The sequence below is a fragment of the Variovorax sp. Varisp85 genome (assembly GCF_047304045.1).
Classification (GTDB): domain Bacteria; phylum Pseudomonadota; class Gammaproteobacteria; order Burkholderiales; family Burkholderiaceae_C; genus Variovorax.
This window is the reverse complement of record NZ_JBGLYN010000031.1, coordinates 1-53,981: the sequence shown is the minus strand read 5'-3', so window position 1 is coordinate 53,981 and position 53,981 is coordinate 1. Positions and strand designations below refer to the sequence as shown.

Sequence of the window (53,981 nt, the reverse complement as noted above, 5' to 3'; positions counted from 1 at the left end):
CTGCACGTAGCGTCCATAGGCCGTGCGATTCAGGATCACGCCGCCGATGATCGCGACGATCACGAACACCCACACCGGCACCGGGATGCCCGCAAGGCTCGCGTAGTACACGGGCGCATAGAGGTCCGACAGCTCGTTGTCGAGCGTGAGCGCGCCGCCGTCGGCGAAGTACGTGAGGTAGGCGCGGAAGATGCCGAGCGTGCCCAGCGTCACGATGAAGGGCTCGATGCGCCCCTTGGTGATCAGTAGGCCGTGCGCAAGGCCGAACACCGCGCCGAGCACCACCGCCAGCACCGCGCCCATCACCACCGCCAACAGCGGCGAGCCCGACGCCGGGCCGGCCCAGTTGATGAACATGATCACGCTGCCCGCGATGAGCGCGGCCATCGAGCCCACCGACAGGTCGATGCCGCCCGAGATGATCACGAAGCACATGCCCACCGCGATGATGCCGATGAAGGCGGTGCGCGTGAGCACGTTCATCGCGTTGTCGAGCGTGGCGAAGTCGCCGTTCAGCAGCGTGCCGGCAATGCACAGCAGCGCGAGTCCGATGACCGGGCCGAGCCCGTGCAGGCGCTGCGTCCAGCGCGGCGCCGCCTCGCTGCGGTGCTGCTGCTGCGCGGCCTCAAGCGACTGCGGGGGAGTTTGCGGTTCCGGTGGCATGAGCGATGAGCTCCTCTTCGGTCAGATGGCCTGCATCGAGCGTGGTGACGAGCCGGCCCGCGCGCATCACCGCGACGCGGTGGCACAGGCCGATCAGCTCCATCAGCTCCGACGAAACGACGATCACCGCGAGCCCTTCGCGGGCGAGTCGCTGGATCAGGAAATAGATGTCGCGCTTGGCGCCCACGTCGACGCCGCGCGTGGGCTCGTCGAGCACCACCACCTTGGGGCGAGGTTGCAGCACCTTGGCGAGCGCGAGCTTCTGCTGGTTGCCGCCCGACAGCGACGAGGCCCTGACGTCGAGCGAGCCGGTGCGGATGCCGTAGTCCTTCACCGCCTCGGCCAGCGCGCCGCGTTCGGCCTCGGGCCTGAGCCATGGCTGTGCATAGCGCTCGAGCGCCATCAGCGTGAGGTTCTGACGCAGGCCGAAGTTGACGTGCAGGCCCTTGCCCTTGCGGTCTTCGCTGAGGTACGTGAGGCCGTGCCTCGCGGCATCGCGCGGGTTGCGCCAGCCCTTGCCACCGGGCACCGGCTTTCCGAGCATCTCGACGCTGCCGCTCGCGGGGCGCAGGCCGAGCAACCCTTCGAAGAGTTCAGTGCGGCCCGCGCCGACGAGGCCCGCAAAGCCAAGGATCTCGCCGGGGCGCACCTCGAAACTCGCATCCTGCGCCCAGCCGGACACGCTGAAGTTGCGCACGCGCATGGCGGGTGCATCGGCCGCCACGACCACGTCGCGCGGCGGGTAGAGGTCGGCCAGTTCGCGGCCCACCATGAGGTTGGCCATCTGCTGGCGCGTGACCTCGGCCGTGGGCGCGCGCGCGACGAAGCGGCCATCGCGCATGACGATCACTTCGTCGGTGACCTGCTCCACTTCGTCGAGCTTGTGCGAGATGTAGACGATGGTCACGCCGTCGGCACGCAGTTGGGCGATGAGCTTGAACAGGCGCTCGGTTTCGCCCGGCGTCAACGTCGCGGTGGGCTCGTCCATGACGAGCAGGCGCGCGCGGCGGGCGATGGCCTTGGCGATCTCGACGAGCTGCTTCTCGGCGACGATGAGGCGACGGACCTTGGTGCGCGGGTCGATCTTCAGCCCGACCGCGGCGAGTGCCGTGGCGGCGTCGCGCTCCATCGATGCGTCATCGAGCAGCCAGCCCTTCTTCTTTTCATGGCCCAGGAAGATGTTCTGCGCCACGCTCAAGTCTTCCGCGAGGTTGAACTCCTGGTGGATGAGCACGATGCCCAGCGCCTCGGCGTCGCGCGAACTCCCGAACTGCTGCGGCTGGCCGTTGATGCGCAGCGTGCCGCCGCTCAGCGATTCATAGCCCGCGAGGATCTTCATCAGCGTCGACTTGCCCGCGCCGTTCTCGCCGAGCAGGCCGTAGACGTGGCCGGGCGCGAGCGCGAAGCTCACGCCGTGCAAGACCTGCACGGGGCCAAAGGCCTTCACCACGCCGTCGAACTCGACGGCCACGCTGCCCTTGCCGGTGCCTGCCGCCGTCATGGCGCCACTCCTCGGACCTTCAGCGTCTCGTGCATCGCGAGCACACCCGCGCCGACGAGGCCGCCCTGCGTGCCGAGCGGCGCGTACTGGATCTCGAGATGCCGCGTGGAGAGTGCCAGCGAGCGCTGGTACACGCTCTGCCGCACGGCCGCGAGGAACAGCGGGCCGATGCGCGTGATGCCGCCGCCGATGAACACGTGCGACGGGTTGAAGAAGTTGACGACCGACGCAAGCATCTGCCCGATCAGGCTGCCTGCGCGCTGGATGATGGCGTTGGCCGCCGTATCGCCGCCGCGGCTGGCCTGGCCCACATCGATCGCGTCGATACGGCCGTGCACGCGCAGGCACTCGGCGAGCGCCGCGCTTTCGCCGGCTTCGGCCGCCTGCATCGCCATGCGCGTGATCGCGGGACCGGCGGCCATGGCCTCGACGCAGCCGAGATTGCCGCAGTGGCAGCGCGGGCCTTCCTGGTCGACGCAGATGTGGCCCACGTCCCCGGCCGAACCGGCGGCGCCGCGGTACACCTCGCCGTGGCAGACGATGCCGCAGCCGATGCCGGTGCCGATCTTGATGACGAGGAAGTTGCTCAGCGAACGCTTGAGGCGCCAGAGTTCGCCAAGCGCCATCAGGTTCACGTCGTTGTCGACGAAGACAGGCGCCGCGTAGTCCTCGCGCAGGTAGTCGCGGATCGAGAAGCTGTCCCACGCCGGCATCAGTGGCGGGTTCACGAGCTGTCCGATCTCGAAGTTCACGGGGCCGGGCACGCCAATGCCGATGCCGAGCACGTCCCTGGCGCCCACATTGCAGCGGGCCAGCAGTTCGCGCATGAGCGTGCGCACGCGCGCCAGCACCACGGCCGGGCCTTCGCGCACGTCGGCTGGTTCGTCGTGCTGCGCGAGCACAGTGAGGTCGGGCCGCAGCACGGCCACATCGAGACTGGTGGCGCCGATGTCGATGCCGACGAGCACGCCGAGCCCGGCATTCAGCTGGAGATTCTCGGCGCGGCGCCCGCCCGAGGAGCGCTGCAGGCCGGCTTCGGCAAGCAGGCCCTGGTCGACGAGGCCGGCGATCAGCCCGTTGGCCTTGCTCTTGGAAAAACCGAGCTGTTCGGCCATGGCATGGCGCGAACCGCCGGCCGACCAGAAGGTCGTTTCCAGCAGCCGCATCTCGTCCGCAGTGATGCCACTCCAACGTGCCACGCGTCTTGTCTCCGGTGTTCTTGTCTTCGCCGCGCCCTGGTTGGGGCGAAGGCGAATACTAGGCGGAGGCCTTTAGCCGGACAAGGCTGAACTTTGACCAAATTCAGATCGAAGCGAGACGGAGCGATGCGAGCTTCAAAAGCAAAAAGCCGCCCCGAGGGCGGCTCCTTGACCGAGCAATCGGGAAGGCCGATTACTTTTTCTGGCGGTACTTGCGCAGCGCAGCGATCTGGGCGGCCATCACGGCGAGCTCCGATTGCGCCATCGCGATGTCGATGTCGCTCTTCGCATTCTTCAGTGCTTCCTCGGCTGCGGCCTTGGCCACATTGGCCTTTTCGTCGTCGAGGTCCTTGCCGCGGATCGCGGTGTCGGACAGCACGGTGACGGCATTGGGCTGCACCTCGAGAATGCCGCCGGCCACGAAGACGAACTCTTCGCCGCCGTCGGCCGTTTCGATGCGCACGGCGCCGGGGCGGATGCGCGTGATCAGCGGGGTGTGGCGCGGGTAGATGCCGAGCTCACCGGCTTCACCGGGCAGCGCGACGAACTTGGCTTCGCCCGAGAAGATCGACTCTTCCGCGCTGACCACGTCCACATGAATGGTGCCTGCCATGGTGATTCCTTCTTAAGCGACCTTCTTGGCCTTTTCGAACGCCTCGTCGATGCTGCCCACCATGTAGAACGCTTGTTCTGGCAGGTGGTCGGCTTCGCCGTTCACGATCATCTTGAAACCACGGATGGTTTCGGCAAGCGGCACGTACTTGCCAGGCGAGCCCGTGAACACTTCGGCCACGTGGAACGGCTGCGACAGGAAACGCTGGATCTTGCGGGCGCGGGCCACGGCGAGCTTGTCGTCGGGAGCCAGCTCGTCCATGCCCAGGATGGCGATGATGTCGCGCAGTTCCTTGTAGCGCTGCAGCGTGCCTTGCACGGCGCGGGCCACGTTGTAGTGCTCTTCGCCGACCACGTTCGGGTCGAGCTGGCGCGAGGTCGAGTCCAGCGGGTCCACGGCGGGGTAGATACCGAGCGAAGCGATGTCGCGCGACAGCACCACGGTGGAGTCCAGGTGGGCGAAGGTCGTTGCGGGCGACGGGTCGGTCAAGTCGTCGGCTGGGACATACACGGCCTGGATCGAGGTGATCGAGCCGACCTTGGTCGACGTGATCCGCTCCTGCAGGCGGCCCATTTCCTCGGCCAGCGTCGGCTGGTAGCCCACGGCGGAAGGCATGCGGCCCAGCAGAGCCGACACTTCGGTACCGGCCAGCGTGTAGCGGTAGATGTTGTCCACGAAGAACAGCACGTCGCGGCCTTCGTCGCGGAACGACTCGGCAATGGTCAGGCCGGTCAGCGCCACGCGCAGACGGTTGCCCGGGGGTTCGTTCATCTGGCCGTAGACCATGGCGACCTTCGAGTCTTCGAGCTTCTCGAGGTTCACCACGCCGGAGTCGGCCATCTCGTGATAGAAGTCGTTGCCTTCGCGGGTACGTTCACCCACACCGGCGAACACCGACAGACCCGAGTGAGCCTTGGCGATGTTGTTGATGAGTTCCATCATGTTCACGGTCTTGCCCACGCCGGCGCCGCCGAACAGGCCCACCTTGCCGCCCTTGGCGAACGGGCACACCAGGTCGATCACCTTGATGCCGGTTTCCAGCAGGTCTTGCGAAGGCGACAGTTCGTCGTACGCGGGAGCCTTGCGGTGGATCGAAGCGGTGAGCTCCTGGCCGACCGGGCCGCGTTCGTCGATGGGCGCGCCCAGCACGTCCATGATGCGGCCGAGCGTGGCCTTGCCCACGGGCACCGTGATGGGTGCGCCGGTGTTCTTCACGATGATGCCGCGGCGCAGGCCGTCGGACGAGCCCAGCGCAATCGTGCGCACCACGCCGTCGCCGAGCTGCTGCTGGACTTCGAGAGTCAGCGCGCTGCCTTCGAATTTCAAGGCGTCGTACACCTTGGGCATCTGGTCACGCGGGAACTCCACGTCGACCACGGCGCCGATACATTGGACAATTTTTCCTTCAGCCATGGCGTTTCCTTCTGGATGGATCTCAATAAATTTGCGACAGGTTCTTGCAGAAGCGTCCTGGTGCCGAAACGGGCCGCTTTTGCAAGAATGCCGGACGGGCCGGCACCCTTGAGTTTCTTGTCGTCGTCAGCTCATCAGCACTTCATGGCCGTTGCTTGCGCAGCGAAGGCGTCCGAAGCTGCCTTGCAGGCCTGGCCCAGTGCAGCCTTGTCCGCGCCCATCGAAGCCCAGGTGGCCTTCGTCTGGTCGAGGTTGGCCTTCATCGCGTCGGCGGCAGCACCGCTTTGCGAAGAAACGCACGCCTGCACCTTGGCGAGGTAGTCGTTGCACTCCTGCGGCAGGTCGGCCGATGCTGCCGGGGCCGCTGCGGCGGGAGCGGCCGGCGCTGCTGCGGGAGCTGGGGCCGGAGCGGGCGCTGCGGGTGCAGCGGCGGGAGCCGGTGCAGGCGCAGGCGCCTCTTCCTTCTTGGAGCAGGCAGTCAGGGCGGCGGCAACCGCCACCAGGGCAAGAATCTTCTTCATTTTGCGCAGAGTCCCCTAAAAATAGGCCTTGGGTTAGCGAACGCGCAGAGCGCATCCGATCAGCAACGCGGCCTGTTGCATTGCCTCGATCAAACGCCTGCGGCCGCAGCCGCGCCGGACACGATCTCGGACAGCTCCTTGGTGATGCCGGCCTGGCGGGTCTTGTTGTAGACCAGCTTCAGTTCGCTGATCACGTTGCCCGCGTTGTCGGTCGCAGCCTTCATGGCCACCATGCGCGCCGAATGCTCGGATGCCATGTTTTCGGCCACGGCCTGGTACACCAGCGATTCCACGTAGCGCACCAGCAGCTCGTCGATCACGCTTTGCGCGTCGGGTTCGTAGATGTAGTCCCACGAGTGATGACCCGACTCGACCTGCAGCGTCTCGGCCTTCAGCGGCAGCAGTTGCTCCACCATCGGCTCTTGCTTGATGGTGTTGATGAACTTCGTGTAGCACAGGTACACAGCCGACAGCTTGCCCTCGGCATAGGCGTCGAGCAGCGTCTTGACCGGCCCGATGAGCTTGTCGAGATGCGGCGTGTCGCCCAGGTGCGTCACATGCGCCACCACGCGGGCGCCGATGCGGTTGAGGAAACCCAGACCCTTGCTGCCGATGGCAACCGACTCGACCACGTTGCCCGCTGCCTGCGCTTCGCGCAGCTTGGCCGTCACGGCACGCAGCAGGTTGGTGTTCAAGCCGCCGCACAGGCCCTTGTCGCTGGTCACGATGATGAAACCGACGCCCTTGGCCTCGGTCGTCTTCATGAACGCGTGGGTGTACTCCGGGTTCGCCTTGCCGAGATTGGCCGCGATGTTGCGGATCTTTTCGCTGTAGGGGCGAGCGGCGCGCATGCGTTCCTGCGCCTTGCGCATCTTGGAAACCGAGACCATTTCCATGGCCTTGGTGATCTTCTTGGTGTTCTCCACCGATTTGATCTTGCCGCGGATTTCCTTACCAGCTGCCATGAGAGCTCCTTCTTGCGTCGATCAAGGCGTCGATCAGGCGAACGACTTCTTGAACGAAGTGGCGGCGGCCAGCAGTTCGGCTTCCGCGTCCTGGCAGACCTTCTTGAAAGCCTTCTTCTCGTCACTGTCGTCGGCCTTCGCGGGCTTCGGGTCCCACTTGGCGCCGTTCTTTTCCATCGTGGCCAGCAGGGGTGCGTGGCTCGACTTGAGGAACTGGTGGAAGCCGTGTTCGAACGAGAGAACCTTCTTGACGTCGATGTCGTCCATGAAGCCCTTGTTCACCGCGAACAGCGTGGCGCTCATCAGCGAGATGGGCAGCGGGCTGTACTGGGTCTGCTTGAGCAGTTCGGTCACGCGGGCACCGCGGTCGAGCTGCTTGCGGGTGGCTTCGTCGAGGTCCGAGGCGAACTGGGCGAAGGCCGCGAGTTCGCGGTACTGCGCCAGGTCGGTACGGATACCGCCGGACTGGTTCTTCACCAGGTTGGTCTGCGCCGACGAACCCACGCGCGACACCGAAATACCGGCGTTGATGGCGGGACGGATACCGGCGTTGAACAGGTTGGTTTCCAGGAAGATCTGGCCGTCGGTGATCGAGATCACGTTGGTCGGCACGAAAGCGGACACGTCGCCGGCTTGCGTTTCGATGATCGGCAGTGCGGTCAGCGAGCCGGTCTTGCCCTTGACTTCACCCTTGGTGAAAGCTTCGACGTAGTCGGCGTTCACGCGGGCTGCGCGCTCGAGCAGGCGGCTGTGGAGATAGAACACGTCGCCGGGGTAGGCTTCGCGGCCTGGCGGGCGGCGCAGCAGCAGCGAGACCTGGCGGTAGGCCACGGCTTGCTTGGACAGGTCGTCATAGACGATCAGCGCGTCCTGGCCGCGGTCGCGGAAGTATTCGCCCATCGTGCAACCCGAGTAGGCCGACACGTACTGCATGGCCGCCGATTCGGAAGCCGATGCCGCCACCACGATGGTGTAGTCCATCGCGCCGGCTTGTTCGAGTGCGCGCACCACGTTCTTGATCGACGAAGCCTTCTGGCCGATCGCAACGTAGACGCAGGTCATGTTCTGACCCTTCTGGTTGATGATCGCGTCGATGGCGACAGCCGTCTTGCCGGTCTGGCGGTCGCCGATGATCAGCTCGCGCTGGCCACGGCCGACGGGCACCATCGAGTCGACGGACTTCAGGCCGGTCTGCATCGGCTGGTCGACGGACTTCCGTGCGATCACGCCGGGAGCGACCTTTTCGATCACGTCGGTCATCTTGGCGTTGATGGGACCCTTGCCGTCGATCGGCTGGCCCAGGGCATTCACCACGCGGCCGATGAGTTCAGGACCCACGGGCACTTCCAGGATGCGGCCCGTGCACTTGACGGTGTCGCCTTCGGAGATGTGCTCGTACTCGCCCAGAATCACGGCGCCGACGGAGTCGCGCTCGAGGTTCAGTGCGAGGCCGAACGACGGCGTGCCGTCTGCGCTCGGCGGGAATTCAAGCATTTCGCCTTGCATCGCGTCCGACAGGCCGTGCACGCGCACGATGCCGTCGGTCACCGAAACCACGGTGCCTTCGTTGCGGATGTTGGCGCTGACCCCGAGGCCCTCGATGCGGCTCTTGATCAGTTCGGAAATTTCTGCGGGATTGAGTTGCATGACTCTTTCCTTCTTTCTTTGTAAGGCGATGGAGACCGGTCAGGCCGCCAGCGCAACTTTCATTTGTTCAAGGCGCGCTTTGACGGAGGTGTCGAGCACCTCGTCGCCGACCACCACACGAATGCCACCGATCAGTTCCGGCTCCTGCTGGACCGTGACCTGCAGCTTGCGACCGAAGCGCTTTTCGAGCGCGGCCGCCACACTGGCCAGAGCCGAGACTTCGATCGGGAAAGCGCTGTAGACCACGGCGTCGGACGAGCCGCTCTTCGCGTTGGACAGTGTCCGGAACTGCTTCGCAATTTCCGGCAGCACCGAGAAACGCCCGTTCTCGAGGAGCGCAGCCAGGAAGTTCTGGGCCATTGCGGGCAACGGCGCAGCGAATGCACCGGCGACCACGCCGAGAACCTGCTCGGCCGTAACCTTGGGGTTGTCGGCGAGTTGCTGGAGCTCCGGATTGGCTCCGATGGCGGCAAGCTTTTCGAGCCAGACGCTGGTTCCGGCGACGTCGGACGACGACGCCTTGAAAAGCGCCTCGGCGTAGGGGCGTGCAATGGTGGCGAGTTCAGCCATGGCTTCTATCAGAGTTCGGTCTGCAGGCGGGCGAGCAAATCGGCGTGAACGCCCGCATTCACTTCCTTGCGCAGAATCTGCTCTGCGCCCTTGACGGCCAGTGCAGCAACCTGCTCGCGCAGGGCTTCACGGGCCTTCAGTGCCTGCTGGTCGGCTTCGACGCGTGCGGCTGCAACGATCTTGTTGCCTTCCTCGGTCGCGCGGGCCTTGGCCTCTTCAACGATGGCCTGGGCGCGACGTTCGGCGTCGGCAAGACGCTGTGCGGACTCGTTGCGCGCCTGGCCCAGTTCGGCTTCCACGCGCTTGTTGGCGGCGGACAGCTCGGACTTGGCCTTGTCGGCGGCAGCGAGGCCTTCGGCGATCTTCGCAGCGCGGTCGTCCAGCGCTTTCGCGATCGGCGGCCACACGAACTTCATCGTGAACCCGACCAGGATCAGGAACACGATCATCTGAACGATCAGGGTACCGGTAATGCTCACTTTTCACCCTCTCTTTGGGATTGAATCGAAGCCATTCGCTAGGGGACTAGGGAACGACGACGCAGGTCCGACGAGAAAGACTTACTTCGGCAGGTTGGCGATCTGAGCCAGGAACGGGTTGGCCGTTGCGAACCACAGAGCGATACCGGTGCCGATAATGAAAGCGGCGTCGATCAGACCAGCCAGCAGGAACATCTTGGTTTGAAGTTCGCCCATGAGTTCAGGCTGACGTGCGGCCGACTCGAGGTACTTGCTGCCCATGATGCCGATGCCGATACATGCGCCCACAGCGCCCAGACCGATGATCAGGCCGGCGGCCAGTGCAACAAAGCTAATAACTTCCATGATGACTCCTAGAGGACTTTGGTTGAAGAGAAAACGAAAAACAAAAAACGAAAGCGGATGATCAGTGGTGATCGTGGGCCTGGCCGATGTAGACCAGCGTCAGCATCATGAACACGAAGGCTTGCAGCGTGATGATCAGGATGTGGAAGATGGCCCAGGCCGTGCCCGCGATGATGTGGCCGATGGCCAGGCCGATGCCGGTGGCCGACACGGACCAGGCACCGCCCATCAGGGCGATCAGCAGGAAGATCAGTTCGCCGGCGTACATGTTGCCGAACAACCGCATGCCGTGCGAGACCGTCTTGGCGATGAACTCGATCATCTGCATGGCGAAGTTGAAGGGGTACAGCGCCCAGTGGTTGCCGAAGGGTGCGGTGAACAGTTCGTGGATCCAGCCGCCGGCGCCCTTGATCTTGATGTTGTAGAAGATGCAGATCAGCAGCACGGCCACCGACATGCCCATCGTCACCGAGAGGTCGGCGGTAGGCACGACGCGCAGGTAGGCGTGGTGCGGGTCTTCACCCGCGATGTGGAAGATCTTGGCCCAGATCGCCGGGAACAAATCGACCGGAAACAGGTCCATTGCGTTCAGCAGGAAGATCCACACGAAGATGGTAAGGGCCAGCGGTGCGACGAACTTGCGGCTCGTGGCGTTGTGGACGATGCCCTTGGCTTGCTGGTCGACCATTTCAACCAGCAGTTCGACGGCAGCCTGGAAGCGGCCCGGAACGCCCGACGTGGCCTTGCGTGCAGCCAGCCAGAGCAACCAGCAGCCCAGGACACCCAGAGCGATGGAGAAAAACAGCGAATCGAAGTTGAAGACCGAAAGATCGGCCACACCTGCAGGCTTGGAGCTTTGCAGATGCGTCAAGTGGTGAACGATGTATTCACCAGCGGTCTGACCATGTTCCGCAGCGTTTTCAGCAGCCATTCCGTTACTCGTCTCGTTGTTGCCGGCGCCGGGGCGAGAACATCACCGCCAACCAGGCCGCCTTCATTGTCACCACCAGGCCGATCAGCATTGCTGGCCAGCTCAGCGCCGTTATCAGCCTCGGCGCGGCGATCAGCATCGCCACGGACAAGGCCATCTTGACCATTTCCCAGAGGAAGAATCCGAACACCGCAGTGCCTGGATTCAGGGAAGAGAACCTGCCGGTCAACCCGCGCGCGAACACCGCCGCCGGAATGACCACCGCGATCGCGCCATAAGCGGCGGACCAACCCAGATTTTGCCTCCCCGTCAGTCCCCAGGCGGCCAGAGCCACCACCAGACCGACAACCAACTGCCCCGCGACCACCCGCCATGGGGAGACCGAAGGGTTCTTTGCCCGCAGTTCACGCGCCTCATCGGCGGTCAACGGCTTGAATTCTGCGTCGAGGTCTTCAACGACCTCCGAGTCTTGACGGGCGATTTTTTTCATTTCGAATGAAGCCCGGATGACGACCCAGAATTTCTACAAAGCCATTGATTATAAGTAAAAACCCAGCCTGTCCCGCCACCCGTGCTGCCGCGCATGCAAATCGATGCTGCATTCCCTGACTCGAACCCGACGCGGCGCACGCAACCATAATTCCGGCATGCACCCTATCACCGATGCCCTGCCCGCCACGCTTTGTTACCTCGATGGCGAATACACCGCCCTGCGCGACGCGAAGATCAGCGTCCTCGACCGAGGCTTCATTTTCGGCGACGGCATCTACGAATACGTCCCCGTCTACTTCGGCCAGCCCTTCTGCTTCGAGGAGCACATGGCCCGCCTCGACCGCTCGCTCGCCGAACTGCAGATCGAGAACCCGCTGTCGCTCGCGCAGTGGCGCGAGATCGTGATGCGGCTGGTCGCGCCCGGCGGCGACGCGCCCCAGTCCGTTTACTTTCAGGTGACGCGCGGCGTGGCCCCGCGCGACCACGCGATGGTGCGCGGCATCCGCCCGACGGTGTTCGTGATGGTGAACCCGCTGCCGCCCATCTCCGATGCCATCCGCGCCAAGGGCGTGGCCTGCGTCACCGCGGCCGACTTCCGCTGGCAGAAGGCCCACATCAAGAGCACCAGCCTGCTGGGCGCCGTGCTTGCGCGCCAGATCAGCGTGGAAGCCGGCGCGACCGAGACCATCATGTTCCGCGACGAATGGCTCAGCGAGGCCTCGTCGAGCAACGTGTGGATCGTGAAGGACGGCACGCTGGCGGGCCCGCCGAAGAACAACCTCGTGCTGACCGGCATCCGCTACGGGCTGCTCGAGCGTCTGTGCAAGGCGCAGGGCATTGCGTTCGCGCTGCGCCCCATCTCGCGCGACGAGGTGTTCGCCGCCGACGAGCTGCTGATCTCCTCGGCCAGCAAGGAGCTGCTGCCCGTCGTCAGCCTCGACGGGCAGGCTATTGGCAATGGCCGCCCCGGCCCCATCTACCAGAGCTTGTATGCGGCCTACCAGCAGGCCAAGCAACACAACGCACAGAAACACGGAGCCCCGGCATGACCGACAACACGACCACCACCGACACCACCGCGATCCCCGATCCGCGCAAGGAATCGCTGATCGAGTACCCCTCGCAGTTTCCGATCAAGGTGATGGGCGCCAAGGTCGACGGCTTCGTGCACGCCGTCACCCAGATCGCCGAGCGCTTCGATCCCGCCTTCGACGCCACCACCGTCGAGCTGCGCGACAGCAAGGCCGGCAACTACCTCGGCGTGACCATCACCGTCACGGCCACCAGCCGCGAGCAGCTCGACGACATCTACCGCGCGCTGTCGGCGCATCCGATGGTCAAGGTCGTGCTTTGACCCCCGTGCCGTCCGCACGGCGAACCACGCCATGACAGGCACCGCCGCCATCGTCCCCGCCATCGAGCTGCGCCCGCTGGGCCGCGTCGATTACGCCGACACCTTCGCGGCAATGAAGCAGTTCACGCAGGAGCGCACAGCGGACACGCCCGATGCGCTATGGGTTTGCGAACACGCCCCGGTCTTCACGCAAGGCATTGCGGGCAAGCAGGACCACATCCTGAACCCCGGCGCCATTCCCGTCGTGCAGACCGACCGCGGCGGCCAGGTCACGTTCCACGGCCCCGGCCAGGTGGTGGCCTACCCGCTGATCGACCTGCGCCGCGCGGGCTACTTCGTCAAGGAATACGTCTATCGCATCGAGGAATCGGTGCTGCGCACGCTGGCTCACTTCGGCGTCACCGGCCACCGCGTGGCGAGCGCGCCGGGCATCTACGTGCGGCTGGACGACCCGTTCTCGCACGCGATGCTGAAAGCATCGCCTTCAACCGGTTCGGCGCTGACCGGCCCGCTGCCTGCGGGCGACCCGTTTCGCGGTCTCGGCAAGATCGCCGCGCTGGGCATCAAGGTGAGCCGCCACGCCACCTACCACGGCGTGGCGCTCAATGTCGAGATGGACCTCGAACCCTTCTCCCGCATCAACCCATGCGGGTATGCGGGGCTGCAGACGGTCGACCTTTCTACAATCGGCATCCAAACCACATGGGAAGAAGCCGCCACGGTGCTGAGCCAGAAGCTCGGTGCCTTCCTCGCGCCTTGACACACCAATGAGCACCACAGAAGTCGTCCGCGACGCCCAAAGCGCCGAAAACTACAACCCGCTGGCCAAGCAGAAGGCCGCGGCCAAGCTCTCGCGCATCCCCGTCAAGGTGGTGCAGCAGGGCGAGGTGCTCAAGAAGCCCGAGTGGATCCGCGTCAAGGCCGGCAGCCCGACCACGCGCTTCTACGAGATCAAGCAGATCCTGCGCGAGAGCAACCTGCACACGGTCTGCGAAGAGGCCTCGTGCCCGAACATCGGCGAATGCTTCGGCAATGGCACGGCCACCTTCATGATCATGGGCGACAAGTGCACGCGCCGCTGCCCGTTCTGCGACGTGGGCCATGGCCGCCCCGACCCGCTCGACAAGGACGAGCCGCTCAACCTGGCCAAGACCATCGCCAAGCTGCGCCTGAAGTACGTGGTGATCACCAGCGTCGACCGCGACGACCTGCGCGACGGCGGCAGCCAGCACTTCGTCGACTGCATCCGCAACATCCGCGAGCTCTCGCCGACGACGCAGATCGAGATCCTCGTGCCCGACTTCCGCGGCCGCGACGACCGCGCCCTTGAAATCCTCAAGGCCGCGCCGCCGGACGTGATGAACCACAACCTCGAGACCGCGCCGCGCCTGTACAAGGAAGCGCGCCCCGGCAGCGACTACCAGTTCAGCCTGAACCTGCTGAAGAAGTTCAAGGCGCTGCACCCCGACGTGCCGACCAAGAGCGGCATCATGGTGGGCCTCGGCGAGACCGACGAGGAGATCCTGCAAGTCATGCGCGACATGCGCGCGCACGGCATCGACATGCTGACCATCGGCCAGTACCTGTCGCCGTCGGGCTCGCACCTGCCGGTGCGCCGCTACGTGCACCCGGACACCTTCAAGATGTTCGAGGAAGAGGCCTACAAGATGGGCTTCAGCCACGCGGCCGTGGGCGCGATGGTGCGCTCCAGCTACCACGCCGACCAGCAGGCAGGACACGTTCTGGCCGGCGCGCCCTCGCTCGATTGAACGCCGCGGCGACCGTCCCAGCGGCGGACGCGCCGCAGTCAGGCAGGCCCCTGCACATCCTGCTGGCGATGTGCTATCTCGTGCATCGCACGGGGGCGGAAATGTTCACCCGCGACCTGGCGCTGTGGCTGCGCCGCCGCGGCCACGCCGTCACGATCTTTGCAACGGCCTTCGGGGACATGGCCGACGAACTGCGCTTTGCCTCGATTGCCTGCGTCACCGAACTGAGCGACATTGCGGCGCGGCCGGACGTGATCATCGGCAACACGCACCACGAGACGGTTCGCGCGCTGCTGCATTTCCACGACGTGCCGGTCCTCACGATATGCCACGACCGAAGCGCCGAACACGGACGCCCGGCGCAGTTCACGCAGGTCGTATGCCATGTGGCCGTCGACGAGAACTGCGCGGAGCGCCTGGTGCACGAGTTCGGCATCGCGCGCGAACGCATCGAGCTGATCCAGAACGGGATCGATCTTTCGCGCTTTCCGCGGCGCGGCGGGCTGCCGGCCCAGCCCCGGACGGCGCTGGTCTTCAGCAACTACGCCTCGCACGACGCGCAGCTCGAGGAAATCCGCGCCGCCTGCGTGCAGCGCGGACTGTCGCTGGACGTGATCGGCAGCGGCACCGGCAACCACCTGCCCGACCCGGCCGAGGCACTCGGCCGCTACGACATCGTCTTCGGCAAGGGGCGCTGCGCCACCGAGGCACTGTGCACCGGCAACGCGGTGGTGGTGCTCGATCCGAGTTCGGGCATGGGCGAGATGGTGACGGCGGCCACCGTGGCCCACGCGCGGCGCTGGAATTTCGGCCGGGCGCTGCTGATCCGGCCGATCACGCGGGAGAACGTGGGCGCCGAACTCGATCGATACGACGCCGAGGATGCGGGCAAGGCCGGCGAATGGATGCGTGCGCATGGCGGCCTCGACGCAACGCTCGGCGCGCTTGAGCGCTGCGCGCAGCGCATGGCCCTGCAGCACCCCGTGATCGAGGTGCCCGCAAGCCAGCGCGCGAATGAGGTGGCCCGCTATATGGAGGACTGGATCCGGCGCGGCAACCCGTCGGCGGCGCATCTGGCTGTTGCGTCCTTGCAGCAGCACATCGGGTGGATCCAGCAATCCTTCAACGACCATCAACGCATGCATCAGGCTCGAATCGACGCGCTGCAGGCAGAGCTGCAACGCCAGGCCGAAGAGGCACGCCGGCAGACGGAGCTCGCCGCCATGCAGGCCGCAGCGCAGCTCGCCATGCAGACCGCCGCGCAGGCCGTACAGGCGGCGCAGGCGTCGCAATCGAACGCCGATTGCAACGCACGGCTGGCCGAAGCCGAGCAGCAGACCCGGCAGGCGCGCACCGAACTCGCCCTGCTCCAGGCACAGCTGCGCGAGGTCTACGCCAGCCGTTCGTGGCGTGTGACCGGACCGCTGCGGCGGGTATCAACCCTCGTCCGGCCCGGCGGTCCGCGCGCATGAAGGCGCTGGTGATCGCCGCCCATTCGGGGCACGAACTGCTGCTGTGGAAGTGGCTGCGCAACGAGCGGCCGGACTTCGTGGTGCTGACCAACGGCGCCGGTTCGAGCGGCGTGCCGCGGCTCGAACCGACGATCGACAACCTCGCACGCGCGGGGGCCCGCTGGATTGCGGATGTGGTGCGGCCGGTTGCCGATGCCGACATCTACCGGGCGCTGCTTGAAGGCGACACGCGCCTGTTCACGCAGTGGGTCCACGCCTTGACGACGCACGTCGTGGAGCAAGGCATCGACTGCATCGTTGCCGATGAAGCCGAGGACTACAACCCTTCGCACGACCTGTGCCGCCTGCTGGCCAACCAGGTCGCCGCGCACGCCGTGGCGCGCGGCCGCACGGTCGTATCGCTCGGCTATCCCACCGTGGGCCATCCGAGTCCACCGGCACGGCTGGCTTCCGAGCGCCATGTCATGGTCGAGCTCGACGGCCCCGAGTTGCAGGCCAAGCTCGACGACATGCACGGTTACGCGCACAGCTTCGGCGGCCAGCTGGAGCGCGAGCTGGCGGGCTTCATCGCCGAGTTCGGCGCCCAGGCTTACGGCCGGGAATGCCTCTTCGCCGCGCAGCCCACGCGCTATGAACTGGCGGAGGCGCCCGCCACCAAACCCGCCTTCGAAATCTTCGGGGAGGAACGCGTCGCAGCCGGCGTCTACAAGCACGTCATCCGCGGCGCGCATCTGCAGGCCGTGGCGGATCGGCTGCGCGACGCGATGACACATCCATCGATGCCTCGATGACCTTCACGACGCCAGCCAGCGACGACAGCACGACCGCCATCGCCGCCGATACGGCAGCCGCGAGCCCGGTCGACGCCGCACTGGCCCATGCGATCGTGGGCCTTGGCCGCTTCGGCAGCATCCACGCCCGAAAGCTCCTCGCCCTGCGCGGCTTCCAGCTGCGTGCCCTCGTGGATTGCTCGTCGTCGGCCCGCGCCGGCGCAGATCTCGCGGCGCTGCCATTGCTGTCCAGCGTTGACGACCTGCCGCCGGGCATCGCGTCGGCCACCGTTGCCACCAGCGACGACGCGCACGCCGAGCTTGCCCTGTCGTTGATGCGGCGCGGCTGCCACGTGCTGGTCGAAAAGCCGCTTTGCATCGACCGGCACGACGGTGCCCTGATGGTCCGCACGGCGCGGCAATACGGCGTGACGCTGAGCACCGGCCACATCGAGCGCTTCAACCCCGTGTTCGGCACCGTGCTCCTCGCCCGGCTGCGCAATGCCGCGGCAAGCCACCGCCAGGACCAGCGTCCGTTCATGCGGTTTCGCCGCTATTCGACGCGCGTTGCCATGGCCAGGGACAGCGTGCTGGACCTGATGGTGCACGACCTCGACCTGTTCGCCTGGCTGTGCGCGATTCCCGCGGAAGCGCCAATGGAAGTGCTCGCACGGCACATCGACGTGCACAGCGTGCGTGCGCGCGTGCGGCTGGGCACGTTGGTCGCCGAATTCGAGAGCGGCTACGCCAGCACGCCGGCGATCGCTCGATTGCAGGTGTGCGACGGCCACCGGGAGCAGTTGCTGGACCTGCGCAGCGGCGCGCGTTCGACGACGACGACGACCGGCGACGACGCCCTGGCACGGCAGTACCACGGCTTCAGGCGCGCCATCCTGGGCCAGGCCAGCCGCGTCGCGTCGGGTGCCGATGGCCTGGCGGCCGTGACCCGGGCTTGCCAGGTACTGCACGCATGAAGATCCCGCTGTTCCGGTCGGCCGCATCCACCGAACCGAGAGCGGCGCACCTGGCCCAGTCCCTCGCCGCAGTGCTGCGCAGCGGCGTGTACATCCTCGGTCCGCAGGCCGAGGCTTTCGAGGCACGGCTGTCCGGCCTGCTGCAAGGCCGCGAGACCGTGGCCGTGGGATCGGGCTCCGAAGCGCTTCTGCTGGCCTTCAAGAGCCTCGGCATCGGAAGCGCGGGCGGAGGGGACGCGCTGGACGAGGTCCTGCTGCCGAGCTACACCTTCGTCGCCTGCGCGGAAGCGGTGCTCGCTGCGGGCGCGCGGCCGGTCTTCGTCGACAGCGCGCCGGACGACTTCCTGCCGACGCTCGCGCATTTCCGCGACGCCCGCACGCCGCGCACCCGCGCAATCCTCGCGGTTGGCCTCTTCGGCGACCCGAGCGGCCTGCCCGAACTGGCCGCCTACTGCCGCGACGAGAAGCTGTGGCTGGTCGAGGACGTCGCGCAATGCCTGGGCGCCCATGCCGCCGGCACCTGGGGCGACGCCGCGGCGATGAGCTTCTATCCGACCAAGACCCTCGGCGCCGCCGGCGACGCCGGTGCGCTGGCCTTCAAGGATCCGCAGCATGCCCGCAAGGCGCGGCTGCTGCGCAACCACGGCTACGCCGACGGCCGGCACCACTGCCTCGGACACAACAGCCGCATGGACGAATTGCAGGCCTGCCTGCTCAATGCCGCGCTGGACGACTTTCCGGACAACATCGCGCGACGGCGCGCCATCGCAGCGCGCTACATGGCGGCCTGGGCGGACTGCCCGATCGGTTTGCCGCGAGGCTCGGCGGGCCACGCGTGGAACTATTTCGTCATCACCCTGCCCGGCCCCCGCGAACGCGCGGCCTTCGCGGCGCGGCTGGCCGCATCAGGGATCGCCACCCGGGTCTACTACGAGCAGCCGCTGCACCGGCACGAGGCGCTGCGGCCCTGGCATGGCACCCGCGCCCTGCCGCACAGCGAAAAACTGGCCGGCTGTTCGCTCGCATTGCCGCTCTATCCGATGCTCGGCGACGAGGAAATCGAGTACATCATCGGCGTCGTACGGCAAGCTTCCGGCGCATAGCGGCGGCCAACGCCGCGGGACCACATCGAAAGGGAGAACGGATCAGATGGCCACCATCCTGACCACGCTGGCCACACGCCCCGTCGAGGGCCTGGTCGAGAACCACGCAGCCTATGCGCGCCGGTACGGCTACGCGCACCGCATCGCCGACAGCACCCATGTGTGGGGTCCGCGCCAGCCGGTCTTCTTCCGCTACCACGCGATCTACCAGCACCTGGCGCAGGCCGACGAGGGCAGCCTGCTGCTGGTACTCGACCAGTTCGCTGTCGTCTACTGGCCCCGACCGCTGGAAGAGGTGTTCGACGGCATCGACGCGCTGGTCTGCGCGCAACCCGACGACGACGCGCTCTGCAACACCAGCATGCTGCTGCTGCGCAACACGGCCGCGGTGCGCGAGCAGGTGCGCCAGTTGGTCGACCATGTCTCCCATTGGGCAGTGCGCATCCTGGAGGACAACGAGCAGCCCGAGAACGCGCTGGTCGCCCGTGTCTTCCCGCCCCGCCCCTGCGCCCTTCCCCTGCTCAACGGCATCCACGCCAATGTGCAGGCCAACTGGCCCGCGGGCAGCTACTACGAATCGATCCAGGGTGTGCGCCCGCTGGTGGCCAGCGACGCGCCCACCTGGCGCCGCGCAGGCGCCGGAAACCAGTGGACGCCGGCGCTGGACTACGACTTCCGCGGCGTGCAGAACCTCGTGGAGGACGCCGCGGCCCTGGCCGCCGACGAACGCCCGCCCTTCCTCTTACTCGCCGGGACCACGCCCCCACCCGAGGACGACCTGCACCTAAACCCCGGCGCGCGCATCGCCTTCGTCAGCATCTACACGCACCACATCGCCAGCTACGGCCGCATCCACGAAGAAAGCCTCGCGCGCTACTGCCTGCGCCATGGCTACGGCTACCACCTCTACCGCAAGGTGCCCGGCTTTGCCAACGGCCTGACAGGCTCGTGGGCCAAGCCGCACGTCATGCGGCGCCACCTCGCGGAGCACGAGTTCCTGCTGTGGATCGATGCGGACATCCTGGCCATGAACCAGTCGCTGCGCATGGAGCCGCTGGTCGACGGCCGGCAGGCGCTGGTGGGCAACGACCACACGGCCTGGAACATGAACTCCAGCGTGGTCGGCGTGCGCAACACGCCCGCGATGCACGCGCTGGTGGAAGACGTCTGCCGGCAGATCGAGGCCGCGCCCGACCGCTCGTCGGTGCACGCCAACGGCGGCGACCAGACCTACTTCGCGAATGTCTTCAATGCCTACGGCCTCGTCACCGAAGCCCAGGTGGTGGACACGTTGTCGCTGGACGCGCCCGCGATCTACGCGACCGCCGACAGCCACTTCGTGCATTTCCCGACGCAGCTGACGCCGCAGCGTGCGGCATCCATGCATTTATGGAACCGGCGCAGCCTGGCGCGTGATGCATACGAACGCGGCGGCGACACGGCGCAGCCCGACACCACTGCGTCGTCCCGCTGACGGGGCCGCGCAGCCTCAACCGCGCGTGGCGTTCTCCTTCATCTTCGCCAGCGCGATGGCAATCGCCGCGCCGCCCAGTGTCTTGATCAGCCCCGAGTGCTGCGCATAGAACCGGCTCACCTCGTCGATCACGCCCGCGTGCTGCTGCTCGGCATGCGCGGCAATCTCGGTCACCTGCGCAGGCGACAGCTGCGAGGCCTGGTCGGGCGTGACCTGCGTCTGCCCCGGCTGCAGCATGCGGCCGAGCACGCCGCCGGCCAGCGCCGAGGCCGCTGCCGGGCCCAGCGTGGCCAGGATCTGGTTGAGCACGCCGGCCTGCTGCTGCGGCGACGACTGGCCGAACAGCTTGCCCACCATGTCGCCGAAAGGCGGCGTCTGGTCGGATCGCATGGCCGCGGCGAGCCCCGCACCGACTTCGTCGGTCGATGCCTGCTGCGTGACCTTGTCGAGGTGGGCCTCGGGGCTGCCGTTGCCGCCGATGGCCTGCTGGAGGATGTCGAGTAAACCCATGGAGATCTCCTTGTTACCGGGCCACGAGATGCCAGACCCCGAGCAGCAGGGCCGCGCCGATCACCGAGGCGATGAAGCCGGCGCCCGCGCCCGCAGCGTACAGCCCCAGGGCCTGTCCTGCATAGGTCGCCACCAGCGACCCGGCAATGCCCAGGACCACGGTGAGGATGAACCCCATGGAGTTGTTGCCCGGAAGGATGGCGCGGGCGATCAGCCCCGCGATGAAGCCGATCAAGATGGTCCAGATGATGTGCAAGAGAGACTCCCTGTCTGTTGAAAAAAGATGATGCGGGATCGTTGCCCGCCCATCCTGAGCGCGGCCTGACGGTATGCCCTCCGACAGCCGCGCGGTCGCCAAGGAGCTGGCCGAAAGCGGCAGCATTTCGCTATCCTGCCGGTTGCTCAAGAAGAAGGAATGACCTTGCAAACGCACCCTGCCGTTCAAGCCGAAATGGAACGCAATTTCGGCGCCATTGCCGATCTGGTCCACCTCCATGCGCAACACACGCCCGACCACGCCGCGCTGGCCGATGCCGGGCGCACGCTGGACTACCACGCACTCGACGCGCTCATGGACCGCGTCGCGGCCAGCCTGCAGCGCGACGGGCTCCAGCCCGGCGATGCCATCGCCATCTGCGCCTCGTCGTCGGTGAACTACGCGGCGGTGTTCCTGGGCGCGCTGCGCGCGGGCGTCGCGGTGGCCCCGCTGGCGCCCGGCTCCACGCCCGCCAGCCTGGCCCGGATGATCGAGGACGCCGATGCGCGCATCCTGTTCAGCGACGCCTCGGCCGCCGAGGTGATCGGCCCCGCGAAGGAAGGCGGCATTGCACGCATTGCGCTCGACGGCTCGAACGTGGGCCGCGACTTCGAAGGCTGGCTCGCGCCGGCAGGTGTGCAGCCCAAGGCCGTGGAGACGCAGCCTTCGTGGCCCTTCAACATCATCTATTCGTCGGGCACCACGGGCGAGCCCAAGGGCATCGTGCAGGGCCACGGCATGCGCTGGGCCCACGTACAGCGCGGCGCCAAATACGAATACGGTCCCGACACCGTCACGCTGCTGTCGACGCCGCTGTACTCCAACACCACGCTGGTGGTGTTCTTCCCCACCATCGCCTTCGGCGGCTGCGTGGTGCTGATGCCCAAGTTCGACGCGCTCGGCTACCTGCAGCTGGCCGAGCAACGCCGCGTGACGCACACCATGCTCGTGCCGGTGCAGTACCAGCGGTTGATGGCGCATCCGCGCTTCGACGCGCACGACCTGTCCTCCTACAAGTTCAAGTTCAGCACCAGCGCGCCCTTCAACGCCGCGCTCAAGGCCGACGTGCTCAAGCGCTGGCCCGGCGGGCTGATCGAGTTCTACGGCATGACCGAGGGCGGCGGCACCTGCATCCTGGAGGCGCACCTGCACCCGACCAAGCTGCACACGGTGGGCCAGCCCGCCGAGGGCAGCGACATCCGCCTGATCGACGAGGAAGGCAACGAGCTGCCGCGCGGCAACACCGAGGTGGCCGGCGAGGTGGTGGGCCACTCGGGCGGCATGATGACCGGCTACCACCGCCAGCCCGAGAAGACGCGCGAGGCCGAATGGTTCGACGCCACCGGCAAGCGCTTCATCCGCACCGGCGACGTAGGGCGCTTCGACGCCGACGGCTTCCTCACGTTGTTCGACCGCAAGAAGGACATGATCATCAGCGGCGGCTTCAACATCTACCCGAGCGACCTCGAGGCCGTGCTGCGCGGCCATGCGGCGGTGGCCGACGTGGCGGTGATCGGAGTGCCGTCGGAGCAATGGGGCGAAACGCCGGTGGCCTTCGTGGTGCGCCGCGAGGGCGACAGCACAACCGAGGACGCGCTGCTGCAATGGACCAACGCCCAGCTCGGCAAGACGCAGCGCCTGGCACGTCTCTCCTTCATCGAGGAGCTGCCGCGCAGCGCCATCGGCAAGGTGCTCAAGCGCGAACTGCGTGAACGCGGTGGATGAAATCCCTTCGCGGTCAGTTGGTCTTTTTCTGGATGCTTCTGTTCGGCATGTGCGCCGCCCTGGCCGTGGTGATGCTCACGCTCTACCGAAGCAGTGCCGGCGCGCAGGTGGCTGCGGGGCGCGCTGCGACCGAGCAGTCGTGCCGCGCGATCGCGGCGCGCTATGCCAGGTCGGCGGCCGCACCTTCCTCGGCGCAGCCGCAGGTCGATCTGCTGCAAGTGCTGCTGCAGCTGGTGCTGATCGAGGCGCCCCATGTCGAGGGCGGCGTGTGGCAGGCCGCCGGCGGACAGCTGGCCTATGCCTACCCCACCTACGAAGGCAGCGGCGTCAAGCGCGACGTGCCCGTGGCCGAGCAGCCGCTGATCGCCGAGATGGCACAGCTCGCGGCGCGCACCCGGCAGCCGCAGACCGATGTGGTGCGCGGCAGCCGTGAGGCGCTGATCGTCTCGGCCTGCCCGCTGGCCGCGCCGGGCAACGACCTGGCGGCGTGGACCATGACTCGCACCAGCAGCGGCGCGCTGGCCGCGCAGGACAGCCTGCGCACCGGCCTGAGCGTCCTGCTGGCGCTGGTGCTGGCATCGGGCCTTTGGCTTGGCTTCATCCTTCGACGCGGACTGCGCCATGTGCAGCGCCTCGAAACCCGGCTCGCGCAGGCCGATGCGGACGGCGATGCCATGCCCGAGCTGCCGCGCACCGGCGTGCACGAACTCGACCGCATCGTCGACGGCTTCAACCGCTACCGCCTGCGCTTCGAGGAGGCGCGCATGAACGTGCGGGCGGCCGCTCAGCAGCACAGCCGCGACCAGCGCCTGGCGGCGCTCGGCCGCATGACCGGCGGCATCGCCCACGAGATCCGCAACCCGATCGCCACGATGCGGCTGAAGGCCGAGAACGCGCTGGCCGCCGCGCCCGAGCGGCAGGGCCAGGCGCTGCAGGTCATCGTCGGGCAGATCGACCGGCTCGACGGCCTCGTGCAAAGCCTGCTCGCGCTAGTGCAGCCGGTAGCCCTCGCACCGGCCGAGGTGGCGCTTCATCGCTGGCTCGAAGAGCGCGTGGCCGCCGTCGCGCCGAAGGCAGCGGCGGGCGGCGTGCAGATCTCGCTGCATCACGACTTGCCCGCCAGCGCCGTGTTCGACCCGGTACACCTTGCGCGCGCCGTCGACAACCTGCTCGACAACGCCGTGCGCCATGCGCCGCGCGGCGGCCACGTGGTGCTGGCCGTCGTGCAGCCCGATGCGCGCATGCTGCTCATCCGCGTGGACGACGACGGCCCGGGCGTACCCGAACCGCTGCAGGCCAGCCTCTTCGAGCCCTTTGCCACCGGCCGCGCCGACGGCACCGGGCTGGGCCTGGCGCTGGCACGCGAAGTGGCGCTGGCGCACGGCGGCGAGCTGCATCATGTGCCCATGCAACCGGGCACCCGCTTCGAACTGGAGCTTCCGTGGCGCACCTCCTGATCGTCGACGACGACAACGCCTTCCGCGACACGCTCGCCGAAACGCTGCAGGGCCTCGGCCACGGCGTGGTGGCGACGGCCAGCGGCGCCGAGGCGCTGGAAACGCTGTCGTCGTCGCGCGAGCGCTTCGACGCCGTGTTCCTCGACCACCGCATGGCCGGCATGGATGGCCTGCAGACACTCGCAGCCATGCAGGCCAGGCTCGTGCGCCTGCCGCCGGTGATCGTGCTCACGGCGTTCGCGAGCGCGGGCAACACCATCGAGGCGATGCGCCTGGGCGCCTTCGATCACCTGGCCAAGCCGATCAGCCGCGAGGCGGTGCGCGAGGTGCTGGAACGCGCGCTGCAGCAGCACGCGGCAGCGTCGCCCTCCGGCGTGCCGCAGGACGGCGACGGCAGCAACCTGATCGGCCCGAGCCACGCGATGCGCGAGGTGCACAAGCGCATCGGCCTGGCCGCCGCCAGCGCGATGCCGGTGCTGGTCCTCGGCGAAACCGGCACCGGCAAGGAAATGGTGGCGCGCGCGCTGCACCGCCATTCGGCCCGCGCCGGCCGGCCCTTCGTGGCCGTCAACTGCTCGGCGATTCCGAAGGAGCTGCTCGAAAGCGAACTCTTCGGCCACGTGCGCGGCGCCTTCACCGGCGCGAGCGGCGAACGCCCCGGCTGCTTTCGCGCGGCCGATGGCGGCGTGCTGCTGCTCGACGAGATCGGCGACATGGCACTGGACGTGCAGGCCAAGATCCTGCGTGCGTTGCAGGAGGGCGAGGTCACGCCGCTGGGCAGCCACCGGACGGTGAAGGTCGACGTGCGCGTGATCGCCGCGACGCACGCCGGCGGTGCGCCCTCCACGGCACGCTGGCACGACCACCGCCTCTTCGTGCTGCTCGCCTGCGCCTTCCTGTTCCACCTGGCCAATGCCGCGATGCTCACGCTGGTGGCGCAGAAGGTCGGCACGCAGTCCGGCAGCTCGGCCACGCTGTGGCTCTCGGGCGGCGTGATCGTCACGCAGCTGGTGACCATCCCGATCGGCCTCGCGGTCGGTCGCTGGGCGCCGCGGCTCGCGCGCAAGCCGATCTTCCTGGTCGGCTTCGCGGTGCTGCCGGTGCGCGGGCTGCTCTACCTGCTGGCCGACAGCCCTGCCGCGCTGCTGGCGCTGCAGGTGCTCGACGGCATCGGCGCGGCCGTCTTCGGCGCCATGTTCACACTGATGATCGGCGACCTGACGCGCGGCAGCGGCCACTTCAACTTTGCGCTCGGCCTCGGTGGGGCCTGCGTGGGGCTGGGCGCTGCGCTCAGCAACCTGGTCGCGGGCACGGTCGCGCACCTGGCCGGCTACGGCACGGCATTTGTCATGCTCGCGGGCATTGCGGCCGGGGCCCTGACGCTGTTTGCCCTGGCAATGCCCGAAACTCGCCACCGGCCTCGTTCTTCTCCCGCGAGCGCGCCGGCCGCCTCCGCCCTGACCACCACCGCCCCATGACCAAAGATACTGCGCCCGTCCTGCCTCCTGCCGCCCCCGACGACAACGCCCCGTTGCCGCACGAAAGCGGCGGCAATGGCCTGCTCTGGGTGCTGCTGGTGGTGGCTGTGGCGTTCGCCTTCTTGCGGCCGCGCGCACCGATGGACTGGCTCCAGCTGGTCGACTGGCAGACCGTGGGAGCCCTGGCCGGGCTGCTCGCGATCACGCAGGGGGTGGAGAGGAGCGGCATGCTGCAATCGGCCGCGCAGCGCCTGCTCGCACGCACCACCAACCTGCGCCAGCTCGCGCTGCTGCTCAGCGCCACCGCCGCCGTGCTGTCAGCGCTCGTCACCAACGACGTGAGCCTGTTCCTGCTGGTGCCGCTCACGCGCGTGCTGGCCACGCAGGCGCACCTGCCGCTGGCGCGGCTGGTGGTGCTGGAAGCGCTGGCGGTGAACGCGGGCTCTGCCCTCACGCCCATCGGCAATCCGCAGAACCTGTACCTGTGGCACCGCACCGGCGAGAGCTTCGGCGGCTTCATGGCCATGATGGCGCCCACGGTGCTCGTCATGCTGCTCTGGCTGGTCGTGGCCGTGTGGCTGCTGGCGCCGCGAACGCCGATCGCGCTCAAGCCCGCCGCCGAGCCTGCCGCGGTGCGACCGCGCCTGCTGGCGTTGTCGGGCGTGCTGTTCGTGGGCTTCGTCGTCGCACTCGACCGGCACTGGCTGCTGGCGGGCCTGGCGGTGGTGTTCGGCGCCTACCTGCTGTTCCAGCGCCGCGTGCTGCGCGATGTCGACTGGGCGCTGCTGGCGATCATCGCGCTGATGTTCGTCGACCTGCGCCAGCTCGCCGAGCTGCCGGCCGTGGCCGCGACCGTGGGACGGTGGCCGATTGCCGAAGGCTGGCGCGCGTACTTCGCGGCCATCGTCACCTCGCAATTCATCAGCAACGTGCCGGCAACCATCCTGCTGGACCGCTACGTGCACGACCTGCCCGCGCTCGCGGCCGGCGTGAGCGTGGGCGGCTTCGGCTGCGTGCTGGGCTCGCTGGCCAACCTGATCGCGCTGCGGCTGGCCAAGGTGCCGCACGGGCTGCGCGAGTTCCACCGCATCAGCATTCCGTTTCTGATCGTGTGCGCGGCGTCGGCGGTGCTGCTGCGGCTCGGTTGATGGCGCCGCGCACGCCTTCAGGAGCCTGAAGGCCGTCAGCTGGCGCGTCGAAGAGGCTGCACGGAGAATACGCAAGAACATGCACGTCCCTGCCTCTTCCCCGCCGACGAGCCACGCACTCTCGCTGCGCAACTACGGCGACTCGCACGGCAGCCACGCGCACGATCATTTCCAGGTGCTGATCGGCCTCGACGGCGTGCTGGAGATCGAAGTGGAAGGCCGCGGTGCCGGCATCGGCGTGGGCGAGGCGCAGGTGGTCGCACCCGGCGACCGGCACGACTTCAGCGCGCGCAAGCAAGGCAGCGTGTGCCTGGTGCTCGACACCACACACGCGGCATGGGCCCGCTGCGCCGAGCGCGCACCGCCCGGTGCGCCGCAGCTGCACACGCTGGCGCGCTACCTGGCGCAATGCCTGCGGCAGCCGCAGGCCTCGGCCCTGGCCCTGCAGAACGGCCCCGCGCTGCTGCTGGAGGCCTGGAACCCCGCGCCGCCCTCTCATGCGGATTCACGCCGCCGTCGCATCGACTGGCCTGTGCTCGCCGACTGGGCCCGCGCCCGCTGGCACGAGCCGCTGGGCGTGACCGACCTGGCCGGTGCCGCCTGCCTCAGCCCGAGCCAGTTCGCGCAGCGCTGCCGCGACGAACAGGGCATGGGCGCGATGCACTGGCTGCGCTCGCTGCGGCTGGCGCATGCACGCGAGCTGCGGCTCGGCGGAATGAGCGTGGCCGAAACGGCGCGCCTAACGGGCTATCGCTCGCCATCGGCTCTGACCGCCGCATTGCGTCGCTGATCCCCCGCCTTTCTCCCTCCCCCCGCTGGGGGAGGGCCGGGGTGGGGGCACGGCGGCGTCGAAAACGGCGCAGCACCCGCTCCAAGGCCTGCCCCATCCCGACCTTCCCCCAGAGGGGGAAGGAGCAGGAGAGCAAACCGTCGTTACGCGACGACGAACCGTCATTGCACGACGACCTCATCGCGTAGCCTCGGCGTCCATGTCGTCGACCGTCTACGCCCTTCTCGCCATCGCGCTCTGGACCACACTCGCCTCGCTCGGCACGGCCTTGTCCCACCTGCCCCCGTTCCTGCTCACCGGCCTCGCGCTCATCATCGGCAGCGTGCCGAGCTGGCCGCTCGTGCTGCGCGACCGCCGCGCCTGGAGGGTGCCGCCGCGCACGCTGGCGCTGGGCATCTACGGCTTGTTCGGCTATCACTTCCTGCTGTTCATCGCGCTGCGCTACGCCCCGCCGGTCGAGGCCAACCTGGTCAACTACCTGTGGCCGCTGCTCATGGTGGTGTTGGCGCCGGTGCTGCTGCCGGGCGTTTCGCTGCGGCCGCTGCACCTGGTGGCGGGCTTGCTGGGCTTCGCAGGCGCGGCTGCCGCGATCCTCGGCGCAAGGGTTGGCGCCACGGCCGTCGCCGGCTACTGGGGCTTCCTGCCGGCGCTGGCCTCGGCTTTCGTCTGGGCCAGCTACTCGCTGTGGACGAAGCGCGTCGCGGCCTTCCCGACCTCGGCGATCGGGCTGTTCGGGCTGGTCTCGGGCCTGCTCTCGCTGGCCTGCCATGCGGTGCTCGAACCTTCCGTGACGCTGTCGGGCCGCGACTGGCTGCTGCTCGTGCTGTGCGGCCTCGGTCCGCTGGGCGCGGCCTTCTTCGTGTGGGACATGGCGCTCAAGCGCGGCGACGCGCGGCAGATCGGCATCCTGAGCTATATCACGCCGCTGGGCTCGACTGCGCTGCTGCTGCTCGTCACCGGCAGGCCGCTGACCTGGACCATCGTGCTCGCGGCCTGGCTCATCATCTCGGCCGCAATCATGGGCACCCGCGCACGCTGAATCAGGCTGTATCCGACGGATTGCCCGCTTTTTTCTGGCTAGAGTGGGGGCCAAGGAAAAAAAGGAGCCAATTCCCATGGACAGCAAGAACAAGAGCGAGGATTTCGAGATCACGCCCAAGCTGGTGTTCGACCTGAACCTGGCGCTGTACCTCGACCTCGTGGCCGCGCTGGAGGGCGCGGGCGCCGTCACCTACCGCCAGATGGCGGCCCGGGTGCTGAACATCAGCATGGACGCGCGCAGCGACGGCGAAACCGGCCTGTCGACGGTGCTCGAAGGCATCGCCAAGGGTTTCGCCGGCCACGGCGAAGGGCTGTCGATCGAGCTGCTGAAGGCCGCGCGCGGCCTGCGCGAGGACGAGGCGATGGGCGACATTCCCATGCGCCCCGACGAAAACTGAGCGCAGGCTATTTGTAGTCGAGGGTGAAGGTGGCCGTGCCGTCCGCACGCCCCGGCGTCACCTTGTTGCCCGTCTGGTAGTAGCGCGCGGTGTACGGCAGCACATAGTCGCCATTCTTCGACGGGCCGACCAGCGTGTCTTCGCCGAACTTCACCGGCACGCCCTGGTTGTCGACCACCTGGATGCCCACGCCAGTGGCGGTGCCCGAGCCGCCCTGGGTGATCTTCAGGACGCCCTGTTCGTTCGACGGGTCCTGCGTCGCATCCATCCGCAGGTAGACGGTGTTCTGCGTGTTCTGCCCGGCCTGGCAGCTGAGCTTGATGTTGAAGTTGCGGTCGCCGGTGGTGGAGCCCCTGCCCTTGAAGTTGCTCTGGGGCACCCTCCCGAACTGCACCGAAACGTTCCGGGAGCCCAGGTCCACCGAGCATGACGGCGCGGCGATGGTGATGCCATTGCCGGAGAGCACGGTAGTCAGCATCGACACACCGTCGCCGTCACCGTAGTAGCGGGTATAGGTCCCCGAGGCCAGTGCCCCGTTTCCTGTAGCGGCCGCTGTTTTTATCAGCTCGACCTGGAACTGCGTTCCCAGCGGAAAGTAGATGTAGAAGGGTCCACGCGGAAGCCGGTGCGGGTAGTTCACGGTCAAGGTTGCGTCGATCACTCGCGACAAGCGGATGCCGATACCTGGCACCGCCGTCGAGTAGGTCGTCGGATCGCTCGGCATCGGTGCTCCCAGCAGCATCTCCCCGATGAGCGTGCCGCCGCCCCGGGTGCAGTCGAACATGTACTCCGACGTGCCCCTGGTTGGAATAGGAAACACCTTCCTCGCAATCACGGCTCCGACAGGCAGATCATTGGAAATGATCACTTTGCCCATGTCCATGGTGATGAACTTCTCCGTCGCACCTGGGTAGCGCGTGCACGCCGCCCAGGCGCCTTGCGCGCCGAGCAGCGCCGCCGCTGCTGCAACGGCGATACGCATGAGGCCAGAAGAAATGCTGTGGCTCATTCCGTTCCCTTTGGTTGTTTGTCGTTTGGCGTGGGAGCGGTTGTGGTGGTATCGCATTGCCCGCTCAGCTCGCGGATCGGCGGTGGGTTCTTTTCTTCGGGAAGGCTGTAGGACACGACACACTGGTCGGCCTTGCCAGCCCCCCACCGCACGGTCAGGCGGCCGGTGCTGCCCGCGCCGGTGACGAAAGCCTGCCCCTCGGGACCGACCACGCCGACTTCCTGGCCCGCCTCGTTCTCGACCTTCGAGCCCAGGGGCAGCATGCGGCCGCCCGGATCGGTCAGCGTCATCAGCAGGCGGAAGCCCACCGAGGTCTCGAACTTCGCGTGCACCACGGCGCCGCGCGTGGGCACCACCTCGGTCGCGGCGTTCTTCACTTCCACCGTGTCGCCGAGATCGGCCGTGCGGATGGCCAGGCGGTTCAGGCGGTACGGCGTCAGGTTGGGAACGACGGCATTGCCGGCCCGGTCGGTTGCCACGCCGGGCTGCGACTCGAAGCCCACGCCCTGCGCCCCTGGCGCCCGCACCAGCGCCACGGTTTCGCCGAGCGGCTGCGACAGCGTGACGCCGCCGCCATGGAACAGCACCCCACCGGCCATGCCGAAGGTGCTTTGGCCATAGCCGCGGCCCATCGAGTGGCCGACGTCGAAACGCCCGACCGGCGACAGGTAGCTCGCACCCGCGCTGCCGCTGTCGCTACCGCCCCGGTTCGCATGGCCGGCCGTCACGTTGTAAGTCAGGCGGCTGTCTTCGAAGGCCGAGCCATAGACGCTGGCCTGCTGGTTGACGCGGCTGCTGCCGTCGCGGGTCACGGCGTACTGGGCGCTGGCGCGGGTGTCGCCGAGCGGAACGGTCAGCGTGAACATGATCTGGCGGCTAGCCGGCCGGTTCAGGCTGGTGGTGTGGTTGTAGAACACGCTGTAGCCGAACTGCTTGTAGTTGCCCGAGTAGCCCAGCTGCACCAGCCGGTCCTTGGCAGCGGTGCCCCAGTAGCTCTGCTGGCGTGCGGACGCGTACACCGTGCCCTGGTCGCCGAGTTGCTGCGAGAGTTCGAAGCGCACCTCGTTGCGGCGGCTGTTGAACGATTCGAAGGGTTGCAGGTCCTGCATCTGCACCGCCTCCTGGAAGGTGCGGTAGCCGCTGGTCGAATAGCGGTAGCCGGCCACGCGGAAATTGGTGCCCGAATCGAGAAAGGCTTTCGAATAGAGGAAGCGCAGCGATTGCCCGCCGTATGTCCTCACGCCTTGGGCGCGGGTGCGGTCGGTGGTGCGCGCGCTCGACAAGTCGACCGACACGGCCCCGAAATCGCGCAGGTTCTTGCCCACGCCCACGAGCAGCGACTGGTACATGTTCGCCATCAGCGCGCCGCCGTAGAGCGAGAACTCGTTGCCCAGGCCGCGCGCCAGCGTCGCCTGCATGAAAGACGGCTGCGAGAGGGAACGCCGCATGCCCGGTGTGCCGCCGTGATAGCCGTTGCGGTATTTGCCCGCGGTGGCCGAATAGCGCCAGGTACCTTCGCGCAGCAGCGTGGGCACGGCCGAGAAGGCCTGGGTGTACCGGGTCTGCCGGCCGTCGGCCTCGACGATGGTCACCTCGAGGTCGCCGCTCGACGCGGTCGGATAGAGGTCGTCGATGACGAACGGGCCCGGCGCCACGAAGGTGCTGTAGACGACATAGCCGTTCTGGCGCACCGTGACGCGTGCGTTGGTCTGCGCCACGCCGCGGATGGTGGGCGCATAGCCTTGCTGGCTGTCGGGCAGCATCGCATCGTCGGACGACAGCTGCACACCGCGAAACGGCAGGCTGTCGAAGAAGTTGCCCGGCGTGTTGCCGTCGCCGATCAGCAGCCGGCCGTGGATGGAGGCGAGGTCGCGTTGCGCGTAGGTGCTGATGCCCTGCCAGCGGCTGCGGCCGTCGATGCCCCGGTTGTAGGTCGAGAAGTGGCGCAAGCGCCAGTCGCCGTGGTTGAAGCCGGCGCGCAGGCCCGCGAACAGGGTGTTGCGCTGGAGGATGTTCCTGTTGCGATCGGCAAAGGGGTTGCCGTCGAACACGTTCTGCGGCACCGCAAAGGGGTTGGCATCGTTGCGGTAGCGGTTGCCGCTGTAGCGCGCGAAATTCAGCTGGTAGTCGAACATGCCGGCGGTGATGCCCCTGTCCCATTTCTCGGGACCGACCGCGCCGCGCGCCGAGCGCTTCAGCGCCGCCTGCGGAATGCTGACGAACAGGCGCTGCTTGCCGCCGTCGTAGGTGAACGCCGCATCGGGAATGGTCGCAGCCAGGTCGACGCAGGCATCTTCCGCAACGTTCGCCAACGCGGGGAACACCGCCACGTTGACACCCCAGTCGTCGAGCATGGGGCGCGTGAGGCAGGGCACGGCGTCGTTCCTCCCATTCTTCTCGACGAAGCGGATTTCGGTCTGTCCGGCGCCGCGTTCGTTGAGCGACACGTCGACCATGTACTTGCCGGCCAGCACGCGGTTGCCGAAGGAGAAAAGCGACAGGTCCGCATGCGGCTGGTCGCCGCCGATGCCGAGGAACTCTTCATTGAAGCTGGAGCCGGCCACCTGCTGCTGCGCATGGCCGGGCAGGCCCACGGCGCCCAGCAAGGCGGCGCATATCGTCGGCCGGAACAGCGCGTGGAAAGCGGGTGAGCAACGCATGGCGGTTCATCCCTCGCGTCTCAAGGCTTCGCACTGCGCGCGGGCAGCGGGACCGGCTCGGCCTGCACGGCCACCGGCTCGGCACCTGCGGGCACCTTGACGAACTCTTCGGGCGACTCGCCGCCGTAGTCGTTGAGCGTGGTGAAGTTGACCTGGACCGCCTGCGGCGTCTTCACGGCGCTCAGCGGATACGCCATTTCGCCGAACGGCGGCACCATGTCGGCATTGATCAGCTGCTGGCCGTCGTTGACGTTCAGCGCGGTGAAGGTCACGTGATAGGCCGTGGGGTTGCCGACCTTGAGCACGGCGCCCTGCCCCTGCGCACCGGCGCCGACCGCCCACTTGAGCTGGGCGCGCGATTCCTCGGGCTTGCCCGCGAGCTTCGCAGGCCGGTAGAACAGCTTGATGCGGCTGCGCACCGCAATCTGCAGCACGTTTTCTTCCTTCGGCTTCTCGGGAATCTCCTTGACGTTGAGCCAGAACACCGACTCGCGGTCGGCCGGCAGTTCGCCGCCCACTCGCATGATGCGCAGGATGTTTTCCATGCCGGGGTCGAGCCGCGACAGCGGCGGCGTGACGAGCAGCGGGGTCTTGTTCCTGCCTTCGCCGGCATCGATCCAGGCCTGGACCACGTAGGGCGTGGTGCCGGTGTTCTTCACCGGAATGGAAGCTTCGCGGTCCTTTTCACCGAGGATCACGCGGGTGCCGCCGAGCATCACGCCCGCGCCGGCCGGCCACTGGAGACCCAGCATCAGCAGGACGGCAAGAGCCCAGCGGAAGCGATTGTTGCTGCACATGAGAAAAAGTCCTTGGCGCGAGCGAGATGCGCAACGCACGCACCCCGGCACGGCGGCGCATCGCGGCACCGCCGAGAAAACGGGAAAGAGGGAAATGCCGGCGCCGGCCGGGGACGCGGGGTCCGGGCTCGGCGCCGGCGAAGGGGGCTACTTACTTGTAGGCAACCGTGAACTGCGCGACCGAGTTGGCCGGGCCGACCGTCACGGCCGTGCGGGTCGCGACGTACGCAGCCTGGAACTTCAGCGAGTTGTCACCGAGGCCCAGGACGTATTCGCCGGACGGCGAACCCAGCGCGATCTTGGTGCCGGCGGAATCGCCAAGCTCGATCGCCACGCCCGAAGCCGCGCCCACGCCCACCTGGCCAGAGTTGGCCACGCGCAGATAGCTGGCGTCGTCGAGGTCGGCGGTGCCCGAGAAGGTCACGGTCGCACCCTTGGCGGTCGCGCCGCAACCCAGCAGGTCGATCGTGAAGTGGGCGGGCGTGGACTTCTTGCCGATCGTCGCGGTGCTCACGGGCGGCGTACCGCTGACAGTGCCGAACACGGTGCGCGAAACCTTGCCCAGCGGCACGGTCATGTTCTGGCTGTTGGGCGAAATCGAGCAAGGCGCGTCGACGATCTCGCCGGTGAAGTTGACGGTGCCGTCCGCGGCGAAAGCGCCTTGCGACAGCATGCCGGCCACGGCCAGCGTTGCGAGTTTGACGAAGATGGTCTTTGGCATTTGCGTTCCCTGAGTATTGATATGACTATGTAACTACCTGCATTTCGGCAAGGCAGCCGCAGTCTAGGGACTCAAAAACGCAAAATGGGTGAAGTTAGTGGAGTTAACTATAGTTAATAGTCTCTTTCGAATAACCGTGAAATAAACCCCCGCTACTGGAAATCGGGACGCTATTCGTCAGTCACCTGCAGCACCAGCTTGCCGAAGTTCTCTCCGGCGAACAGCTTGTTGAGCGATTCCGGGAAGGTGTCCAGGCCCTTCACCACGTCTTCCTTGCTCTTCATGCGCCCGTCTTTCAGGTAGCCGGCCATTTCGGCGACGGCGATGTGATAGCGGTCGGCGTAGTCGAACACCACGATGCCTTCCATGCGCGCGCGGTTGACCAGCAGGCTCAGGTAATTCTTCGGGCCGGCCGCCGGCATGCTGTTGGCGTTGTTGTACTGGCTGATGGCGCCGCAGATGATGATGCGGGCCTTGCGCGCGAGCCGCGCCAGCACCATGTCGAGGATCTCGCCGCCGACGTTGTCGAAGTAGATGTCCACGCCCTTCGGGCAATGAGCCTTGAGGCCTTCGCGCACTGCACCGGCGCCGGCCTTGTAGTCGATGCAGGCGTCGAAGCCCAGCTCCTTTACCACCCAGTCGCACTTGGCGGCGCCGCCGGCAATGCCGACCACGCGGCAGCCCTTGATCTTGGCCAACTGGCCCACGGTCTGGCCCACGGCGCCGGCCGCGCCGGAAACCACCACCGTTTCACCGGCCTTGGGCATGCCCACGTCCATCAGGCCGAAGTAGCCAGTCATGCCGGGCATGCCCAGCACGTTGAGCCACTGGGTGATGGTGCCCACGCGCAAGTCGATCTTCACCAGGCCGTTGCGCTTGACTTGGTCTTCGGGGATCAGGATGTATTCCTGCACGCCCAGCGTGCCGTACACGGTGTCGCCCACCGCGAACTGCGGGTTCTTGGAGGCAATGACGCGGCCGACGCCGCCGGCGCGCATCACTTCGTCGATGCCCACGGGCGGGATGTAGCTCTTGGCGTCGTTGAGCCAGCCGCGCATGGCCGGGTCGAGCGACAGCGACAGCGTCTTGACCAGCATGCCGCCCTCGGCCGGCTCGCCGACGGGTTCGGTGGTGAATTTCCAGTTCTCGCGCGTGGCCGCGCCTTCGGGACGTTTGGCGAGGCGGACCTGGTGGTTGGTGAGGGGGCTGCTCATGGTGTCTCCTTGACCTTGAATGCCGGACGCTGGCACGGAGGCGCATCGTAGCCGCGGGCCACAGGCGCGCTGGTAGCGCAGGCGACAGCACCCGCCGGCCCGCCAGCTCCGCCGGGCGTCAGGCCAGCCGGACGACGATCTGCAGCCCGGGCTCGGCGTTGCGCACGGTCAGCTCGCCGCCGTGCGCTTCGGCGATCAGCCTGCACAGGTACATGCCAAGGCCAACGCCGCCGGTGGCGCGCGCCCGCGCGCCGTCGGTGCGGTAGAAGGGTTCGGTCAGGCGCCCGAGCTGTTCGACGTCCACGCCGGGGCCGTGGTCGCGCACCTCGATCTCGATGCCCTGCTTCTTGCCGTCGAGTACCGCGCGCAGCGACACGCACGGCGGCCGCGGTGCGTCGGCGCTGTAGCGCAGCGCGTTGTCCAGCAGGTTGCGCACCAGCAGGCGGATGCGCATGCGGTCGACGGCATGCGGCGGCAGGCCATCGGCCAGGTCGAGGTGCACGTGCTGCGCACCAGGCATCTCGGCCACGATCTCGCGGATCAGCGCCGCCAGGTCGACCGGCTCGCGCAGCAGCGCCACGTGCGGGCTCGCGAGGCGTTCGCTTTCGAGCAGGTCGCTGATGAGGTCACGCATCTCGTTCAAGTCACGCAGCAGTGCCTCGCGCTCTGCCTGGCCTTCGGGCGTAGCCGGCAGCAGCTCGGCATTGAGGCGCGCGCGCGTGAGCGGCGAGCGCAGTTCGTGGCTCAGCGCGAGCAGCAGGCCGCGCTTGGCATCGAGCATCGCCTGGATGTCGTCGGCCATGGTGTTGATGTGCTGCGCGAGGTCGCCCAGGTCGTCGTTGCGGCGCACCGGAATGGGCTGTGTGAACTCGCCGCGGCCGAAGCGCTGCGCGCCTTCGCGGATGTCGATCAGCGGCCGCAGCAGCCGGCTCACGTAGGCATATGCCAGCAGCACGCAGGACAGCAGCACGCCCAGCGTGGCCCAGCCGATGACCCGCGGCGCGAGCTGCCAGAGCTTGGGCGCCCAGCCGAAGATCACGCGGTGTCCGTCGGTAGTGGGTCGGATGAACCACTTGTCGCCTCCGAACGCCTCTTCGCGGTCGTGCATCCAGCCGCCCGGGCTGCTCGCGCCGCGGGGGTTGGAGTCCCAGTTGACCTTGGGGCCGACGATGCGGATGGTGATCGGCAGCCGCGCCACCAGCGCCTGCGCCCGCGCCACGTCGGGCGGCGTGCCGATCTCCGCGACCAGGCGGTCGGTGTAGTCCGTGAGCATCGGCTTGGCGGCCTCGGCCCAGCCGGTGGAAAAAGACTTCTTCATGCCGACCATGAAGACCGCCGCCATCACCAGCGCGAGCATCACGAACATCATCACCAGCCGTATGCGCAGCGAGCGGCGCCAGCGGCGCTTGCCCTGCACCTTCTCGTGCCACTGGGCATGCCATTGCCTGTGCAGCTCGTCACGGCGGCAGGCCATTTCGCGCCACGCCTTGCGCAAACCTCCCCGGCGAGATCTCATGCGAGCTCGCTGCGCGCAACCGCCAGCGCGTAGCCGGCGTTGCGCAGTGTCTTGATGCAGTCCAGTGGCTCGAGCTTCTTGCGCAGCCGGCTCACCACGATGTCGACCGCACGCGTGTAGAGCTCGGCCTCGTGGCCACGCAGGCGGTTGAGGATGTCGTCGCGGCTGAACACCTTGCCGGGCTCGGCCGCCAGCAACGCCAGCAGTTCGAACTCGGTGCCGGTGAGCTCCACGCGCTCGCCGTGGCGCAGCACCTGGCGTCGGTCGAGGTCGATAGCCAGGCCGTCGAACACGCGATGCTGCGTGCCGTTGGCCACTGCCTGCGGCGCGGCGCTGCGCTGGCGGCGCAGGATGGTCTGCACGCGCGCCACCAGTTCGCGCGGCTCGAACGGCTTGGGCACGTAGTCGTCGGCGCCGAGTTCGAGGCCGACCACGCGGTCCATGACCTCGCCGCGCGCGGTGAGCATCACGATGGGAATGTCGCTTTCCTTGCGGATCTCGCGGCACAGCTCGAAGCCGTCCATCTCGGGCAGCATGACGTCGAGGATGGCGGCGTCGTAGGTGCCGGCACGCAACTTTGCGAGGCCTTCGCTCGGGCGAACGGCGCTTTCCAGTGTGCAGCCGAAGCGTGCGAAGTAGGTGGTCAGCGGCGCGGCGAGATGTTCGTCGTCGTCGATCAGCAGGATGCGCGGCATGGCGGGATTGTGCCTCCGGACAAGAAGGTGGCGAATGACCTCGCTGACCATCAGACCCGCCGGCATCGCAGCGCCCAGGTCAGGCCCGTCACGAGGATGGAAAGCAGCAGCGCGTGGTAGACCACGTCGGGCACCGTGCGCGGGCCGATGCCCGCGATGATGGTGCCGAGCCCGACCAGCGTGCCCAGCAGCGCGAAGCCCTGGCCGAAGATGGCCGCGCGGCGCGCATGGTGGGGCCGCAGCCAGGTCTCGACCGAGGCCAGCACCAGCACGGCGGCGATCACCGCCTCTGCGGTGCGGGCTGCCGAATGCGCGTAGCCGGGCGCGAGGAACCCCGCATGCACCATCGACGCGATGCCCAGCGCGAGCGCCTCTGTCAGCATCCATGCGCGCGCGGCAGGCGCGTGCATGGCATAGGAAGCGCCGCCGTCGCGGCTCACCATGGATCAGCCTTGCCGATGCGGCCCAGGTGCGTGGCGGCGAAGCCGGTCGCGTATTTGAGCCCGTAGCCGAGCGCGTGGTCCATGCCGATGTGGGCCAGCCAGATCAGGCTGCCGGCCACCGCCCACGGCATGGCCGCGAACACGCCGAGCGCCAGCAGCAGCACCGGGCCGACGTACGAGTGCGCGGCGTTGTAGAGCGCCGCTCCCGTGCGCGGTCCCGCGAGGTAGCCCAGCAGCGACAGATCGGGCGCGAGCAGCCACAGCGCGAACACGCCCCAGCCCGCCCCGAACCGGGCGTAGGCGGCGAGCGCCACGCCCAGCACCACTGCGCCTTCGAGGCGCAGCAGGGTGCGCACGCCGCCCGCGGCTACCGCCGCGGCCTCTTCGGGAGACACCGTGGAACCGGCTTCGCCGGGCCACTGGTGTCGCCCCCGGAGAGGGGGGTGGCGCAGCGACACGAAGTGCGCAAAACCTGGAGGTGAGCCGGGTTCAGCCACGGTGACTCCAGCGGCGGCCGCCGCGCTCCATGAAGTCGCGTACCTTCTGCTGTTGCGCCGCATTCAGGTTGTCATAGAAGTCGGCGGCGGCGGCAATGATCTCGGGGCTGCCGTTGCGCACGGCGGTGGTCTTCTCGTCGACCAGGCGCGCGGCGCCGGCCTGGTCGAGCTTGTTGCCCGCGAACAGCGCCTTGAACTGCGAGCGCGGGTCGCCCGAGCCGCCGGCGCCGCGCATGGCTTCGCGCTGCGCCTGCAGCTTCTCGGCGAGCACGGTGAGCTTCTGCTTCTGGTTGGCGTCGAGTTCGAGCTTGCTGCCCACGCGCTCGACCATCTTCGCGCGGAAGTCGGCGCTGTCGCCGTCCCAGCCATGTCGCTGGCCGGCGCAGCCGGCAATGCTGCCGGCGACCATCGCGGCGCCCGCGAATCCGAAAAGAGTGCGTTTGATCCAGTGCTTCATGATGATTCCTTGCTCGCCCTCGAGTCGCCCGAGGGCATCGTTGGGGGGAGGTCTTACAGCCGGCTGCTCTTGGCGCTGGCGGCTGCGGCGCGCGCGTCGACGGGGTTCTGCATCGTCGAGACGACCCGGCTGTTCACGCGCGAGCTGGACGTCACGTTCTGGTCGGGTGCGGCGGCGGCGCGCACGGCTTCGGCGACGACGCGTGCGCGCTCGGTCGACACGGCCATGCCCTCTGCGCCGCGCGAGCCGCGCACCACGTTCTGGTCGGGTGCCGATGCGGTACGCACGGCTTCGGCGTTGACGTCGGCGCGGCTCTTGGCCGACACGGCGGGTTGCACGCCCTCGTAGCTTTCGGCCTTGGCGCCCGCGGCGGCGAGCATGGCGAAGGAGCCGACGGCAACGAGCTGGGTCAGGGAGAGAGATTTCATGATGCAGGTCTTTCTTTCGGGGTTGAAGAGAAGACCTGATCGTGCTCGCGGCGCTGCCGAAAGTCCTTTCGCCGCGGTTTCGGCGTGTTTCGTTTCTTTTCACCCGCCGCCGGACGCGGATGAAAAGTACGCTCAACCCGCCATGGCTGCGGCGGGATCGTCCGATTCGAGAACGCCCTTCGCCCACGCTTCGAGCTTGCCGGTGTCGGCGCGCAGCACCTCCTGCTTGACCGCGAGGATGCGCGAGGGATGCATCGAGAAGCTGCGCAGGCCCAGGCCCAGCAGCAGCCGCGTGAAGGCCACGTCGCCCGCCATCTCGCCGCACACGGCCACGCCCTTGCCCTGCCGCCGGCACTCGGCGATGGTGTCGGCCACGAGGCGCAGCACCGCCGGGTGCGCGGGGTCGTAGAGGTGCGCCACCGACTCGTCGGCGCGGTCGATGGCCAGCGTGTACTGGATCAGGTCGTTGGTGCCGATCGACAGGAAGTCGAAGTGCTTCAGGAAGATGCGCAGCGTGAGCGCGGCCGCGGGAATCTCGATCATGGCGCCGAGCTTCACCGGGCCGTACACCGCGCCGCGGTTGTCGAGCTCGGTGCGCGCGAAGTCGATCAGCGACAGCGTCTGGCGGATCTCGCTCGCGTGCGCGAGCATGGGAATCAGCAGGTGGATCTCGCCGTGCGCCGCAGCGCGCAGGATGGCTCGCAGCTGCGTGAGGAACATCGCCGGGTCGGCCAGGCTCCAGCGGATGGCGCGCAGGCCGAGCGCGGGGTTCAGGTGCTCCTGCTTGTTGGCCGATTTGCCGTCCAGCGGCTTGTCGGCGCCCACGTCGATGGTGCGGATGGTGACGGGCATGCCCTGCATGCCCTCGACCGCGCGCTTGTAGGCCTGGTACTGCTCCTCTTCGTCGGGCAGGCGGGTCTGGCGCGTGGTCGACTCGCGGCCCATGAAGAGGAATTCGCTGCGAAACAGCCCCACGCCCACCGCGCCGGCCTTGACGGCGCCCACGGTGTCTTCCGGCATCTCGATGTTGGCGAGCAGCTCCACGCGCTGGCCGTCGAGCGTGACGGCGGGCTTGTGGCGCAGCCGCGCGAGCCGGCCGCGTTCGAGGTCGCCCTGGCGTTGCTTGAAGCCGTATTCGGCCAGGATGATCGGAGAAGGGTCGACGATCACCACGCCGGCGTCGCCGTCGATGATGACCCAGTCGTCCTGGCGCACCAGCTGGCTCGCGGTGCGCGCACCGACCACGGCCGGGATGTCCATGCTGCGCGCCACGATGGCGGTGTGCGAGGTGCGACCGCCCACGTCGGTGACGAAGCCGGCGAACACGCTCTTCTTGAACTGCAGCATGTCGGCCGGCGAGAGATCGTGCGCGATGAGCACCAGCGGCACGTCGATGCCGTCGCCCGCGGTGGGATCGTCGTTGTCGTTGTCGTCGTCCTGGGAGGTGGCGCGCTTGCGGCGAGGCGGGCTCGGCGCGAGCACGGCGGCCGTGCCCTTCATGCGGTGCAGCAGGCGCTCGACCACCTGCTCGAGGTCGGCCTTGCGCTCGCGCAGGTACTCGTCCTCCATCTCGTCGAACTGGCGCGCGATGATCTCGAGCTGCGTGGTCAGCGCCCATTCGGCGTTGTAGAGCCGATCGGTGATCCAGTGCTTGACGCCGCCGGTGAGGACCTCGTCCTGCAGCAGCATCTGGTGCACCTCGAGCAGCGCCGAGAGTTCGTGCGGCGTGTCGTTCGGGCCCATCTGCGCAACGCTGGCCTGCAGCTTGGTGAGCTCGTCGGCCACCGCGTTGCGCGCGGTGCGCACGCGGTCGATCTCGGTCTCGATTTCTTCAGGCTTGATGAAGTAGTGGGCCACGTCGATGCGGCTCGACACCACCAGCACCGCGCGCCCGATGGCAATGCCACGGGCGACGGGAAGGCCGTGGACTGCAAAAGTCATGGGACGGTCCTTATTCGCCTTCGCCGAACTTGTCGTCCATCAGGAGCACGATGGCGTTCATTGCTTCATCTTCCTGCTCGCCGTTGGTTTCGAGCTCGACGGTGCTGCCCAGTCCGGCGGCCAGCATCATGACACCCATGATGCTCTTGGCGTTGATGCGGCGGTCGCCGCGGGAGAGCCACACCTCGCAGGGAAAGCTGCCTGCGAGCTTGGTCAGCTTGGCCGACGCGCGTGCATGCAGGCCCAGCTTATTGCTGATGGTCACGGATTTCTTGATCACTGTGCTTTCTTTTTGCCTGGTTCTGGGGAGCCGCCACCGCCACCTGCATGACGCCGGCGGTGCCGCCCGCGAGGGCGCGCTGCACCAGCGTATCCAGGGGCTCGTGCCGATAGGTGACGGCGCGCAGCAGCATCGGAAGATTGACCCCCGCCACCAGCCGCGACCGGACGCCGTCCACCAGCTTCTGCGCCACGTTGCAGGGCGTGGCGCCGAACACGTCGGCCAGCACCAGCACCTGCGAGCGCGGCGTGTGCAGCTGCTGCGCGAGCGTGATGCGCGCGGCGGCCAGCGTTTCTTCGGGCGACACGTTGGGCAGGACGTCGAGCGCGACGATGGCCTGCTCGCAATCGGGAAACACATGCAGCGCGCACTGCCGCAGCGCGTGCGCGAACGGTGAGTGGGCGATGATGAGGATGCTGTTCATGCGAGGCGGAGGGCGACGCATCGATTATGCGGGGGCGCCCAGGGGAAGTAGATATACGACACAACGCAGCAGCCCCGAAAAACGGACAGTGCCGCCAGCCGGGTAGCTATCAGAACCATAGCAGATCGGCCTTCATGGAAGCCGCAAGCTCTCGAAGAAGGTTTTCGATGCTTCGGGCGAAGAAGGCTTGCCCAGCACGGTGGCCTGGTAGAGCGCCACGGTGCCGTCTTTCTGCGACTGGGCAAACCAGAGCACCTGTACCGGCGCCGATGCGCCCTGCTGCTGCTGCCGCGGCTGGGCATCGAGCCGCAGCGGCGCCGGCGCGGCGGTCGCGCGCTGGACGCTGGCGGGAGTTTCCGCCACCTGCGCCTCGCCCAGCTGGCCGCGGGTGGCGGCGTGCCATGCGCGGAGCCAGGCCTCGGCCTGCTCGGGGCCGCTGGCGGAGGCGTGCGCGATGGCGAAGGTCGCACCGCCGGCTTCGCAGCCCGTCATGTCGACCTGCACCGATTCGGCACCCAGCGGCAGCGCGCGGTTCGCCCGGTCGGCCTTGCAGGGCAGCAGCACGATCAGGCCGGATTCGGCGACCGGCACTTCGCGCCAGTTGAAGGTCGGGCTGCAGGCGGCGACCAAGGCTGCCGCTGCCAGCACGAACCGGGAATGGAGGACGGGAGACGGCATCGGAGAACGATTATCGAGCCGCGCCCAGGCGCCGCGAGCACGATCCGGCGGGCGGAACTAAAATCGCGCCGCCCTTGTCTTCCGTGTTGCCATGAAGAAATACATCGCCGCTGCCGCCGTCGTCCTCGCATTGGCCGCCGGCGTGGGCGTGTACCTCGGCTCCGGCGCCACCGCCGCACCGGCCTCTACCTTCGTGCTGCTCGACGGCACGCAAAAGAGCACGGCAGACCTGAAGGGCAAGGTCACCCTGGTCAATTTCTGGGCCACGAGCTGCGTGACCTGCGTCGGCGAAATGCCCAAGGTCATCGCGACCTACGACAAGTACAAGGCACAGGGCTACGACACGTTGGCAGTGGCCATGAGCTACGACCCGCCGAGCTATGTCGTCAACTTCGCGCAAACGCGCAAGCTGCCGTTCAAGGTGGCGATCGACAACACCGGCAGCGTGGCACAAGCCTGGGGCGACGTGAAGCTCACGCCGACCACTTACCTGGTCAACAAGCGCGGCGAGATCGTGAAGCGCTATGTGGGCGAGCCCGATTTCGCCGAACTCCACAAGCTGATCGAGAAGCTGCTGGCCGAGGCCTGATCTTCCGCTCCTCCCGCAAGAAGGCGCTCCCGAAAGAGCGCCTTTGTTTTTTTTCGCGAGGCGACGGCTTACTGGTTGCGAAAGCTGTCGTGGCAGGCCTTGCAGCTCGCTGCGGTCGGACCGAACTGGGCCTTGAGCGCGTCGAGATTGCCGGCCTTGGCGGCAGTCACCAGCTTGGCGGTTTCGGCGATCAGCTTCTCCTGGCGCTCCTTGAACTTGGCGTCTTCCTTCCAGATTTCGGGCTTGGCCTTGCCGCCCTCGGTGCTGGCGCCGAAGGCCGTCCACGGCAGCTTTGCCATGTCGGCGACCATTTCGGCGTTGGCCGCGGCAGCCGAGGCGTCGTAGGGCGCGCGTCCGTTGGCCATGGCGCCTAGGCGGCCGAAATGCTGGCTCATCACGAACAGCGCGCTCTGGCGGTACTTGATGGCGTCCTCGGACTTGGCGAACTGCGCTGCAGCGGGCAGGGACAGGACAGCGCAGGCGGCTGCAAGGGCGAACGGAGCAAGTCGGGTCATCGGGGGTCCTCATTGTGGGGAAAATGCCGTCGAGCGCGGCGCAGCGGCCGAGTGTAGGGGCTGCCTGCGACAGCCGCATAGCAACAACCCGAAGCAGGCCGGGGCCTGGACTTTGCTAATCTGCGCCTTCCGCAGCATTGCGCCCCGCGCCCTTCTCGATGACCGATTCTTCCGTGGCTGCCTTCCCGGCGGCCTCAGGCTCCAGCGCCCGCACGCGGGTCTGGGACCTGCCGACACGCCTTTTCCACTGGGCGCTGGCCGCAGCCGTCATCGGCATGATCGGCACCGGGTTGAACGATGCCATGGAATGGCACTTCCGCCTGGGGTACGCGGTGCTCGCGCTGCTGTTGTTCCGGCTGCTCTGGGGCTTCGTGGGCGGACGCTGGTCACGCTTTGCAGCCTTCGTCTACGGCCCGGGTTCGATGGCGGCCTATCTGCGCGGACGAGCGCGCCCGGACCATCTGATCGGGCACACGCCTCTGGGCGCACTGTCGGTGTTCGCGGTGCTGGCGATCCTGGCCTTGCAGGTGGCAACCGGGCTGATGGCGGACGACGAAATCTCGGCATCGGGGCCGCTCACGCGTTTCGTCTCGGGCGAGCTCGTGAGCCTGGCCACCGGTTGGCACAAGGCGCAGGGCAAGTGGATCGTGATCGCCCTCGTGAGCCTGCACCTGCTCGCGGTGCTGTTCTACGTGCTGGTCAAGCGGCACCGACTGGTGCGGCCGATGGTGACGGGCGACAAGCTGGTTTCCGCCGAGAACGCCGAGGTGGCGCCGAGCCGCGACGACGCGGCGTCGCGCTGGCTGGCGCTGGTGCTGTTCGCACTGTGCGCGGGCGTGGCGTATTGGGTTTCCTCGCTGCGCGTATGAGCTTTTCTGTTTCACGCCCCCTGCCGCTGTCGGACATGCCGGCGGTCGTGCTGCTCACACCCGAAGAAGCTCACGAGATCGAGGCCACACGCGCGATCTTCCGCGACTACGCGGCCTCGCTGGACATCGACCTGGACTTTCAGGATTTCGACGGCGAACTGGCGCAACTGCCGGGCGAATACGCCGAACCGCGCGGCCTGCTGCTGCTGGCGCTGGTCGATCCGGCCAACGTGAAGGAAGACGCCGGGCGCGAGGCGCCGACCCTGCGGCGCGCCGACGGCACGCTGGCGCATGTGGCGGGGTGCTGCGCGCTGCGCCCGCTCGACAGCGCGGACTACGCGAACGCCGCCGAGATGAAGCGCCTGTATGTGCGCCCCGGCTTCCGCGGCCTGGGCCTGGGCCGGCAACTGGCCGAGGCGATCCTCGATGCCGCACGCAGCGCGGGATATGGCTGCGTGCTGCTCGACACACTCGACGACATGGAATCGGCGCGCGCCCTCTATGAAGACCTGGGCTTCGCAGAGGTACCACCCTACTATCACAACCCCGTCGCCGGGGCCCACTACCTGAAAGTGGAGCTTTAGCTCGACCCCAGGCTGCGCGCACTTCGTGTCGCTACGCCCCCTGCCGGGGGTGGGCGGGGAGGCCCCTCGAAGGATCCGGATTTATTTAACCGCGGGCTTGGGCCAGCAGCGTGTCGGCGTCGCTGACTTCGAACTTGCCCGGTCCTTCGACGTTGAGCGTCGCGACCTTGCCATCCTTCACGAGCATCGAGTAGCGGTTGCTGCGCAGGCCCATGCCGCGGCCGGTCAGGTCCAGCGTGAGGCCGGTGGCCTTGGCGAAGTCGGCGCTGCCGTCAGCCAGCATGCGCACCTTGGTGCCAGTCTTCTGGTCGCGCGCCCAGGCGCCCATCACGAAGGCATCGTTCACGCTCACGCACCAGATCTCGTCCACGCCAGCGGCCTTGAAGTCGTCGAAGTGCTGCACGTAGCCCGGCACGTGCTTGGCCGAGCAGGTGGGCGTGAAGGCGCCGGGCAGCGCGAACAGCGCGATGGTCTTGCCCGCCGAAGCCTTGGCCACGTCCACGGCGTTCGGGCCGATGCTGCAGCCTTCGCCCTCGACTTCGGAATATTCCTGCAGGGTGGCCGAGGGAAGGGTGTCGCCGACTTTGATCATTGAAAGTGCTCCTGAAAAAGAAAAACGGCCCACATTGTGGGCCGTTTCCGGATGGGCTGTAGCGAGCCGGGGAGATCAGACCAGAACGGCCTTCTCGACCAGACGGGTCACGACCCAGTTCTTGGTCTTCGAGATCGGACGGCTTTCCGTGATCTCGATGGTGTCGCCCAGCTTGTACTCGCCCTTTTCGTCATGGGCGTGGTACTTGCTCGTCTTGGCCACGATCTTGCCGTACAGCTCGTGCTTCACACGGCGCTCGACCAGCACGGTCACGGTCTTGGCACGCTTGTCGCTGACCACCTTGCCGATCAAGGTGCGCTTGAGGGATTTTTTAGGTTCCGTCATGTTCACTCCTTACTTGGCGGCGGGGGTTTCTTGCTGCTTCTGAGCAAGAATGGTCTTTGCGCGAGCGATGTCGCGACGCGTCACGCGCAGCGTCGAGGTGTTCGACAGCTGTTGCGTGGCCTTCTGCATGCGCAGACCGAAATGGGCCTTCTGCAGATCCTTGATTTCGGCTTGCAGGCCTGCGACGTCCTTCGTGCGCAGGGTTGCGGCCTTCGTCACCTTGGCCGGAGCCGCGGTTTCTTTTTTCTTACGGGTTGCCATCAGTGTTCTCCTCTCAGGCGCCGAGCTGGCGAGCGACGAACGTCGTACGCAGCGGAAGCTTGGCGGCGGCCAGGCGGAACGCTTCGCGGGCGAGTTCTTCGGGCACGCCGACGATCTCGAACACGATCTTGCCAGGCTGGATTTCGGCGACGTAGTACTCGGGGTTGCCCTTACCGTTACCCATCCGCACTTCAGCGGGCTTGGTAGAGATCGGCTTGTCCGGGAACACGCGGATCCAGATACGGCCACCGCGCTTCACGTGACGCGAGATCGCGCGGCGAGCGGCTTCGATCTGGCGCGCCGTGAGGCGGCCGCGGTCGGTGCATTTGAGACCGAAGTCACCGAACGCAACCGAGTTACCCGTGGTTGCGATGCCGGTGTTGCGGCCCTTTTGTTCCTTGCGGAACTTTCTGCGTGCAGGTTGCAGCATGTTTTGTTACTCCGTAGTTCTAAGACCGATCACTCGGTCTTGGCACCGTCAGCTGCTGCAGCTGGCGCGGCTTTGCGGACGCGCTTAACGGCGGGTTTCGAGTCACCGGCACCGCCGGTTGCTTCTGCAGGCTTGTCGCTGCCATCGGCCGGAGCGGTGTTGCCACCGATCGGGCCGCGAGCACCGGCGCGCGGGCCGGGACCACGACGGTCCGAACCCGGACGGTCGCCACCCGGGCGGCCATCGCGGCGCGGACCACGCGGACGACGTTCTTCTTCGGGACGCGGCGTTTCGACGGCCGGCAGGTCGTTGCGACCCAGCGTGTCGCCCTTGTAGACCCAGACCTTGACGCCGATGACGCCGTAGGTGGTCTTGGCTTCCGAGGTGCCGTAATCGATGTCGGCGCGCAGGGTGTGCAGCGGCACGCGGCCTTCGCGGTACCACTCGGTACGCGCGATTTCGATGCCGTTCAGGCGGCCAGCCGACATGATCTTGATGCCCAGGGCACCCAGACGCATGGCGTTCTGCATGGCGCGCTTCATGGCGCGGCGGAACATGATCCGCTTTTCGAGCTGCTGCGTGATGCTGTCGGCGATCAGCTGCGCATCGATTTCGGGCTTGCGCACTTCTTCGATGTTGACTGCAACCGGCACACCGAGCTGCTTGCCCAGTTCGCGCTTGAGGTTCTCGATGTCTTCGCCCTTCTTGCCGATCACGACGCCCGGACGTGCCGAGTAGATCGTGATGCGTGCGTTCTTGGCGGGACGTTCGATCATGACGCGCGAGACCGAAGCGTTCTTCAGCTTCTTCTTCAGGTATTCGCGAACCTTGATGTCTTCGGCCAGCATGCCCGCGAAATCGCGGTCGCTTGCGTACCAGCGGCTGGACCAGTTACGGGTGACCGCAAGGCGGAACCCGGTTGGGTGGATTTTCTGTCCCATATTTCTTCCAGGCCTTCTTAGTTGCCGACCGTCACGTACACATGGCACGTGGGCTTGCTGATGCGATTGCCGCGACCCTTGGCCCGAGCGGTGAAACGCTTGAGCGTTGCACCTTGCTCGACGTAGATGGTCTTGACCTTCAGCTCGTCGATGTCGGCACCGTCGTTGTGCTCGGCGTTGGCAATCGCCGACTCGAGCACCTTCTTGATGATCACAGCGGCCTTTTTCTGCGTGAATTGCAGAACGTTGAGCGCTTGATCGACCTTCTTGCCGCGGATCAGGTCCGCGACCAGACGGCCCTTGTCGACCGACAGGCGGACACCGCGGAGGACTGCACGTGTTTCAGACATGGTCGTTCCTTACTTCTTCTGGACTTTTTTGTCCGCGGGGTGCCCCTTGAACGTACGCGTGAGCGCAAATTCGCCGAGCTTGTGGCCGACCATCTGGTCGGTGATGTACACGGGCACGTGTTGCTTGCCGTTGTGCACAGCGATGGTCAGACCGATGAACTCGGGCAGAACCATCGAGCGGCGCGACCAGGTCTTGATCGGCTTCTTGTCCTTGGTCGTCACGGCCTTGTCGGCCTTGGCCACGAGGTGATGGTCGACGAAAGGACCCTTTTTGAGAGAGCGAGTCATTGGCTATCCCTTACTTCTTGCGACGCGACACGATGAAGACCTGCGTGCGCTTGTTGTTACGGGTGCGATAGCCCTTGGTCAGATTGCCCCATGGGTCGACAGGATGGCGGCCTTCGCCAGTCTTGCCTTCGCCGCCACCATGCGGGTGGTCGACCGGGTTCATCACCACGCCGCGAACGGTCGGGCGGATACCCATGTGACGCTTCACACCGGCCTTGCCGAGTTGGCGCAGGCTGTGCTCTTCGTTGGCCACTTCGCCGATGGTTGCACGGCATTCGATGTGGATGCGGCGCACCTCACCCGAACGCATGCGGACCTGGGCGTAGACGCCTTCGCGAGCCAGCAGCGTGGCCGACGTGCCGGCCGAACGCGCGATCTGCGCGCCCTTGCCGGGTTGCAGTTCGATGCAGTGGATCGTCGAGCCGACCGGAATGTTGCGGATCGGCAGGGTGTTGCCGGCGCGGATCGGGGCTTCAGCGCCCGACAGCAGCGTTGCACCAGCTTCCAGACCGCGCGGGGCGATGATGTAGCGGCGCTCGCCGTCGGCGTAGCACACCAGGGCGATGTGGGCGGTGCGGTTCGGGTCGTACTCGATGCGTTCGACCTTGGCCGGGATGCCGTCCTTGTTGCGCACGAAGTCGACAACGCGGTAGTGGTGCTTGGCACCGCCGCCACGATGACGGATCGTGATGTGGCCGTTGTTGTTGCGGCCGGCCTTCTGGAACTGGGGTTCCAGCAGGGGAGCGTGAGGAGCACCCTTGAACAGGTGGTCACGCGAGATCTTCACCGCGCCGCGTTGGCCCGGCGAAGTGGGTTTCATCTTGATGACGGCCATGATTAAGCGCCTTCCCCGACGAGGTTGAGCTCTTGACCGGGCTTCAGGGTCACATAGGCCTTGCGAACGTTGTCGCGGCGGCCGATGGACTTGCCAAAGCGCTTGGTCTTGCCCTTGGTGTTGAGCACCGACACGCCCTGGACTTCGACCTTGAACATCAGTTCGACAGCGGCCTTGATCTCGGGCTTGGTGGCGTCTTGCAGCACCTTGAAAGTGACAGCGTTCGACTTCTCGCCGACCATCGTGGCCTTTTCGGACACGATCGGGGCGACCAGCACCGCCATCAGGCGGCCTTCTTCGAACGTACGTTCAGCGGCGGTAGGGTTCACGCGGCTCATGCGAACATCTCCTTGAGCTTGTCGACGGCACCCTTGGTGACCAGCACCTTCTTGTAGTGAACCAGCGACACCGGATCGGCGTAGCGGGGTTCGACCACGAGAACGTTCACCAGATTGCGCGAGGCAAGGTACAGGTTTTCGTCGACTTCTTCGGCGATCACGAGCACGGACTCGAGATTCATTGCCTTGAAACGGGCTGCCAGCGGCTTCGTCTTGGGCGAATCCACGGTCAGCGAATCCACCACGGCCAGACGGCCTTCGCGAGCGAGCTGCGAGAAGATGGCGGCCATGCCGGCGCGGTACATCTTCTTGTTGATCTTCTGCGAGAAGTTTTCGTCAGGCATGTTCGGGAAGATCCGGCCACCCCCGCGCCACAGCGGCGAGGACGTCATACCGGCACGGGCGCGACCCGTTCCCTTTTGCTTGAAAGGCTTCTTGGTCGAGTGCTTGACCTGCTCGCGGTCCTTCTGGGCGCGCGTGCCTTGGCGGGCGTTGGCCTGGAACGCAACGACGATCTGGTGGACCAGGTCTTCGTTGTAGTCACGGCCGAACACGGTCTCGGGGGCGTCGTACTTCGACGCGGCCTGGCCTTGTTCGTTCAGGAGTTCGAGTTCCATTACTTCGCTCCTTCAGCCGCTTGCGGCTTGGCCTTGATGGCGGGACGCACGGTGACGAAGCCACCCTTCGAACCCGGAATCGCGCCCTTGATGAGCAGCAGTTGACGTGCTTCGTCGATGCGGAACACGTCGAGGTTTTGCGTCGTGCGCGTGACGTCGCCGAGGTGGCCCGTCATGCGCTTGCCGGGAAACACGCGACCGGGGTCTTGTGCCATGCCGATCGAGCCGGGAACGTTGTGCGAACGGCTGTTACCGTGCGACGCGCGTTGCGAGCTCATGTTGTGGCGCTTGATCGTGCCAGCGTAGCCCTTACCGATGGAGGTGCCTTGCACGTCCACCTTCTGGCCCACGGAAAACACGCTGGCTGCCGCAATCACGCCGCCAGCCTTGTGCTGACCTGCGGTTTCTGCGGTAACGCGGAATTCCTGGATGATTTCGCCAGCTTCGACACCCGCCTTGGCGAGGTGGCCGGCTTCGGGCTTGGTCACGCGCGATGCTTTGCGCGAACCGAACGTCACCTGCAGGGCGACGTAGCCATCGGTCTCTTGGGACTTGATCTGGGTCACACGGTTGTTGGACACATCCACCACCGTGACAGGAACTGCGTCCCCGTCATCGGTGAAGAGACGCATCATCCCCACCTTGCGGCCCAGCAACCCGAGGGAGTTGCTCAGACTCATTTGTTTTCTCCAAAAATGGAAGACTTCCTTCGCCGCTGCCACTTCAATTGGCGACAGCGTTTGGCCGATTCCCCAAGGTTCCCGGCCCGCGAAAGAAGGTTGATAAATCTCTGCCCGAACTACACCCGCATGGACGCACCAAGGGCAGAGCCAGCGATTATAGCCCGCGGCGCGGGCCCATTGCAAGGGCGATTGTTGCGCCTGTTTGGGGCCCTATTTGGGCTCTTTTGGCTCTTTGGCGGGCAAGGAGATGATCTTTTCGCCCTCGTCGGACGATTTCACCTCGCCGGCACCCTTCATGGCCGGCACCGCCGATCCGGTCTGCACAGGGATCGCGACGATGCTCATGGCGCCGTTCTGCGTGACAAAGACGTTCAGGTAGGCAAGGCCCTCGCGGTCGCTCGTCACCGTGGCGGTGGCGGTCGTACGCTGGCCGGCCGGGAGAGCCAGGCTGCTGCTCGTCGTCAGGGTCAGGCCGGCATCCGTCGTCAGGCGCGCGGTGGCCCCGGCCGGATCGCTCACGCCGTCGAACTGCAGAACGACAGAAACCGGCCGGCCGATCTGGGCCCTGCCGTCGACCCTGTACTGGATCACGACACCGGAATCATTGGGCTTGCGCGCCGCGACCGTCATGGCCGCATGGCGCGAAGAAGCAGCGTGCTTGGCCGCTCGGGGCGCGGGCACGCCGTCCGCGAAAACCGGCGCCGACGTGGCAGCGAGCGTCAGCCATGCCGCAGCGGCAATCATCGATCTGGAACGGGGGTTCATGGTGGCCTTCCTCACCGCTATTGAATGGTTACGTTGAAACACGTGCTAGCAGCGGAGTTATTGAGATCGTTGACAACCAGGACATAGTCGCCGGCCGAAAGGTTGACCGAACTGGTATTGCGGCTCACCACACCACCTTTGTAGATCGCGAAATTGGTGCTGGCACCCACCGGCGGGGAGACCACGAACTGGTAACTGCGGCTAGCCGGAGCCGTAAACCTCAAGTACGCAAAGCTGCCCAGCTTGTTGCCATCGCGCTGCGGATCGGCGGCATTCGTCACACAAGCTTGTGTAATCGAGCCGCCGATCGCTGCCGGCTTGTACATCGGCAGCACGATCGGCAAGCCGCCATCATTGCTTTCCGATGAGCCATAGGCATCGCTGCTGCCCGCTATGTTCTGCCCCGCCAGCAGCGCAGCCAGCGCCTGCGCACTGCCCGGCGCCGTCGTATTGAATGCCGCCGCGAACGGATGGATCGACGTGACCGGCGCACCACTGCGGAACTGGAACCCCGTCATCGTGTCGTGGATCGGCTTGAACCCGACCTGCTGGTTGAGATTCCAGAAGATCGACTGGATCGAGGATTCGCGGAACCAGCCCGGGTTGGATGCCGGCCCCCTCGTGAGGTCGAGGCTGCCGCCCTGGGCCTGGCCGGGCCCACCCGAATCGACATAGTTGCTCCGCCCCAACGCGATGCCCGACCAGCCGTTGCCCCATCCTTCGGAGAAGGCAAGCCGGCGATCGATGAGCTCGCTCGTGGAATGGGCGCCGCCCGTCGAATCGTCCCGGCTGAAGGAGGCCTGGTAGTAGTGCCCCCACTCGTGCGCGATCACCGGCGCATCGAATTCGTCGGTGTCCACATCCTCCTTGCCGAGCACATAGATTTCCGCCCCCGAACTCCTGCCGACGAAGAACGTGGTGCCGATCTGTCCCAGCGCGATGCTTCCGCTGTGGTTCGTGTTGTTGACGCTCCAGAACACCTTCAGCGACGGAAACGCCGTCGCCGGCGCCACCGACAGCACCTTCTGCATCGCGGTGTAGATCGTGTCCATCACGGCGAACGGCCCGGACACGCGCTGGCTGGTGTAGCTCGATCCACCCCAGCCGCTGCCGGCGCGCAGATCGCGGGTGAGTGCCGCACCTCCCGTGGAGAACGCCGACGACTGCATGGAATAGATCGCGTTCGACTGAGTGTTGTCGCGCACGGTGACGTCCCAGCTCGGCGCCGAGCCGGTGCGGGTCAATTGGGCCCGCACCCGAACGATGACGGCCGTGTTCGCCGGAACGGTCACAGCATAGGCGCCACCGTCATCTGTGGAGGTCGTGACCAGCTGGCTGCCGCTGGTGGCATTGAGCACTTCGACAAAGGCGCCACGCACCGGCCTGACAGAGGTGTCGGCGTACACGAGAGGGCCATTCGGATTGGGCACAAACTCATAGGTAGCCATACCGCTCAAAGCGACTTGCGTCGCCGCGGCGGGAGCAACAGGCAGAAAGGGAAGGCCGCCCCCACCTCCGCCTCCGCCGCCGCCGCAGGCGGTCAACAACGCCGCCGTGATGCACGCCATCAAACCCGACGCAAAAGAGATGCCTTGTCTCATAGCTGTGCTGCCCTCGTTTCAGCTGCATTGCGCCCCGCCCCATGGGGGCCGCAGACCGGCGAGGATGCCACATTCGTGAGACAAAAAACAAAGCCCGCCTGCATTTCTGCAGGCGGGCTTCGTCAGTAACCGCGGCGCGAAGCCGAATGGATTACTGCAGCTTGATTTCGACGTCCACGCCGGCCGGCAGGTCGAGCTTCATCAGCGCGTCCACGGTCTTGTCGGTCGGGTCGACGATGTCCATCAGGCGCTGGTGCGTACGGATTTCCAGCTGGTCGCGCGACGTCTTGTTGACGTGCGGCGAACGCAGGATGTCGAAGCGCTTCATGCGGGTCGGCAGGGGCACGGGGCCCTTGACGATCGCGCCGGTGCGCTTGGCGGTGTCCACGATTTCAGCGGCCGACTGGTCGATCAGCTTGTAGTCGAATGCCTTCAGGCGGATGCGGATTTTTTGCTTGGTAGCCATGGTGATTCCTTTGCGTCCGGCTTAGATGTCGAGGATTTTCGCCACGACGCCCGAACCCACGGTGCGGCCGCCTTCGCGGATGGCGAAGCGCAGG

64 protein-coding genes and 1 pseudogene (1 of these 65 running past the window's edge) are annotated in these 53,981 nt (G+C 66.8%); 19 read left to right on the top strand and 46 right to left on the bottom strand.

Annotated features, from left to right (window positions below; all coding sequences use genetic code 11):
• The 13 genes from ACCC97_RS14500 to ACCC97_RS14440 form a co-directional block, all read right to left on the bottom strand.
• Positions 1-663, bottom strand: partial view of an ABC transporter permease gene (locus ACCC97_RS14500; protein ID WP_007830211.1) — the 5' portion only. Its footprint begins 369 nt before the window's first position; 663 of the gene's 1,032 nt are visible here — the first part of the coding sequence; its start codon is at positions 661-663; its stop codon lies beyond the left edge, outside the window.
• Positions 626-2,164 carry a sugar ABC transporter ATP-binding protein gene (locus ACCC97_RS14495; RefSeq protein WP_007830208.1) on the bottom strand — a complete coding sequence of 513 codons (1,539 nt, stop codon included), beginning with the start codon at positions 2,162-2,164 and terminating at the stop codon, positions 626-628. The genes ACCC97_RS14500 and ACCC97_RS14495 overlap by 38 nt, the downstream gene beginning before the upstream one ends.
• Positions 2,161-3,330: an ROK family protein gene (locus ACCC97_RS14490; RefSeq protein WP_007830207.1), complete on the bottom strand. Its 1,170-nt coding sequence runs from the start codon at positions 3,328-3,330 to the stop codon at positions 2,161-2,163. Before ACCC97_RS14490 ends, ACCC97_RS14495 begins: the two co-directional genes overlap by 4 nt.
• A 226-nt stretch (positions 3,331-3,556) precedes the next feature.
• Positions 3,557-3,976, bottom strand: coding sequence for a F0F1 ATP synthase subunit epsilon (locus ACCC97_RS14485; RefSeq protein WP_007830205.1), 420 nt, complete (start codon positions 3,974-3,976; stop codon positions 3,557-3,559).
• Positions 3,977-3,988: 12 nt separating this feature from the next.
• A complete protein-coding gene (gene atpD / locus ACCC97_RS14480) occupies positions 3,989-5,389 on the bottom strand; it encodes a F0F1 ATP synthase subunit beta (protein ID WP_007830203.1) in 1,401 nt (466 codons plus the stop codon).
• Positions 5,390-5,523: 134 nt separating this feature from the next.
• Complete coding sequence (locus ACCC97_RS14475; RefSeq protein WP_413333444.1) at positions 5,524-5,910, bottom strand: hypothetical protein; 387 nt, start codon at positions 5,908-5,910, stop codon at positions 5,524-5,526.
• A gap of 89 nt (positions 5,911-5,999) precedes the next feature.
• Entirely contained in the window at positions 6,000-6,875 is an 876-nt protein-coding gene (gene atpG / locus ACCC97_RS14470; protein WP_007830201.1) for a F0F1 ATP synthase subunit gamma, read from the bottom strand.
• Positions 6,876-6,908: 33 nt separating this feature from the next.
• A complete protein-coding gene (gene atpA, locus ACCC97_RS14465) occupies positions 6,909-8,522 on the bottom strand; it encodes a F0F1 ATP synthase subunit alpha (protein ID WP_007830199.1) in 1,614 nt (537 codons plus the stop codon).
• A gap of 39 nt (positions 8,523-8,561) precedes the next feature.
• Positions 8,562-9,092, bottom strand: coding sequence for a F0F1 ATP synthase subunit delta (locus ACCC97_RS14460; RefSeq protein WP_007830197.1), 531 nt, complete (start codon positions 9,090-9,092; stop codon positions 8,562-8,564).
• An 8-nt stretch (positions 9,093-9,100) separates the two neighbouring features.
• Positions 9,101-9,571, bottom strand: a complete 471-nt coding sequence (locus ACCC97_RS14455) for a F0F1 ATP synthase subunit B (RefSeq protein ID WP_007830193.1) — start codon at positions 9,569-9,571, stop codon at positions 9,101-9,103.
• A gap of 81 nt (positions 9,572-9,652) precedes the next feature.
• On the bottom strand, positions 9,653-9,916 hold the full coding sequence (gene atpE, locus ACCC97_RS14450; RefSeq protein WP_007830191.1) for a F0F1 ATP synthase subunit C: 264 nt from the start codon (positions 9,914-9,916) through the stop codon (positions 9,653-9,655).
• 61 nt (positions 9,917-9,977) lie between these two features.
• Complete coding sequence (gene atpB, locus ACCC97_RS14445) at positions 9,978-10,847, bottom strand: F0F1 ATP synthase subunit A (protein WP_007830189.1); 870 nt, start codon at positions 10,845-10,847, stop codon at positions 9,978-9,980.
• A gap of 4 nt (positions 10,848-10,851) precedes the next feature.
• On the bottom strand, positions 10,852-11,337 hold the full coding sequence (locus tag ACCC97_RS14440) for an ATP synthase subunit I (protein WP_413333442.1): 486 nt from the start codon (positions 11,335-11,337) through the stop codon (positions 10,852-10,854).
• 157 nt (positions 11,338-11,494) lie between these two features.
• On the opposite strand from ACCC97_RS14440, the gene ACCC97_RS14435 reads away from it, so the two are divergent.
• The 9 genes from ACCC97_RS14435 to ACCC97_RS14395 all read left to right on the top strand — a co-directional run bounded on the left by ACCC97_RS14435 (position 11,495) and on the right by ACCC97_RS14395 (position 20,255).
• The gene (locus ACCC97_RS14435; protein ID WP_413333440.1) at positions 11,495-12,388 is read left to right on the top strand and encodes a D-amino acid aminotransferase; all 894 of its coding nucleotides are present in this window, start codon (positions 11,495-11,497) and stop codon (positions 12,386-12,388) included.
• The gene (locus ACCC97_RS14430; protein WP_007830185.1) at positions 12,385-12,693 is read left to right on the top strand and encodes a YbeD family protein; all 309 of its coding nucleotides are present in this window, start codon (positions 12,385-12,387) and stop codon (positions 12,691-12,693) included. Before ACCC97_RS14435 ends, ACCC97_RS14430 begins: the two co-directional genes overlap by 4 nt.
• Before the next feature lie 31 nt (positions 12,694-12,724).
• Entirely contained in the window at positions 12,725-13,453 is a 729-nt protein-coding gene (gene lipB / locus ACCC97_RS14425) for a lipoyl(octanoyl) transferase LipB (protein WP_007830184.1), read from the top strand.
• 7 nt (positions 13,454-13,460) lie between these two features.
• A complete protein-coding gene (gene lipA / locus ACCC97_RS14420; RefSeq protein WP_007830183.1) occupies positions 13,461-14,462 on the top strand; it encodes a lipoyl synthase in 1,002 nt (333 codons plus the stop codon).
• A gap of 101 nt (positions 14,463-14,563) precedes the next feature.
• Positions 14,564-15,934 (top strand): glycosyltransferase, encoded by a 1,371-nt coding sequence (locus ACCC97_RS14415; protein ID WP_413333437.1) that lies wholly within the window; start codon positions 14,564-14,566, stop codon positions 15,932-15,934.
• Entirely contained in the window at positions 15,931-16,725 is a 795-nt protein-coding gene (locus tag ACCC97_RS14410; RefSeq protein WP_007830180.1) for a hypothetical protein, read from the top strand. Before ACCC97_RS14415 ends, ACCC97_RS14410 begins: the two co-directional genes overlap by 4 nt.
• Positions 16,722-17,678: a Gfo/Idh/MocA family protein gene (locus ACCC97_RS14405; protein WP_007830179.1), complete on the top strand. Its 957-nt coding sequence runs from the start codon at positions 16,722-16,724 to the stop codon at positions 17,676-17,678. Before ACCC97_RS14410 ends, ACCC97_RS14405 begins: the two co-directional genes overlap by 4 nt.
• On the top strand, positions 17,675-18,781 hold the full coding sequence (locus ACCC97_RS14400) for a DegT/DnrJ/EryC1/StrS family aminotransferase (RefSeq protein WP_007830178.1): 1,107 nt from the start codon (positions 17,675-17,677) through the stop codon (positions 18,779-18,781). The genes ACCC97_RS14405 and ACCC97_RS14400 overlap by 4 nt, the downstream gene beginning before the upstream one ends.
• A gap of 46 nt (positions 18,782-18,827) precedes the next feature.
• Complete coding sequence (locus ACCC97_RS14395; protein WP_413333434.1) at positions 18,828-20,255, top strand: hypothetical protein; 1,428 nt, start codon at positions 18,828-18,830, stop codon at positions 20,253-20,255.
• Positions 20,256-20,270: 15 nt separating this feature from the next.
• Here ACCC97_RS14395 and ACCC97_RS14390 read toward each other — a convergent pair whose 3' ends face one another.
• Together ACCC97_RS14390 and ACCC97_RS14385 are read right to left on the bottom strand one after the other, a co-directional pair.
• Positions 20,271-20,765, bottom strand: a complete 495-nt coding sequence (locus ACCC97_RS14390; protein ID WP_007830173.1) for a hypothetical protein — start codon at positions 20,763-20,765, stop codon at positions 20,271-20,273.
• Positions 20,766-20,778: 13 nt separating this feature from the next.
• Positions 20,779-21,021 (bottom strand): GlsB/YeaQ/YmgE family stress response membrane protein, encoded by a 243-nt coding sequence (locus tag ACCC97_RS14385; RefSeq protein ID WP_007830172.1) that lies wholly within the window; start codon positions 21,019-21,021, stop codon positions 20,779-20,781.
• Between the two features lie 195 nt (positions 21,022-21,216).
• Here ACCC97_RS14385 and ACCC97_RS14380 point away from each other — a divergent pair, with 195 nt between their 5' ends.
• The 7 genes from ACCC97_RS14380 (at position 21,217) to ACCC97_RS14350 (ending at position 29,058) form a co-directional block, all read left to right on the top strand.
• On the top strand, positions 21,217-22,746 hold the full coding sequence (locus ACCC97_RS14380; protein ID WP_413333432.1) for a class I adenylate-forming enzyme family protein: 1,530 nt from the start codon (positions 21,217-21,219) through the stop codon (positions 22,744-22,746).
• Positions 22,743-24,203: a sensor histidine kinase gene (locus ACCC97_RS14375; protein WP_413333430.1), complete on the top strand. Its 1,461-nt coding sequence runs from the start codon at positions 22,743-22,745 to the stop codon at positions 24,201-24,203. Before ACCC97_RS14380 ends, ACCC97_RS14375 begins: the two co-directional genes overlap by 4 nt.
• Positions 24,188-25,681, top strand: coding sequence for an MFS transporter (locus tag ACCC97_RS14370; RefSeq protein ID WP_413333428.1), 1,494 nt, complete (start codon positions 24,188-24,190; stop codon positions 25,679-25,681). The genes ACCC97_RS14375 and ACCC97_RS14370 overlap by 16 nt, the downstream gene beginning before the upstream one ends.
• Positions 25,678-26,829: an SLC13 family permease gene (locus tag ACCC97_RS14365; protein ID WP_413333426.1), complete on the top strand. Its 1,152-nt coding sequence runs from the start codon at positions 25,678-25,680 to the stop codon at positions 26,827-26,829. The genes ACCC97_RS14370 and ACCC97_RS14365 overlap by 4 nt, the downstream gene beginning before the upstream one ends.
• Positions 26,830-26,908: 79 nt before the next feature.
• Positions 26,909-27,619: an AraC family transcriptional regulator gene (locus ACCC97_RS14360; protein WP_413333424.1), complete on the top strand. Its 711-nt coding sequence runs from the start codon at positions 26,909-26,911 to the stop codon at positions 27,617-27,619.
• Between the two features lie 199 nt (positions 27,620-27,818).
• Entirely contained in the window at positions 27,819-28,658 is an 840-nt protein-coding gene (locus ACCC97_RS14355; RefSeq protein ID WP_007830159.1) for a DMT family transporter, read from the top strand.
• Positions 28,659-28,734: 76 nt separating this feature from the next.
• A complete protein-coding gene (locus tag ACCC97_RS14350) occupies positions 28,735-29,058 on the top strand; it encodes a hypothetical protein (RefSeq protein WP_007830158.1) in 324 nt (107 codons plus the stop codon).
• A 7-nt stretch (positions 29,059-29,065) separates the two neighbouring features.
• On the opposite strand, the gene ACCC97_RS14345 is transcribed toward ACCC97_RS14350, so the two are convergent.
• From ACCC97_RS14345 to ACCC97_RS14275, 15 genes are all read right to left on the bottom strand, one after another.
• A complete protein-coding gene (locus tag ACCC97_RS14345) occupies positions 29,066-30,067 on the bottom strand; it encodes a fimbrial protein (protein ID WP_007830156.1) in 1,002 nt (333 codons plus the stop codon).
• On the bottom strand, positions 30,064-32,727 hold the full coding sequence (locus tag ACCC97_RS14340) for a fimbria/pilus outer membrane usher protein (protein ID WP_413333422.1): 2,664 nt from the start codon (positions 32,725-32,727) through the stop codon (positions 30,064-30,066). Before ACCC97_RS14340 ends, ACCC97_RS14345 begins: the two co-directional genes overlap by 4 nt.
• Before the next feature lie 20 nt (positions 32,728-32,747).
• Complete coding sequence (locus ACCC97_RS14335) at positions 32,748-33,524, bottom strand: molecular chaperone (protein ID WP_413333420.1); 777 nt, start codon at positions 33,522-33,524, stop codon at positions 32,748-32,750.
• A gap of 151 nt (positions 33,525-33,675) precedes the next feature.
• A complete protein-coding gene (locus ACCC97_RS14330; RefSeq protein ID WP_007830143.1) occupies positions 33,676-34,245 on the bottom strand; it encodes a fimbrial protein in 570 nt (189 codons plus the stop codon).
• Between the two features lie 170 nt (positions 34,246-34,415).
• On the bottom strand, positions 34,416-35,459 hold the full coding sequence (locus ACCC97_RS14325; protein WP_413333417.1) for an NADP-dependent oxidoreductase: 1,044 nt from the start codon (positions 35,457-35,459) through the stop codon (positions 34,416-34,418).
• A gap of 118 nt (positions 35,460-35,577) precedes the next feature.
• Positions 35,578-36,933 (bottom strand): ATP-binding protein, encoded by a 1,356-nt coding sequence (locus ACCC97_RS14320; protein ID WP_413316132.1) that lies wholly within the window; start codon positions 36,931-36,933, stop codon positions 35,578-35,580.
• A gap of 38 nt (positions 36,934-36,971) precedes the next feature.
• Entirely contained in the window at positions 36,972-37,670 is a 699-nt protein-coding gene (locus ACCC97_RS14315) for a response regulator transcription factor (protein WP_413333415.1), read from the bottom strand.
• Between the two features lie 50 nt (positions 37,671-37,720).
• Positions 37,721-38,113, bottom strand: a complete 393-nt coding sequence (locus tag ACCC97_RS14310) for a hypothetical protein (RefSeq protein WP_413333413.1) — start codon at positions 38,111-38,113, stop codon at positions 37,721-37,723.
• Positions 38,107-38,508 (bottom strand): DUF4260 domain-containing protein, encoded by a 402-nt coding sequence (locus ACCC97_RS14305; RefSeq protein ID WP_413316130.1) that lies wholly within the window; start codon positions 38,506-38,508, stop codon positions 38,107-38,109. The genes ACCC97_RS14310 and ACCC97_RS14305 overlap by 7 nt, the downstream gene beginning before the upstream one ends.
• A gap of 94 nt (positions 38,509-38,602) precedes the next feature.
• Complete coding sequence (locus ACCC97_RS14300; RefSeq protein WP_413316129.1) at positions 38,603-39,067, bottom strand: Spy/CpxP family protein refolding chaperone; 465 nt, start codon at positions 39,065-39,067, stop codon at positions 38,603-38,605.
• Positions 39,068-39,120: 53 nt separating this feature from the next.
• Positions 39,121-39,495: a DUF4148 domain-containing protein gene (locus ACCC97_RS14295; RefSeq protein WP_413316128.1), complete on the bottom strand. Its 375-nt coding sequence runs from the start codon at positions 39,493-39,495 to the stop codon at positions 39,121-39,123.
• A 132-nt stretch (positions 39,496-39,627) separates the two neighbouring features.
• Complete coding sequence (gene ptsP, locus ACCC97_RS14290) at positions 39,628-41,436, bottom strand: phosphoenolpyruvate--protein phosphotransferase (RefSeq protein WP_413333411.1); 1,809 nt, start codon at positions 41,434-41,436, stop codon at positions 39,628-39,630.
• A 10-nt stretch (positions 41,437-41,446) separates the two neighbouring features.
• A complete protein-coding gene (locus ACCC97_RS14285; RefSeq protein ID WP_007838156.1) occupies positions 41,447-41,716 on the bottom strand; it encodes an HPr family phosphocarrier protein in 270 nt (89 codons plus the stop codon).
• A complete protein-coding gene (locus tag ACCC97_RS14280; RefSeq protein ID WP_007838155.1) occupies positions 41,685-42,140 on the bottom strand; it encodes a PTS sugar transporter subunit IIA in 456 nt (151 codons plus the stop codon). The genes ACCC97_RS14285 and ACCC97_RS14280 overlap by 32 nt, the downstream gene beginning before the upstream one ends.
• Positions 42,141-42,272: 132 nt before the next feature.
• Complete coding sequence (locus tag ACCC97_RS14275) at positions 42,273-42,818, bottom strand: hypothetical protein (RefSeq protein WP_007838154.1); 546 nt, start codon at positions 42,816-42,818, stop codon at positions 42,273-42,275.
• 91 nt (positions 42,819-42,909) lie between these two features.
• Here ACCC97_RS14275 and ACCC97_RS14270 point away from each other — a divergent pair, with 91 nt between their 5' ends.
• Positions 42,910-43,407, top strand: coding sequence for a TlpA disulfide reductase family protein (locus tag ACCC97_RS14270; protein ID WP_007838153.1), 498 nt, complete (start codon positions 42,910-42,912; stop codon positions 43,405-43,407).
• A gap of 68 nt (positions 43,408-43,475) precedes the next feature.
• Here the strand turns inward: ACCC97_RS14270 and ACCC97_RS14265 are convergent, their stop codons facing one another.
• Positions 43,476-43,922, bottom strand: a complete 447-nt coding sequence (locus ACCC97_RS14265) for a c-type cytochrome (RefSeq protein WP_007838151.1) — start codon at positions 43,920-43,922, stop codon at positions 43,476-43,478.
• Between the two features lie 158 nt (positions 43,923-44,080).
• Here ACCC97_RS14265 and ACCC97_RS14260 point away from each other — a divergent pair, with 158 nt between their 5' ends.
• Together ACCC97_RS14260 and ACCC97_RS14255 are read left to right on the top strand one after the other, a co-directional pair.
• Entirely contained in the window at positions 44,081-44,791 is a 711-nt protein-coding gene (locus ACCC97_RS14260) for a cytochrome b/b6 domain-containing protein (RefSeq protein ID WP_007838150.1), read from the top strand.
• A complete protein-coding gene (locus ACCC97_RS14255) occupies positions 44,788-45,375 on the top strand; it encodes a GNAT family N-acetyltransferase (protein WP_007838148.1) in 588 nt (195 codons plus the stop codon). Before ACCC97_RS14260 ends, ACCC97_RS14255 begins: the two co-directional genes overlap by 4 nt.
• Before the next feature lie 85 nt (positions 45,376-45,460).
• Here ACCC97_RS14255 and ACCC97_RS14250 read toward each other — a convergent pair whose 3' ends face one another.
• The 15 genes and pseudogenes from ACCC97_RS14250 to ACCC97_RS14180 form a co-directional block, all read right to left on the bottom strand.
• The gene (locus ACCC97_RS14250) at positions 45,461-45,967 is read right to left on the bottom strand and encodes a peroxiredoxin (RefSeq protein WP_007838146.1); all 507 of its coding nucleotides are present in this window, start codon (positions 45,965-45,967) and stop codon (positions 45,461-45,463) included.
• Between the two features lie 75 nt (positions 45,968-46,042).
• Positions 46,043-46,312 (bottom strand): 30S ribosomal protein S17, encoded by a 270-nt coding sequence (gene rpsQ / locus ACCC97_RS14245; protein WP_007838145.1) that lies wholly within the window; start codon positions 46,310-46,312, stop codon positions 46,043-46,045.
• A 9-nt stretch (positions 46,313-46,321) separates the two neighbouring features.
• On the bottom strand, positions 46,322-46,531 hold the full coding sequence (gene rpmC, locus ACCC97_RS14240; RefSeq protein WP_056589463.1) for a 50S ribosomal protein L29: 210 nt from the start codon (positions 46,529-46,531) through the stop codon (positions 46,322-46,324).
• A gap of 55 nt (positions 46,532-46,586) precedes the next feature.
• Positions 46,587-47,003, bottom strand: coding sequence for a 50S ribosomal protein L16 (gene rplP, locus ACCC97_RS14235; RefSeq protein WP_007838137.1), 417 nt, complete (start codon positions 47,001-47,003; stop codon positions 46,587-46,589).
• A 29-nt stretch (positions 47,004-47,032) separates the two neighbouring features.
• Positions 47,033-47,944 (bottom strand): 30S ribosomal protein S3, encoded by a 912-nt coding sequence (rpsC, locus tag ACCC97_RS14230; RefSeq protein WP_007838135.1) that lies wholly within the window; start codon positions 47,942-47,944, stop codon positions 47,033-47,035.
• Positions 47,945-47,961: 17 nt separating this feature from the next.
• Positions 47,962-48,294: a 50S ribosomal protein L22 gene (rplV, locus tag ACCC97_RS14225; RefSeq protein ID WP_007838134.1), complete on the bottom strand. Its 333-nt coding sequence runs from the start codon at positions 48,292-48,294 to the stop codon at positions 47,962-47,964.
• A gap of 9 nt (positions 48,295-48,303) precedes the next feature.
• The gene (rpsS, locus tag ACCC97_RS14220) at positions 48,304-48,582 is read right to left on the bottom strand and encodes a 30S ribosomal protein S19 (RefSeq protein WP_007838132.1); all 279 of its coding nucleotides are present in this window, start codon (positions 48,580-48,582) and stop codon (positions 48,304-48,306) included.
• A gap of 10 nt (positions 48,583-48,592) precedes the next feature.
• Complete coding sequence (rplB, locus tag ACCC97_RS14215) at positions 48,593-49,417, bottom strand: 50S ribosomal protein L2 (RefSeq protein ID WP_007838130.1); 825 nt, start codon at positions 49,415-49,417, stop codon at positions 48,593-48,595.
• 2 nt (positions 49,418-49,419) lie between these two features.
• Positions 49,420-49,755 carry a 50S ribosomal protein L23 gene (rplW, locus tag ACCC97_RS14210; protein WP_007838129.1) on the bottom strand — a complete coding sequence of 112 codons (336 nt, stop codon included), beginning with the start codon at positions 49,753-49,755 and terminating at the stop codon, positions 49,420-49,422.
• Positions 49,752-50,372 (bottom strand): 50S ribosomal protein L4, encoded by a 621-nt coding sequence (gene rplD, locus ACCC97_RS14205; protein ID WP_007838126.1) that lies wholly within the window; start codon positions 50,370-50,372, stop codon positions 49,752-49,754. Before rplD ends, rplW begins: the two co-directional genes overlap by 4 nt.
• A complete protein-coding gene (gene rplC, locus ACCC97_RS14200) occupies positions 50,372-51,052 on the bottom strand; it encodes a 50S ribosomal protein L3 (protein ID WP_007838124.1) in 681 nt (226 codons plus the stop codon). Before rplC ends, rplD begins: the two co-directional genes overlap by 1 nt.
• A gap of 213 nt (positions 51,053-51,265) precedes the next feature.
• Entirely contained in the window at positions 51,266-51,820 is a 555-nt protein-coding gene (locus ACCC97_RS14195; RefSeq protein WP_413333408.1) for a hypothetical protein, read from the bottom strand.
• A gap of 17 nt (positions 51,821-51,837) precedes the next feature.
• Positions 51,838-53,421 (bottom strand): hypothetical protein, encoded by a 1,584-nt coding sequence (locus tag ACCC97_RS14190; RefSeq protein ID WP_413333406.1) that lies wholly within the window; start codon positions 53,419-53,421, stop codon positions 51,838-51,840.
• Positions 53,422-53,572: 151 nt separating this feature from the next.
• Positions 53,573-53,887, bottom strand: coding sequence for a 30S ribosomal protein S10 (rpsJ, locus tag ACCC97_RS14185; protein WP_007838118.1), 315 nt, complete (start codon positions 53,885-53,887; stop codon positions 53,573-53,575).
• A gap of 21 nt (positions 53,888-53,908) precedes the next feature.
• Positions 53,909-53,981: pseudogene (locus ACCC97_RS14180) on the bottom strand (elongation factor Tu); the annotation flags it as partial.

Coding starts and splice junctions, on each gene's coding strand:
- ACCC97_RS14410 (WP_007830180.1), top strand. CDS start 15,931: ATGAAGGCGCTGGTGATCGCCGCCCATTCGGGGCACGAACTGCTGCTG.
- rplV (WP_007838134.1), bottom strand. CDS start 48,294: ATGTCTGAAACACGTGCAGTCCTCCGCGGTGTCCGCCTGTCGGTCGAC.
- ACCC97_RS14190 (WP_413333406.1), bottom strand. CDS start 53,421: ATGAGACAAGGCATCTCTTTTGCGTCGGGTTTGATGGCGTGCATCACG.
- ACCC97_RS14265 (WP_007838151.1), bottom strand. CDS start 43,922: ATGACCCGACTTGCTCCGTTCGCCCTTGCAGCCGCCTGCGCTGTCCTG.
- ACCC97_RS14320 (WP_413316132.1), bottom strand. CDS start 36,933: ATGGCCTGCCGCCGTGACGAGCTGCACAGGCAATGGCATGCCCAGTGG.
- atpA (WP_007830199.1), bottom strand. CDS start 8,522: ATGCAACTCAATCCCGCAGAAATTTCCGAACTGATCAAGAGCCGCATC.
- ACCC97_RS14365 (WP_413333426.1), top strand. CDS start 25,678: ATGACCAAAGATACTGCGCCCGTCCTGCCTCCTGCCGCCCCCGACGAC.
- lipA (WP_007830183.1), top strand. CDS start 13,461: ATGAGCACCACAGAAGTCGTCCGCGACGCCCAAAGCGCCGAAAACTAC.
- ACCC97_RS14355 (WP_007830159.1), top strand. CDS start 27,819: ATGTCGTCGACCGTCTACGCCCTTCTCGCCATCGCGCTCTGGACCACA.
- rplP (WP_007838137.1), bottom strand. CDS start 47,003: ATGCTGCAACCTGCACGCAGAAAGTTCCGCAAGGAACAAAAGGGCCGC.
- ACCC97_RS14270 (WP_007838153.1), top strand. CDS start 42,910: ATGAAGAAATACATCGCCGCTGCCGCCGTCGTCCTCGCATTGGCCGCC.
- ACCC97_RS14430 (WP_007830185.1), top strand. CDS start 12,385: ATGACCGACAACACGACCACCACCGACACCACCGCGATCCCCGATCCG.
- rplD (WP_007838126.1), bottom strand. CDS start 50,372: ATGGAACTCGAACTCCTGAACGAACAAGGCCAGGCCGCGTCGAAGTAC.
- ACCC97_RS14395 (WP_413333434.1), top strand. CDS start 18,828: ATGGCCACCATCCTGACCACGCTGGCCACACGCCCCGTCGAGGGCCTG.
- ACCC97_RS14390 (WP_007830173.1), bottom strand. CDS start 20,765: ATGGGTTTACTCGACATCCTCCAGCAGGCCATCGGCGGCAACGGCAGC.
- ACCC97_RS14260 (WP_007838150.1), top strand. CDS start 44,081: ATGACCGATTCTTCCGTGGCTGCCTTCCCGGCGGCCTCAGGCTCCAGC.
- ACCC97_RS14495 (WP_007830208.1), bottom strand. CDS start 2,164: ATGACGGCGGCAGGCACCGGCAAGGGCAGCGTGGCCGTCGAGTTCGAC.
- ACCC97_RS14475 (WP_413333444.1), bottom strand. CDS start 5,910: ATGAAGAAGATTCTTGCCCTGGTGGCGGTTGCCGCCGCCCTGACTGCC.
- ACCC97_RS14335 (WP_413333420.1), bottom strand. CDS start 33,524: ATGTGCAGCAACAATCGCTTCCGCTGGGCTCTTGCCGTCCTGCTGATG.
- rpsC (WP_007838135.1), bottom strand. CDS start 47,944: ATGGGACAGAAAATCCACCCAACCGGGTTCCGCCTTGCGGTCACCCGT.
- atpE (WP_007830191.1), bottom strand. CDS start 9,916: ATGGAAGTTATTAGCTTTGTTGCACTGGCCGCCGGCCTGATCATCGGT.
- ACCC97_RS14255 (WP_007838148.1), top strand. CDS start 44,788: ATGAGCTTTTCTGTTTCACGCCCCCTGCCGCTGTCGGACATGCCGGCG.
- ACCC97_RS14415 (WP_413333437.1), top strand. CDS start 14,564: ATGTTCACCCGCGACCTGGCGCTGTGGCTGCGCCGCCGCGGCCACGCC.
- ACCC97_RS14325 (WP_413333417.1), bottom strand. CDS start 35,459: ATGAGCAGCCCCCTCACCAACCACCAGGTCCGCCTCGCCAAACGTCCC.
- ACCC97_RS14250 (WP_007838146.1), bottom strand. CDS start 45,967: ATGATCAAAGTCGGCGACACCCTTCCCTCGGCCACCCTGCAGGAATAT.
- ACCC97_RS14485 (WP_007830205.1), bottom strand. CDS start 3,976: ATGGCAGGCACCATTCATGTGGACGTGGTCAGCGCGGAAGAGTCGATC.
- ACCC97_RS14280 (WP_007838155.1), bottom strand. CDS start 42,140: ATGAACAGCATCCTCATCATCGCCCACTCACCGTTCGCGCACGCGCTG.
- atpD (WP_007830203.1), bottom strand. CDS start 5,389: ATGGCTGAAGGAAAAATTGTCCAATGTATCGGCGCCGTGGTCGACGTG.
- ACCC97_RS14315 (WP_413333415.1), bottom strand. CDS start 37,670: ATGCCGCGCATCCTGCTGATCGACGACGACGAACATCTCGCCGCGCCG.
- ACCC97_RS14435 (WP_413333440.1), top strand. CDS start 11,495: ATGCACCCTATCACCGATGCCCTGCCCGCCACGCTTTGTTACCTCGAT.
- rpsS (WP_007838132.1), bottom strand. CDS start 48,582: ATGACTCGCTCTCTCAAAAAGGGTCCTTTCGTCGACCATCACCTCGTG.
- ACCC97_RS14350 (WP_007830158.1), top strand. CDS start 28,735: ATGGACAGCAAGAACAAGAGCGAGGATTTCGAGATCACGCCCAAGCTG.
- ACCC97_RS14380 (WP_413333432.1), top strand. CDS start 21,217: ATGGAACGCAATTTCGGCGCCATTGCCGATCTGGTCCACCTCCATGCG.
- ACCC97_RS14440 (WP_413333442.1), bottom strand. CDS start 11,337: ATGAAAAAAATCGCCCGTCAAGACTCGGAGGTCGTTGAAGACCTCGAC.
- atpG (WP_007830201.1), bottom strand. CDS start 6,875: ATGGCAGCTGGTAAGGAAATCCGCGGCAAGATCAAATCGGTGGAGAAC.
- ACCC97_RS14340 (WP_413333422.1), bottom strand. CDS start 32,727: ATGCGTTGCTCACCCGCTTTCCACGCGCTGTTCCGGCCGACGATATGC.
- rplC (WP_007838124.1), bottom strand. CDS start 51,052: ATGAGTCTGAGCAACTCCCTCGGGTTGCTGGGCCGCAAGGTGGGGATG.
- ACCC97_RS14360 (WP_413333424.1), top strand. CDS start 26,909: ATGCACGTCCCTGCCTCTTCCCCGCCGACGAGCCACGCACTCTCGCTG.
- ACCC97_RS14375 (WP_413333430.1), top strand. CDS start 22,743: ATGAAATCCCTTCGCGGTCAGTTGGTCTTTTTCTGGATGCTTCTGTTC.
- ACCC97_RS14195 (WP_413333408.1), bottom strand. CDS start 51,820: ATGAACCCCCGTTCCAGATCGATGATTGCCGCTGCGGCATGGCTGACG.
- ACCC97_RS14490 (WP_007830207.1), bottom strand. CDS start 3,330: ATGCGGCTGCTGGAAACGACCTTCTGGTCGGCCGGCGGTTCGCGCCAT.
- ptsP (WP_413333411.1), bottom strand. CDS start 41,436: ATGACTTTTGCAGTCCACGGCCTTCCCGTCGCCCGTGGCATTGCCATC.
- rpsQ (WP_007838145.1), bottom strand. CDS start 46,312: ATGACGGAACCTAAAAAATCCCTCAAGCGCACCTTGATCGGCAAGGTG.
- ACCC97_RS14295 (WP_413316128.1), bottom strand. CDS start 39,495: ATGAAATCTCTCTCCCTGACCCAGCTCGTTGCCGTCGGCTCCTTCGCC.
- ACCC97_RS14405 (WP_007830179.1), top strand. CDS start 16,722: ATGACCTTCACGACGCCAGCCAGCGACGACAGCACGACCGCCATCGCC.
- ACCC97_RS14275 (WP_007838154.1), bottom strand. CDS start 42,818: ATGCCGTCTCCCGTCCTCCATTCCCGGTTCGTGCTGGCAGCGGCAGCC.
- ACCC97_RS14460 (WP_007830197.1), bottom strand. CDS start 9,092: ATGGCTGAACTCGCCACCATTGCACGCCCCTACGCCGAGGCGCTTTTC.
- ACCC97_RS14330 (WP_007830143.1), bottom strand. CDS start 34,245: ATGCCAAAGACCATCTTCGTCAAACTCGCAACGCTGGCCGTGGCCGGC.
- ACCC97_RS14400 (WP_007830178.1), top strand. CDS start 17,675: ATGAAGATCCCGCTGTTCCGGTCGGCCGCATCCACCGAACCGAGAGCG.
- lipB (WP_007830184.1), top strand. CDS start 12,725: ATGACAGGCACCGCCGCCATCGTCCCCGCCATCGAGCTGCGCCCGCTG.
- ACCC97_RS14310 (WP_413333413.1), bottom strand. CDS start 38,113: ATGGTGAGCCGCGACGGCGGCGCTTCCTATGCCATGCACGCGCCTGCC.
- rpsJ (WP_007838118.1), bottom strand. CDS start 53,887: ATGGCTACCAAGCAAAAAATCCGCATCCGCCTGAAGGCATTCGACTAC.
- atpB (WP_007830189.1), bottom strand. CDS start 10,847: ATGGCTGCTGAAAACGCTGCGGAACATGGTCAGACCGCTGGTGAATAC.
- ACCC97_RS14345 (WP_007830156.1), bottom strand. CDS start 30,067: ATGAGCCACAGCATTTCTTCTGGCCTCATGCGTATCGCCGTTGCAGCA.
- rplB (WP_007838130.1), bottom strand. CDS start 49,417: ATGGCCGTCATCAAGATGAAACCCACTTCGCCGGGCCAACGCGGCGCG.
- ACCC97_RS14300 (WP_413316129.1), bottom strand. CDS start 39,067: ATGAAGCACTGGATCAAACGCACTCTTTTCGGATTCGCGGGCGCCGCG.
- rplW (WP_007838129.1), bottom strand. CDS start 49,755: ATGAGCCGCGTGAACCCTACCGCCGCTGAACGTACGTTCGAAGAAGGC.